This window comes from Ramlibacter pallidus (genome assembly GCF_015070875.1).
GTDB classification, from domain to species: Bacteria; Pseudomonadota; Gammaproteobacteria; order Burkholderiales; family Burkholderiaceae_C; genus Ramlibacter; species Ramlibacter pallidus.
In genome coordinates, this window is sequence record NZ_JADDIV010000001.1 from 279,144 (window position 1) to 334,659 (window position 55,516).

Genomic DNA, 55,516 nt, shown 5'->3' on the forward strand with positions numbered 1-55,516 from the left:
GCATAGCGTGAGCCTTCGCGAACTCGCCTCCTACTAAGGCTTGTGCAAAAGCCAGGGCGGCGAGCGCCGGCTGGCTGTCCTTGGCTAGTTGTGCCATCGGCTCTCTCCATTGAGGCATAACGTAAAGGTGACCGGCGAACAGTAGGCCGGCGAAGCCGGCCGATAGGGCGTCCGTGTCGACCGACCTGTTGTACGCGGGGGTTGGAGGGAGCCACGGCTTGGATGATGGGCAGGGCCGTCCAAGGGGTAAACAACGGCGACCGCTTCCAGTGGCGCCGGCCACACAAAGCGCATTTCAACCTTCTGAGGGGTGGCGGCGCTCGAAGCGACGGCGCGTCCCCTGGCTGCGAGTGCGACTGCATTGCCAGCAGGCGTGACCGCGGGGCCATTACGCCGTTGGCACGATTGACGGAAAGTACCTGACCGGCTACGGCCTCGAATAGCGGCCTTCGAAGAGCCAGCATGGAACCTGCGCGCGGCGCGCGCCAACGCTCGGCCTGAGAGCTACTGAGGGGGCGTGGCGGGTCCAGGCACCAGCACCCTTGCGGAGCAAAGCCCGACTACGCTTGCGGTACAACGTGAAGGTGACCGGCACGTTGCGGCAAGGGGCCGCACGGTGCACGATTTCCAACGGCGCCGTGCGGCCCCTTGCTGCAACGTGTCCGAGTCGACCGACCTGTTATGCATCACCGTCACGGACGGCCCCACTCAGCGATGCGAATAGCGAGCTTTCCCTGCTCGTCGACCACAAGAAGCGTGACCCCCTCGCAGAATCCTTCTCCGAAAAGGTTCAGGTATGTCCAGGCGACTTCATCGGGCCGCATGTCGGGCATGTCGTCGTCAATGACCTCTACCTCGCATTCCGTAACCGGCTCTTCAGCCCAGGAGATCATCTCCGAATAGCGTTCGGACAGATCCTGCGCGGAGGTGGACGCACGCGCATCCACGCTCAGCATAGCGTGAGCCTTCGCGAACTCGCCTCCTACTAAGGCTTGTGCAAAAGCCAGGGCGGCGAGCGCCGGCTGGCTGTCCTTGGCTAGTTGTGCCATCGGCTCTCTCCATTGAGGCATAACGTAGAGGTGACCGGCACGTTGCAGCAATGCGCCGCGAGGTGCAGGATATCCACCGGCGCCTCGCGGCGCATTGCTGCAACGTGTCCGAGTCGACCGACCTGTTAGACACGCGGCGCACAGTCGCTGCTCTAGCCTTTGCGTACAAACGAAGCTCCCTCGAAAAGATGCGCCCGCTTCGCCTTGGAGCGCGCAAGCTCCAGGACTTCTCCCATGTGCCGAGATGAGACCCCCTCCACCACGACTGGATTGGAGTACCGGTCAAGATCCCGCACGGAGCCCAGACCAAGCTGCCGCAGGTCGCGGTCCAGGTCTTCCATGTAGTTCAGCACTCGGTGCGCGAAATCAGTATTCTCGTCTGGAACGAGGGAGATGCTGAGACTATGCGCCATGGTTGTACGTCGGTCTAACGTTGGAGTTGACCGGCGGACAGTAGGCCGGCAAAGCCGGCCGATAGGACGTCCGCGTCGAACAACCTGTTAGACCGCATGCGCCGCCTCACGTCCAAGGGAAGAAGAAGATGAGGAATGTTGCCACGACTCCGGTCGGCTTCTCGAACGCGGCAGATACGAGCAAGACGACCCCGACGCTACATGCAGCCGCGGGACCCCACCAACTCGAGGAGGCGGCCAGATTCATCCACATTGCGGCCCCGAGGACCAGGAAGAGGCCGCCAATGCCAAACAAGAAGATTCGCGCCAGGACAACGGCTCTCGGGCGAAGACGCGGCTCGCGAGTTGGGAGTTCCATGCGGTCTAACGTCGGAGTTGACCGGCACGCAGCGGCATTGCGCCGCGGGGCGTAAGCTCGCCAGCACGCTTCGCGGCGCAATGCCGCTGCGTGTCCGAGTCGAACGACCTGTTAGACCGCATCACGCCCACATCCCCAGTGCGATCGCGCCCCACTCCCAGCCCCACTAGGATGAATAGCCAACCGTAAAACTGCATAGAAGCTCCGGTAGCAATCGGGAAGCGCCTCTCAGCAAATGCTCGGACTTCGTCGGAGATCGGGCGGCGGTGGGCCTTCCCAAAGATCATTTCGTCCCGCTCGATCTGGTTCATAGGCGAACTGTGTCTCGACAGGTTGAGCGCGTCAACGCCCAGCCAAACGAGAAAGGCGGCAACGAGAAACAGAAGAACTGCCATGTGCGGTCTAACGTCGGAGTTGACCGGCGACCGGCGGAGAGGACCGGAGCGAAGCGAAGGACCGCCGCTGGGCGTCCGTGTCGGACGACTTGTTAGGCTGCAGCGCCACGGACGGTCTCCAAGCGCTCGGTCACCAGACCTCGCATGGCAAAGAATGAGTACAAGAACGCAAATGGCAGAAATATCGCCCACAGCACGACCCAGACGATGAAGCCTTTCTTAAGCTCTCTGCAGAGTCTCCAATACAAGAACACGTAGACGAGAAAGGCGACTGCGCAGGCCCACAGCGCAACCCGGAACACTTGCTCTCCGATCTCGCGATTCCCGGAAATGTTCAAAGCAACGCCACTCGCCAGGCCAAAAAGAAACAGGGCGCAGATGGCTGCGAAGCACAAACGAAGCATTCGGTAGTCGTTTTGCAAGCGGGTCTTCATCTGCAGCCTAACGTGAAGGTGACCGGCGGACCATAGGCGGGCGGAGGCCCGCCGCGAGTACGTCCGTGTCGACCGGTCTGTTATGCGCGAGGGCTGAGGAGTGCACCGAACTCATGATACTGACGCGCCGTTTATGAGGGAAGCGTCGGCGTTGTTAGTGACCCGAACTCGTGCGCGCAAAGAGTCTTTTGAGGCGTTCCCAGGGGTCGCGGCGTACTGTTGCGACGGCGTCAGAAGCAACGGCGTTCGAAGCTAGGGCGCTCACACGATTGACTTGGATGGCCATGCGCTCAAAACGAGGCGCTGCGGCCTGGCACGGACCGCGGCTGCCTCAGAAGGTGCCGCCGAAGGGCCAGCGTACGCCAGCTCGCAGCTCGCGCCACACCGCGGCAAGAGAGCTTCGCTGGGGACGAGGCGTGCCGCATCTAGCGACGCGTGCAGAGGGATCACAACATCAGCGGGGCTGCGGCATAACGTAATTTAGACCGCACCGCACGAACCTGTTATCCCGCACCTGCGGGATAACACCTCCCGCGCATCCACTGCAAGTTGTTGATTCCGCTTCACTTCTTCCTCCCCGTGCCGGATATGAGGTCCGGATAACTCCGACCTGAAATCCCGCATCTGACACTTCGTCGACATGCTGGATAAAACTGCCGGATAAAACTTGCTCCACCGTCGCAGGGTGCTCTCCCAACCCCGCGTCACGGCTCGCCTATCCCCGAGGATGCTACGGCCCAGAAGCGGAGAAGTCCACGCGAAACACCGCACCCTGTCCATCCGCAACGACAGGGACGGGAGACAATGCCCGTGTTGGCCGGGACTCCCTACGAAATGATGTAAGCCCCCGCCCCCGTCGACAGCAGCTTCCCGTCCGCCCCGCGGAACTCCATGCGCGTGCTCGCCACGCGCGACCCGAGGCGCAGCACCTCCGCCTCCAGATCGAAGTACTCGCCGATTCCCGGGCGCAGGTAGTCGATGCGCAGGTCGATCGTCCCCAGCTTGCCGAAGCGCTGCAGCCGCTGCGCGGGCGCCTCGTCCATGTGGCGCGCGCCGATCGCGGCCATCGACGCCAGTCCGCCCATCGCATCGAGCCCGGCGCTGATGACGCCGCCATGCACGCGATTGAAGGTGTAGTGCCCGACCAGGTCGGGCTTCATGGCGATGCGGCCCGTCACGCGGTCGCCGCGCAGGCTGGTGACCTTCAGGCCCAGCACCTGGTTGAAGACGATCCGCGTCTCGAAGATCTCCGTCAGGCCGCGGACGAACTCCTCTTCGAAGACCACTTCGGAAGGCGGCGTCTGGTGGCGCGTCATAGCCCGAGCTGCCTCGCGGCCAGGTCCTTCATGATCTCCTCCGCGCCGCCGCCGATCATCATCACCTTCACCTCGCGATAGATGCGTTCGCTCTTCGTGCCGCGCATGTAGCCCATGCCACCCAGGATCTGAACGGCCTGGTCGGCGCAGAACTGCATGGCCTGCGTGCTGTGGTTCTTGAGCATGCAGACCTGCGCGATCAGCTGCGCGTCCGTTTCCAGCTTGCCCGGCGCCGCCAGCATGGGGTTCCATCCTTCGTCGGCGCCCTGCGTCACCGCCTGCAGCCACGCCTCGGTGGAATGGATGCGCATCTGCATGTCCACCAGCTTGTGGCGGATCACCTGCTTCTCCACCAGCGGCCCGCCGAAGGCCTGGCGCTGGCGCGCCCAGTCCAGCGCCTCGTCGTAGCAGGCGTGCGCGAAGCCGAGCGCCATGGCCGACATCGCCAGCCGCTCGCCGTTGAAGTTGCCCATGACCATGCGGAACCCGGCGCCTTCCTCACCCACCAGGTAGCGCGCCGGCACGCGCACGCCGTCGAAGCGCAGTTGCGCGGTGTCGCTGGCATGCCAGCCCATCTTGTCCAGCCGCGTGCGGGTGATTCCTGGCGCGTCGCCGGGCACCACGATCAGCGAGATGCCGCCACTGCCGCGGTCGCCGGCATCGCCAGTGCGGACCGCCACGGTGATCCAGTCGGCGCGCAGCCCCGAAGTGATGAAGGTCTTCTCGCCGTCGATGACGTACGCGTCGCCGTCGCGGCGCGCCTTGGTGCGCAGGGCCGCGACGTCGGAGCCACCGCCCGGCTCGGTGATCGCGAGCGCGGCGATCTTCTCGCCACGCAGCACCGGCGGGATCACCTCCTGCTGCAGCGCGCGGCTGCCGTGCCGCAGGATCGGCGGCAGCCCGATGTTGTGCGAGAACAGCGCCGCCATCACGCCGCCGCTGGCGCCCCAGCGGCTCATCACCACCGACAGCGCGTTGCGCACCGCGTAAGGCGCCGGCAGGCCGCCGAGTTCCTCGGGATAGCCCAGGCCCAGCACGCCCAGCTTCGCGGCTTCCCGGTACAGCTCGCGCGGGATCTCGCCCGCCTGCTCCCACTGCGCGACGTTCGGCGCCACGCGCTCGTGCATGAAGCGGCGCACGCCATCGGCCATCAGCGCCAGGTCGAAATCCAGGTCTTCGGTCATGCGTCCTCGAAAGTCACCAACACCTGCGACGTGGCCACCTGCTGGCCCGCCTCCACATGCAGCGATCGCACCTTGCCGTCGCGGGCTGCCGCGAGCACGTGCTCCAGCTTCATCGATTCCAGCACCAGCAGCGGATCCCCCTTGCGCACGGCGGAACCCGCGCGCGCGTGCAGCGCCACCACCTTCCCGTTGAAGGGCGCGCGCAGTTCGTTCGCGCCGGCGCCGGCGCCGCTGCCCGCGGGCGGGTCGAAGGACGCATCCTGCAGGAAAAGGTCGACGGCACCGACCTGGACGTGCCAGTGGCCCGTGCCCAGCGACACCACCTGCGCCTGCCCCGCGCTCACGCCTTCGGCCTCGCGGACCGGCACATCGAACTGCGTGCCGCGGTGCCGGATGCGCAGCGGCCGCGTGAAGGGCGACGGCAGCGCCGGGGCGGCGCCGTGCGGCAGCAGCGTGCAGAACGCGGCCTCCGCCGCGGCCCCGAACTCCTCCTGCTGCAGGTGGTGGCGCAGCGAAGCGCCATGCTCGTCGAGGAAGGGAACGAGGGCGTTGCCGTCCGTGAACACGGGATGGCGCAGGCAGGCCGCCAGCATGCGGCGGTTGGTGGGCAGGCCCAGGACGTGCAGGCGGTCGAGGGCGGCCGCGAGCCTGGCGATGGCTTCACCGCGCGTGGACGCGTGCGACACCAGCTTGCCGAGCATGGAGTCGTAGTAGGGCGGGACCTCCAGGCCCTCGAAGAGGGCGTGGTCGAAGCGCAGGGCCGGGGCGGCCACGGTGCTTCCTGCGGCCCCGCCCCGACCCTCCCCCAGCGGGGGAGGGAGGAACTTCAGGACGGTCCCGGCGTGCGGCCGGAAGTCCTCGTCCTCGGCGCAGAGGCGCACCTCGATCGCATGCCCGGTGAAGCGCACTTCGCTTTGCCGCTTCGGCAGCCGCTCGCCCATGGCGATGCGCAGTTGCCATTCGACGAGGTCGAGCCCCGTGACCATCTCGGTCACGGGGTGCTCCACCTGCAGCCGCGTGTTCATCTCCATCAGGTAGAACTCGCCGCCTTCCAGCAGGAACTCCACCGTGCCCGCGCCCAGGTAGCCGCAGGCCCGCGCCAGTTCCACGGCGCACAGGCCCATGGTCTGGCGCAGCTCGCTCGTGAGCGCCGGGCTGGGCGTTTCCTCGATGATCTTCTGGTGGCGGCGCTGCACCGAGCAGTCGCGCTCGCCCAGGTGGATGCAGTTGCCGTGCATGTCGGCAAAGACCTGGATCTCGACGTGGCGCGGCGCAAGCAGCGCGCGTTCCAGCAGCAGGTCGCCGCTGCCGAAAGCCGACTCCGCCTCCGAGCGCGCCGACCGCAGCGCGGGCAGCAGCTGGCCCGCCTCGGTCACCAGGCGCATGCCGCGCCCGCCACCGCCCGCGGCCGCCTTGACCATCAGCGGGAAGCCGATGGCGCCGGCCTCGTGCACCAGGCGCTCGTCCGACTGGTCCTCGCCCTGGTACCCGGGCAGGCAGGGAATGGCCCGCGCCTGCGCAAGCGCCTTCGCGCGCGACTTGTTGCCCAGCGTGCGGATGGCCGCGGCGGGCGGGCCGACCCACAGCAGGCCGGCGTCTTCCACGGCCTGGGCGAACTCGGCGTTCTCGCTGAGGAAACCGTAACCGGGGTGGATCGCATCGGCACCCGCCTGCCGCGCAGCGGCCACCAGCTTGTCGATGCGGAGGTAGGAGTCCGCGGAGGTGCTGCCGCCCAGCGGCACCGCGAAGGTCGCCTCGCGCACGTGCAGCGCGGACGCGTCCGGCTGCGCATACACCGCCACGGTCTCCAGCCCCATGCGGTGCGCGGTGCGGAAGATGCGCCTGGCGATCTCTCCGCGATTGGCGACCAGCAGGCGCTTCATCGCCTCAGGCCGCCGGCGCGCGCTTGGCGACGCCCATCAGCTTGGCCAGGATGCCCATCATCACCTCGTCGGCCCCGCCGCCGATGGAGGCCAGGCGGCCGTCGCGGTACATGCGCGAGACCTTGTTCTCCCACGTGTAGCCCATGCCGCCCCAGAACTGCAGGCAGGTGTCCGGCACCTGCCGGTACAGGCGGCCCGCCTTCAGCTTGGCCATCGTGGCGAGCTCCAGCACGTCCTGCCCCTGCACGTACAGCTCGCAGGCGCGGTAGGTCAGCGCGCGCAGCGCCTCCACTTCCGTCTTGAGCTCCGCCAGCTTGAACTGCACCCACTGCTGGTCGGCGAGCGCCGCACCGAACAGCTTGCGCTCCTGCGCCCATTCCACCGTCCACCGGATGCAGTTGTCCAGCGCCACCAGCGCGCTGGCGGCGCACCACAGGCGCTCTTCCTGGAACTGCTGCATCTGGTAGATGAAGCCCTGGCCCTCCTCCCCGATGCGGTACCGCTGCGGCACCCGCACCTCGTCGAAGTAGATCAACCCGGTGTCGCTGCTGTTCATGCCGATCTTGCGGATCTTCTTCGCCACCTCGATGCCCGGCCGCAGCCTGCCCTGTTCGCGCATGGGCACCATCACCAGGCTCTTGTTCCTGTGCGCCGGCCCCTCGCCGGTGTTCACCAGCATGCACATCCAGTCGGCCTGGAGGCTGTTGGTGATCCACATCTTCTGGCCGGTGATCACGTAGTCGCCGCCGTCCTTGCGCGCGCGGCTCTTGATGCCGGCGACATCGCTGCCGGCGGCCGGCTCGCTGACGCCGATGCAACCCACCACGTCGCCCGCGATCGCCGGCGCCAGGAACTCGCGCTGGAGTTCCTCGCTGCCAAAGCGCGCCAGAGCCGGCGTCGCCATGTCGGTCTGCACGCCGATCGCCATCGGCACGCCGCCGCAATCGATGTGGCCCAGCGCCTCCGCCATGGCCATCGAGTACGAGTAGTCCAGGCCGGCGCCGCCGTGCGCCTCCGGCTTGGTCAGACCGAGCAGCCCGAGCTGGCCGAGCCGCTTGAAGACCTGGTGCGCCGGGAAGATCTCGGCGGCCTCCCACTCGTCGACGTGCGGGTTGATCTCGTCGTCGATGAAGCGCTTGAGCGTCTTCTGGATCTCGAGGTGTTCATGGGTGTACTGCACGTGCGTCTCCTCTCACATGCGGGCCACGCCGAACTGCATGGGCCGCGGTTGCGCCGCTTCGCCTTCGGCGATGGTGTCCAGGCAGAACGCCAGCACCGCCCGCGTGTCGCGCGGGTCGATCACGCCGTCGTCCAGCAGCAGGCCCGACGTGTAGAAGGCGTCCGCCTGCGACTCGAACACCTGCACGATCTTGTCGAACTGCGCCTTCGCCTGCACCGGGTCGGGCCGCTGCCCCTTGCGCCCGTGCGCCGCCTCGGTGACGATCTGCATGGTGCGCGCGGCCTGCTCGCCGCCCATCACGGCCGTGCGCGCGCTCGGCCAGCTGAAAAGGAAGCGCGGCGCGTAGCCGCGGCCGCACATGCCGTAATTGCCCGCGCCGAAGGAGGCGCCGCACTGGATGGTGAGCTGGGGCACGGTGGCGTTCGTCACGGCCTGGATCATCTTGCTGCCGTGCTTGATCATGCCGCCCTGCTCGCTCTCCCGGCCCACCATGTAGCCGGTGGTGTTCTGCAGGTACACGATGGGGTGGCCCAGCTGGCACATCCACTGGATGAAGTGGGTGGCCTTGTTGGCGCCCGGCACGTCGATGGGCCCGTTGTTGCTGACGAAGCCGACCGCGTGCCCGCCGATGCGGCCTTGCGCGCACAGCGTCGCGGCGCCGTACAGCGGCTTGAATTCGAGGATGCCGTCGTCGACGAGGCGCACCATCACCTCGCGCATGTCGACGGGTTCGCGCAGGTTGGCAGGCATGAGGGTAAGGAGGTCTTCACGCTGGGGAGCGCCCCCACCCCAACCCTCCCCCGGAGGGGGAGGGAGCGAGGCAGTCACCCTCCCCCCTTGGGGGAGGGCCGGGGTGGGGGCACGCCCCAGCCGCCCCACCACCTCCCGCGCGATCCCCAGCGCATGCCGGTCATCCTCCGCCAGGTACTCGCCCAGCCCCGACATCGCGGTGTGCATCTCCGCCCCGCCCAGCTCCTCCTCCGTCGCGACCTCGCCGGTGGCGGCTTTCAGCAACGGCGGGCCGGCGAGGAAGGCGCGCGAGCGGCCCCGCACCATGATGACGACGTCGCTCAACCCCGGCATGTAGGCGCCGCCGGCCGTGCCCGACCCGTGCTGCACGGTGATGACGGGGATGCCCGCGGCCGACAGGCGCGCGAGGTTGCGGAACAGCGCGCCGCCCTGCACGAAACCTTCGACGCGGTAGCGCATCAGGTTGGCGCCGGCGCTTTCCACCAGGTGCAGGAACGGCAGCCGGTTCTGCAGCGCGATCTCCTGCACGCGCAGGATCTTCTCCAGCCCCATCGGCTGGATGGCGCCGGCGTCGATGCCCGAGTCGCTCGCCACCACCATGCAGCGCACGCCGCGCACGAAGCCGATGCCGGCCACCACGCCGCCGCCGGGCACCGAGGCATCGGGCTCCCGGGCGTCCTGCAGGTACCCCGCCAGCGTGCACAAGGGCAGGTAGGGCGTGCCCGGGTCCAGCAGCAGCCCGACCCGCTCGCGGGGCAGCAACTGCCCGCGCTTCTCGAACACCGCGCGCGCCTCGGCCGACCTCTCCGCCGCGCGCTGCTCCAGCGCGCGCAGCTGGCCCACGCGCGCCAGCATGGCCTCGCGCCGCTGGCGGGCGAGCGGTCCTTGCGCGTTCCAGGCCGATGCGAAGTTCATGCGCGGAACAGCTTCGGCGTTTCGTACCGATGGAAGCCGTCGAAGGGCTTCACCGCGTCGCGCTCCCGCGCCTCGGCCGGCGCGGCCACCTGGCCCCAGCCCTGCCGCACCTGCGGGCGAGCGCCGTCGATGCGCAGCACAGTGCCACTGATGAAGGCGGCCGCCGGAGACAGCAGGAACACGATGCCCGCGCTCGTCTCGGCCTCGTTGCCGAAACGCCCGGCCGGCACCGTTTCCTGCATCTCGCGCAGCATGCCGGCGGCCTCGGGCGGGTAGTGGTCCATGCCGCTGGAGGCGATGTAGCCCGGCGCCACCGCGTTCACGCGCACGCCGCTCTTCGCCCATTCCAGCGCAGCGGTTTCCGTGAAGCTCACCATGCCGGCGCGCGCGGCGCCGCTGTGCCCCATGCCCGGCATGGAGCCCCAGATGTCGGCGACCATGTTGACGATGGCACCGCCGTGCGCCTGCATGGACTGCAGGTAGCACTCGCGCGCCACCAGGAAGCCGCCCGTGAGGTTGGTCGCGACCACCGCGTCCCAGCCCTTGGCGCTGATCTGCTCCAGCGGCGTGATGTACTGGCCGCCCGCGTTGTTCACCAGGCCGTCGATGCGGCCCTGCGCGACGACGATGGCCTGCACGACGTCCTGCACCGCCGCTTCGTCGCGGATGTCGACCGCGTGGAAGCTGCAGCGGCCGCCGTCGACCACGATCTCGCTGGCCACGTGCTGCAGCTTGTCGAGCTTGCGCCCGAGCAGCACGACGTGCGCGCCCAGTGCCGCGAGCTCGTGCGCGGTGCAGCGGCCGATGCCCGAGCCGCCACCGGTGACGACGACCACCTTGCCGGCGAACAGGCCCGGCCGGAACACGGAACGGTAGGCGCTCATGCCTTCTCCCCGATGAACAGTGACAGGGCGGCCTGCGTCAGGTCGTCCAGGGATGCTTCCTTGCGGCGGTCGAACCACTGCACCGACCAGTTCAGCGCGCCGAAGATCATCAGGCGGGCCAGCTTCACGTCGGCCTTCAGGCGACCGGAGGCATGCAGGGCCTGCAGCACCGGCTCCCAGGCGGCCTCGTAGGTGCTGCGCAGCTCGGACAGCGCGGCGTGCTGGCGCGCCGTGATCGACCGGGCCTCGTAGAGCATGACCGGGATGAAGTCGCTGCCGGGGCCCAGCAGGATCTCGAAATGGTTACGCACCAGCAGCCGCAGTTGCTCGGGCGGCCGCAGCCTGTCCATGCCCGCGGCGGCGATCGCCTGCTCCTGCCGTTCGACCGCGTGTCGCATGCCCTGCTCCATCACGGCGAACAGCAGTGCCTGCTTGCTCTCGAAGTGGTAGAACGGGGAACCGCTCTGCATGCCGGCGGCGGCGGCGATGTCGCGGGTGCTGGTGCCGTCGAAGCCCTTGCGGCGGAACAGGCGCGCGGCGCCCAGGATCAGCTTGCGGCGGCGGTTGCCGTCGTCGCGCTCGTCCACCGTCTTGCGGGGCCGCCCGCGTGGCCGCTTCGCCGCGGCGGGCACGGCGGCAGCGCGGCGGGCGGTGGCGGTCTGCATGGCGCCGGACCATAGCAGACGCCGGGATTTTCGGCAAGCAAGTGCTTGGTGAAAATCTAGCGGCGAAGCACCTCGGCCAGGTACGGCGCCGTCCGGCTGCCCCGGGCCTGCGCCACTTCCTTCGGTGGACCGGCCGCCACCACCGTTCCACCCTCCGCGCCGGCGCCCGGCCCCATGTCGATCACCCAGTCCGCCTGCGCCACCACGCGCATCTCGTGCTCCACGACGACCACGGTGTTGCCCTCCTCCACCAGCTTCTGCAGCTGCGCCATCAAGCGGTCGACGTCGCACGCGTGCAGCCCCGTGGTCGGCTCGTCCAGGATATAGAGCGTGTCGCCGCGGTGCGTGCGCTGCAGCTCGGTGGCCAGCTTGATGCGCTGCGCCTCGCCGCCGGAAAGCTCCGTCGCCGGCTGGCCCAGGCGCAGGTAGCCCAGGCCGATGTCCTGCAGCACCTGCAGCGGGCGCAGCACCTGCGGCTCGCCGGTGAAGAACGCCGCGGCTTCGTCCACCGTCATGCCCAGCACGTCGGCGATGCTGCGGTCCTGCCAGCGGATCTCCAGCGTCTGCGCGTTGTAGCGCGCGCCGTGGCAGGTGGGGCAAGGTGCATATACGCTCGGCATGAAGAGCAGCTCCACGGAGACGAACCCTTCGCCCTCGCAGGTGCCGCAGCGGCCCTTGGGCACGTTGAACGAGAAGCGGCCCGGGTCGTAGCGCCGCTTGCGGGCGGCCGGCGTGGCGGCGAACAGCTTGCGGACCGCGTCGAACAAGCCGGTGTAGGTGGCCAGGTTCGATCGTGGCGTACGGCCGATGGGTTTCTGGTCCACCTGCACCAAGCGCCCGATCGCACCGGTGTCCCCGGCCAGCCGGCCCGACCAAGTGCCGTCGCGTGCGTCGGCGTCCATCGCTTCGTCGGCCTCTTCCTCGTTGCCCGGCAGATCGCTGCCGAGGTGTTGCGCGACGAGTTCCAGCAGCGCGCGCGTGACCAGGGTGGACTTGCCGGAGCCGGACACGCCGGTCACCGCCGTGAGGCAGCCGACGGGGATCGCGGTGTCCAGCCCTGTGAGGTTGTTGCGCGTCACGCCTTCCAGGCGCAGCCAGCCCCGTGGCTCCCGTGGCGCGACGACCGGCAGCGGCACCTCGCCGAACAGGTGCGCGCGCGTCTGCGAAGCCTCCACCTGCGCCAGCCCCTGCGGCGGCCCGCTGTACAGCACCTGCCCGCCCTTCTCGCCCGCCGCGGGGCCGACGTCCACCAGCCAGTCGGCCTTGCGCATCAGCGAGAGGTCGTGCTCCACGACGAAGACGGAATTGCCGCTGCGCTTGAGGCGCTGCAGCGCGTCGAACAGCGCCTCGCCGTCGGCGGGGTGCAGGCCGGCCGACGGCTCGTCCAGCACGTAGATCACGCCGAACAGCTGCGATCCGAGCTGCGTCGCCAGGCGCAGGCGCTGCAGCTCGCCGGGCGACAGGGTCGGCGTGGTGCGGTCGAGGGACAGGTAGCCCAGTCCCAGCTGCCGCAGTGTCTCCATGCGTCCGACCACGTCATGCGCCAGGCGCCGCGCCGCGACGCGCTTCTCCTCCGACACCGGCGAAGTGAGCCGCACGTCGGGCGCGGCCGCATGCGCGTTGCCGCCATGTGCGACCCGCTCGCGCGTGGCACGCCGGGACGCGGCCCGCGACAGCGTGTCGCCGGCGGGCGTCACCTCCTGCAGCCGCCCTTCGGCGACCGGCCGCAGGATCCCGGCCACTTCGTCGATGGGCAACTGCGACAGCGCACCGATGTCGTGGCCCGCGAAGGTGACCGCCAGCGCCTCCGGCTTCAGGCGCTTGCCCGCGCACACGGGGCATGGCGTGCTGACCATGTACTGCGACACGCGCTTCTTCATCATCGCGCTCTGCGTGGTGGCGAAGGTGTGCAGCACGTAGTTGCGCGCGCTGGTGAAGGTGCCCATGTAGGCGGGGTCGGTCTTGTGCCGCAGCGCCGCCTTCGTTTCCTTCGGCGTGAAGCCGGGATAGACCGGCACCGTCGGCGTTTCGTCGGTGAACAGGATCCAGTCGCGCACCTTGCGCGGCAGCGCCTTCCACGGCGTATCGACGTCGTGGCCCAGGGTGACCAGGATGTCACGCAGGTTCTGTCCGTGCCAGGCCGGCGGCCAGGCCGCGATGGCGCGCTCGCGGATCGTGAGCGCGTCGTCCGGCACCATGGACGCCTCGGTGGCGTCGTACACCCGACCCTGCCCATGGCAATGCGGGCACGCGCCTTGCGGCGTGTTGGGCGAGAAGTCCTCCGCGTACAGCATCGGCTGCCCCGGCGGGTAGTGGCCGACGCGCGAATAGAGCATGCGCAGCAGGCTGGAGATGGTCGTCACGCTGCCGACCGAGGAGCGCGTGCTGGGCGTGCCGCGCTGCTGCTGCAGGGCCACGGCCGGCGGCAGGCCGTCGATGGCATCGACCTCGGGCACGCCGGCCTGGTCGATCAGGCGGCGCGCGTAGGGCGAGACCGATTCGAGATAGCGGCGCTGCGCCTCGGCGTAGATCGTGCCGAAGGCGAGCGAGGACTTGCCCGAGCCCGACACGCCGCTGAACACCACCAGGGCGTCGCGCGGCACGTCCACGTCGACGTCGCGCAGGTTGTGCTCGCGGGCGCCGCGCACGCGCACGAAACCGCGTTCGCGCGGCTCCTGCTGCGGGGGCGGCTCATCGGGCGCGGCATTGCCGGCTTTGCGTTCCTTGGCCATTCCCCACGGTACAGCCTGTCGCGGCACCGCCCGGTCGGATGCATCGGAAAGTACTGTAGGAGCGGCACGCCCTAAGATGGGCGGATGTCCGCGCCGCTGCCCGCCCCCGTCCCCCGCAAGCCCGTCCACACCCGCCGCATCGCCTTCGAAGGTTTCCTGCGCGAGGACGGCCTCTGGGACATCGACTGCGAACTGAAGGACACCAAGGCCGAAGACATCCACATGCGCGAACGCGGCGTGCTGCCCGCCGGCGAGCCGGTGCACTTCCTGCGCGTGCGCCTGACCCTGGACGACAGCCTGACCATCCGCGGCGTGCAGTCGGCGACGCTGAACGTCCCGTTCGAGGAGTGCCACGTCGCCGCGCAGGACCCCATGCAGAAACTGGTCGGCCTGACGATGGGGCCCGGCTGGCGCAAGGCCATCGACGGCGCGATCGGCACCGTGGCCGGTTGCACGCACCTGCGCGAGCTGGTGTTCAACGCCGCCACGGCGGCCTTCCAGATGATCCCGCACTACCGCGCCACCCACGGCGACACCCGGGTCGACGCGCCGTCGGCCGGCGCCCGGCCGCCCTTCTACATGGGACAGTGCATGACCTGGCGGTTCGACGGGCCGGTGGTGCAGCGCCTGGCGCCGCAGTTCTACCGGCCGCCGGCCGTCACGAAGGAAGACTGAGGCCGGCCGCGCGCGCCAGCAGCAGTTCGCGCTCGCGCGCATTGCCTGCCAGCTCCGCCGCCTGCAGGAACTCCGCCCGCGCTTCGTCGTTGCGCCCCAGTTTGGCCAGCAGGTCGCCGCGGACGCTGGGCAGCCACTGGTAGCGGCGCAGCGCCGCGTCCGCCCGCAAGCGGTCGACGATCTCCAGCGCCGCGGCCGGACCGTCGGCCATCGACACCGCGACCGCGCGATTGAGCTCGATCACGGGGGAGGGCGCGACCTGGGCGAGCTGCGCATAAAGCGCCGCGATGCGGAACCAGTCGGTCTCCGCCGCCGTGTGCGCCCGCGCGTGGCAGGCGGCGATCGCGGCCTGCAACGCGTACACGCCGCGGGCGCCGCCCAGCGCCTCGGCGCGCTCCAGCGCCGCGAAGCCGCGGCGGATCAGCAGGCGGTCCCAGCGCGTCCGGTCCTGGTCCGGCAGCAGCACCGGGCGGCCTTCGGCATCCGTGCGGGCCGCCGTGCGCGACGCCTGCAGTTCCATCAAGGCCACGAGGCCGTGGACTTCGGGTTCGTCCGGCGCGATGCCGGCGAGCATGCGCCCCAGGCGCAGCGCCTCCTGCACCAGTGCCGGCCGCATCCAGTCGTCACCCGCTGTGGCCGTGTAGCCCTCGTTGAACACCAGGTACACGACCTCCAGCACGGAGGCGAGACGGGGCGCCAGCTCTTCGCCGCGCGGCACCTCATAGGGCACCTTGGCGTCGCTGAGCGTGCGCTTCGCGCGCACGATGCGCTGCGCGATGGTCGGCTCGGGCACCAGGTAAGCCCGCGCGATCTCGTGCGTCGTGAGGCCCCCCAGCAGCCGCAACGTCAGCGCCACGCGCGCCTCCGTCGACAGCACCGGGTGGCAGGCGGTGAAGATCAGGCGCAGCAGGTCGTCGCCGATGTCGTCCTGCCGCGCGGCGTCCAGAGCGTCGACGAAGTCGGGCACCACCAGCGCCTCCTGCGCCTCGAGGTCGTGCCCGAGTTCCTCCAGCTTGCCGTCGCGCATCTTCGCGTGGCGGATGTGGTCGAGCGCGCGGCGCTTGGCGGTGGCCATCAGCCAGGCTCCCGGCTTGTCGGGGATGCCCTCGCGCGGCCAGTGCTCCAGCGCGGCGACCAAGGCGTCCTGCGCCAGTTCCTCGGCCACGCCGATGTCGCGCACCATGCGCGCGACCACCGCCACCACCTTGGCGGCGTCGATGCGCCAGACGGCGGCGATGGCATCGTGGGTGGCCGAGTGCATGCGCGGAGGGTCAGGCTTGCGGCGGGGCGGCCTTGGGGTCCATCCACACCAGCTCCCAGACGTGGCCGTCCAGGTCCTCGAAGCCGTGCGAGTACATGAAGCCGTGGTCCTGCGGCGCGTTGGGCGCGGTGCCGCCGGCGGCCAGCGCCTTCTTCACCAGCGCGTCCACTTCCTCGCGGCTGTCGCAGGAGAGGCAGACCAGCACCTCGGTGACCTTCTTCGCGTCGGCGATCGGCTTCTTGGTGAAGCCCTGGAAGAACGGCTCCACCAGCAGCATGGTGAAGATGTCCTCGCTGATCACCATGCAGGCGCCCTGCTCGTTGGTGAACTGCGGGTTGAAGGAGAAGCCGAGGGCCTTGAAGAACGCCTGCGAGCGTTCCATGTCCTTGATCGGCAGGTTGACGAAGATCTTGCGGGCCATGAAGATTCCTTTGGGTTCAGTGGCGTTCGGCGCGCAGCTTGAGGGCCGCGAGCCCGTTCTCGAATTCGGAGCCGATCATGCGGTCCATGTTGACGAAGAGGCCGATCAGCCGGCTGAGGAAGGGACTCTCGCCCTGCATGGACCAGGACACGTCCGTGGCGTTGCCGCGCGGCCGCAGGGTGAACTCGATGTCGTTGCGCCCTTCCATGGGCTTGAGCATGTGCAGTTCCATCCGCACCTTCGCCGGCGCGGCGTCGACGATGCGCAGGCTGCCGCTGCCGGACTTGCCGCCTTCGAAGTGGTACGCGGAGCCCGGGCCCGTGGCCGGCCCGCGGTATTCGCCCTTCATGGCGGGGTCGCGGTTGAAGGGGTTCCAGGTGTTGAATTGATGCAGGTCCGCGATCATCGGCTGCAGTTTCTCCGGCGGCGCCTGCACGGTCAGCGAGCGTTCCACGCGGTAGCTGCCGGGCCGCAGGGCGGCGGCGACCAGGACGCCGGCGACGACGGCGAGCGAAAGGAGGGCGATGGCCTTGAGCATGGCGGCCTCAGCGCAGCTCGAGCCGGTCGAAGCGCTGCTTCGTGCCGGACTGGATCAGGCCCTCGAAGTCCTCCATCTCGTACAGCTGGCGGACCTCGATGTGGCAGCGGACGCCTTCGCCGATGGGGTTGGGGAAGCGGCGCGACCACTCGATCGCCTCTTCGCGCGTGCGGGTCTGGATCAGCGTGTAGCCGGCGACCAGTTCCTTGCTCTCGGTGAAGGGGCCGTCGATGACGCTGCGCTTGCTGCCTTCGTATTCGACGCGCCAGCCCTTGCTGGTGGGTTGCAGGCCGGCGGCGTCGAGCAGCGCGCCGGCCTTGGCGAGTTCCTCGTGGTAGCCCGCCATGGCGGCGAACACCGGCTCGGGGTTGTCGGGGAAGCGGCCCGCCTCGGAGTCGGCGGTGGCCTTGACGATGATCATGAAGCGCATGGACTTCTCCTGGGGTGGTGGAAGGGAGCGCGCTTTTCCTGCGCTCCTGGTTCCACGACGAAGGAGGGACGGCCCGATCGACAAGGCCGACTCAGTAGAAACCCTGGGCCTCAAAGGAAACAGGGACCGGTCTCGCGGACTTCCACGGTGGCCCACTCGGCGGCGGGGCAGGTCGCCGCGATGTCCAGGGCTTCCTCCCGGGTCTTGCACGCCAGCAGGAAGAAGCCGCCCACCATCTCCTTGGCTTCGGCAAAGGGACCGTCGAGCACCTGGGCGCGGCCGGAACGGACCTGCACCCGCGCGCCGCCCTCCTCCGGGCTGAGCAGGGATTCGCCGGAGACCAGCAGGTCGCGGTCGCGCAGGCCGCGTCCCCACTGCACCATGCGCTCGTAGACGGCCTCGCCTTGCGCGCGCGTGCGCGTCGCGCGCTGTCCGGCGGGTTCGTGGATCAGGAGCATGTAGGCCATGCGGCGCATGATAGTGCGCACTTTCGGCCGCGTCATCCACCAGCCGGGATGGGATCAATCCACGAAGAAGTCGGGGATGAACTTGCGGTTGCCCGGCGTCACCGCGTAACGGTCGAGGTCCGTGTGGCCATGCTGGCCCAGCAGCGTGTCGTCGATGTGGAAGTTGCCGCTGTTCTTCGCATCCGCCGCGTCGGACGTGAGGACGAGGTAGGCCGCGTCCGCCAGGATCTCCGGCGTGCGGCAGGCCTTCAGGTCGACGCCCGGGATCATCTGCAAGGCGGCCGTGGCGATGGCGGTGCGCGGCCACAGGCTGTTGACGGCGATGCCGTACTGGCGGAACTCGCCGGCGTGTCCCAGCGTGCACATGCTCATGCCGTACTTGGCCATGGTGTACGCGGTATGCGGCGCGAACCAGTGCTCCTTCATGGACAGCGGCGGCGACATGTTGAGCACGTGCGGGTTGCGACCCGCGGCGGCGGACTTCTTCAGCTCGGCCAGGCAGGCCTGCGTGCACAGGTAGGTGCCGCGCGCGTTGATCCCGTTCATCAGGTCGTAGCGCTTCATCGGCGTGTGCTCGGTGTCCGTGAGGCTGATCGCGCTGGCGTTGTTGACCAGGATGTCGATGCCGCCGAAGGTGAGCACCGCCTGCTGCACGGCCGCCAGCACCGCGGCCTCGTCGCGGATGTCCACCTGCATCGGCAACGCCTGGCCGCCGGCGGCACGCACCTCCTCCGCTGCGCTGTAGATGGTGCCGGGCAGCCGCGGGTCGGGCTCCGTGGTCTTGGCGGCGATGACGATGTTGGCGCCGTCGGCGGCGGCGCGCTTCGCGATCGCCAGGCCGATGCCGCGCGAGGCACCGGTGATGAAGAGCGTCTTTCCCTGGAGCGTGGGCATGGGGCCTCCTTTGGCTGTTCCGCCGCATTGTGGGGCAGCGGGGGAGCCAGCGTATCCTCAGCCCTGCGGCTTCGGCGGCAGCCCGCGCAGGTACAGGTGCAGGGCCCGCACGTCGGTGTCGCTCATCTCGCGCAGGGAGTTGAACGGCATGACCTTCACTTCGCTGCCGTCGTGGCGCTTGCCGGTCCGGAACAGGCGCAGCAGCGCATCGGCATCCGGGTAGCGGGTCATCACCGTGCCCTCGCCGGGCGTGAGGTTGGACGCCGCAGGCCAGTCCGGCGGGCCGCCCGGGATGCGGCCACCGGCCAGCTGCGGGCCATGGCAGCCCAGGCACATGTTGGCGACGTAGGCGCCGTGCGCCACGTTCACGCCTTCGGCGACGGGCTGCGCCGGCGGCAGGGCGTGGTCGATCTTGGCGGCGGCGTCCTGGATCGCGCCGAAACCGTAGAGCACGCGCACCGGCACCGGCAGCCGCAGTTCGGCCGCTCCGCCTTCGGCGGGCGGCATGGAACGGACGTAGGCGACCAGTGCGGCCAGGTCCGCATCGGTGAAGCGGTTGTAGTCCTCGCTGGGCATGATCATCAGGGGGCGCCCGTCGGGCGCGACGCCGTGCCGGATCGCGCGCACCCAATCCTGCGGCTGGTAGCCCCCGACCACGCCGCCCGCCGCGCGCGTGATGTTGGGGCCGCGGATCTTCAGCCCGTCGGCCTCCTCCACGAACGTCCGCCCGCCGCCGTTGGCACCGTGGCAATCCACGCAGCCGCGAGAGGCGAACAGGTAGCGGCCGCGCTCCACGGCCGCCGCGTCGGTGGTGTACGCCACCGGCTGCACCTTCACCTCCACCCGGCGCTGCATCTTGCGGTCGGCCAGTTGCAGGCCCGCGAACACGGCGCCGGCCACCAGCACCGCCAGCAGGCCGGCGGCGAGCCCCAGCCTCTTCATCCACTTCCCCATCACCTTCTCCTCTAGAATGGAGGCAAGCTCCAATTTTGGTGTTTGTGTCGAAAAATGGATGGTATGTCAAATTACTGGCCGACGTCAATGCCACCCCTCCCCCCCGCCCTGGCCGCGGCCTTCCTCGAGGGGACGAGCGGCGGCCCCAAGCGGGAGCGCACCCATTCGCAGCTGCTCCATGCGGCCGTGCAGGTGATCTGCGAGCGCGGATTGCAGGCCGCGACGATGCAGCAGGTCGCGCAGGCGGCCGGCGTGACGACGGCCACGCTCTACAACCACTTCAGCACGAAGGACGCGCTGGTGCAGCGGCTGGCGGCGGTGCTGGCCGAGACCCTGTGCCGCGCCATCAACGACAGCTACGCCCACATCGCCGACGGCGCCGAGCGCATGGCGATCGGCCAGAGGCGCTACGTGCGCCTGGCCGCCGACAGCCCGGACTGGACGCTGCTGCTGCTCGACGTGATGACGGCGAGCCCTCTCGTGCAGGAAACGATCATGCAGTACCCCCTGGCGGACCTGCGCCTGGGCGTGAAGCAGAAGAAGTTCAAGGTGCCCAGCGAGGCCGCGGCGCTGGACGCGATCAATGGCATCTGCACGCAGGCGATGCGGCGCGTCGCGCTCGGCGCGGCGCCGGCGAAGCACGACCAGGCCTGTGCGGCCCTGCTGCTGCGTGCGCTGGGGATGTCCGCGGCGGAGGCGGCGGAGGTCGCGGCCCGGCCGCTGCCCCCGCTCACCATGGAAGGCTAGACCTTCGAGAAGTCCGGCTTGCGCTTTTCCATGAAGGCCGTGAAGGCTTCCTTGGCGGCCGGCTCCTGCAGCATGCGGCGGAAGCTGTCGCCTTCGTCCTTCATGCGCGCCACGGCGGCCTGCTGCTGCCCCAGCTTCATCAGGCGCTTGATCTCGACCAGGCTGGAAAGCGGCTTGGCGGCCAGCTTCTTCGCCTGCTGCTGCGCGTAGGCATTCGCTTCCGTCGGCGGCAGCACGCGGTTGACCAGGCCGACCTCGAGCGCGGCTTCGGCCATGAAGGGCTCGCCAAGCAGCAGCGCCTCGGCGGCGCGGTGGTAGCCGAACATCTGCGGCACCAGCAGGCTCGACGCCGCCTCGGGGCACAGGCCCAGGTTCACGAAGGGCATGGAGAAGGCGGCGTTGTCGCCCGCATAAACCAGGTCGCAGTGGAACAGCAGCGTGGTGCCGACGCCAACGGCCGGACCGCACACCGCGGCCAGCAGCGGCTTGGGAAAGGTGGCGATGCCGTGCAGGAAGCGGAACACCGGGGATTCCTCGCCGGCGGGCGGCTTGTTCAGGAAGTCGCCGATGTCGTTGCCGGCGGAGAACACCGTCTCGTGCCCCTGGATCACCGCGACGCGCACGGATGCGTCGTCGCGCGCGCGCTGCAGCGCGTCGGCGAGCGCGCCGTACATGTCCGACGTGATCGAGTTCTTGCGCTCCAGGCGGTTGAGCGTCACGGTCATCACGCCGGCTTCGGCGTGGGCGAGGATTTCCTGGCTCATTGGAGGCTTTCCTTCACGAAATCGAGGCGGTCCTGGCCCCAGAACATCTGGTCGCCGACGAAGAAGGTGGGCGCGCCGAAGACGCCGCGCGCCACCGCATCCTGGGTCACGGCCTTCAGGCGTTCCTTCACTTCCGGGTCGCCGGCGAGCGCCAGCATCTGCTGCGCATCGAAGCCCGCCTGCTGCAGCACTTCGCCGACGGTCGCCGGGTCGTTCATGTCGCGCGCCTCCACCCAGATCGCGCGGTACACGGCGTCGGTGTAGGGCAGCATCCGGGCGGGTTCGCGCATCTGCAGCCCGGTCGCGATGCGCATCAGCGCCAGCGTGTTGATCGGGAAATGCGGGTTGTGGCGGAACGGCGCGGCGTAGCGCCGGGCGAAGCGATCGAGGTCGTCCAGCAGGTACTTGCCCTTGGAGGGCACCTCCGTCGGCGACCGGTTGCCGGTGGCGTGGAACACGCCACCCAGCAGGAAGGGCCGGTACGCAATGTTGGCGCCGGCCTCCCGCGCGATGCGCGGCAGCTGCGTCCAGGCAATGTAGGCGGCGGGGCTGCCCACGTCGAAATAGAACTCGACTTCCTTGCCCATCAGAATTTCTCCATCCAGGGACGCAGGTCCAGCTCGTGCGTCCAGGCGTCGCGCGGCTGCTGGTGCAGCATCCAGTACGTCTCGGCGATATGGTCGGGGTTCACGATGCCGTCCTGGTCCTTCAGTGCATAGCGATCGGGGAAGTTCTCGCGGATGAACGCGGTGTCGATGGCGCCGTCGACGACGACGTGCGCCACGTGGATGCCGCGCGGGCCGAGCTCGCGCGCCATGCTCTGGGCGAGCGCGCGCAGGGCGGCCTTGGCGCCCGCGAACGCCGCGAAGTTGGCGGAGCCACGCAGCGACGCCGTCGCGCCCGTGAAGAGGATCGTGCCGCGGCCGCGCGGCGCCATGCAGCGCGCCGCCTTGCGTCCCACCAGGAAGCCGGCGAAGCACGCCATCTCCCAGATCTTGAAGTACTTGCGCGCCGTCTCTTCCAGGATGCTGCTCTGCACGTTGGCGCCGATGTTGAACACCAGCACCTCCACCGGGCCGATGCGGCCTTCGATGTCGTCGAACAGCGCCGCGACCGCGTCCTCGTCGCGCGCATCGGAAGCAAAGCCATGGGCCGTGCCGCCTTCCGCGCGGATCTGCTCCAGCAGCGGCTGCAGCTTGTCGGCATTGCGCCGCGCGGCGCACACCGTGTAGCCGCCGCGCGCGAAGCGCCGCGCGATCGCGCCGCCCGTGGCGTCACCGGCGCCGATGACGACCGCCACCGGGCGCGCTGCTGCTTCGGCCATGGGGCTCACTCCTTGTAGTAGACGACCTGGTGGGTGGTGGCCAGGAGCCGGCCGGCTTCGTCCCACAGCTGTCCCGCGTGGTCGAAGTAGCCCCCGCCGAAGCCCTGCCCCTGCGCCTGCACGAGCAGGTAGCCGGACGAGGCGGCCGCCAGGTGGGCGGCGTCGGCGTGGAAGTAGACGGTCATGCTCACGGTGCCAATGGCCGTCAGTTTGGCACGGCGCAGCCAGACGCGGGGGAAGAACACGTCCGCCAGGGCGGTGAGCGACGCGAAGTCGAGCGGCCGCGCCGGGTCGTCGCGCACCCACAGGCGCGTCAGGCTGCTGGCGTTCTCGGCGCCCTTCCATTCCTGCGGGATGGAACCTTCCAGGAAGCGCATGTCGTAGCGGTTGAGCCACTCGACGCCGTGGCGCGGCGTGCGCGGCGTGTCGTGGGGGCGCGGCACCTGCGGCATGCGGGCCTCGTGGCCGGACCAGGTCTCGCGCCGCACCGCGGTGAACACGGTGGCGGTGATGACGACCTCGTCGCCCTGCAGCATCTCCACGATCCAGTGCTGGGTGGAGCGGTTGGTGCGGGCGGGCCGCGGCCGGGCGATGAAGGGGCCGTCGGCCAGGGCCGCCGCGAAGTTGATGGTCAGGGACACCGGGTCGCCCAGCCGCTGCGGGTGCGCCAGCACGGACTGCAGGCACTGCGCGGCGGTGATGCCGCCGTACGGCCCGATCATGTTGGCGTAGGCGGGGCTGGTGCGGCCCTGGAAGCTGCCGTCCGCCTGCGGCTGCAGGGCGACGGCTTCGTCGAAGGGATGCGTGCTCATGCGGCTTGCGGCGTGGACAGCGTGCGCAGCCGGTCGGCCATCCGCGGCCAGAGGCGCGTTTCCTGTTCGCTGCGGAAGGGACCGAAGTGGCCGATGCGCCGCAGGGCCACGTCGGCCGGCGCGATCCGCTCGATCTGGCGCGGCGCGTTCTCGTACAGCGACACCAGGCTGCGCGTGCCCTGCAGCGTCATCAGCTCGTCGTCGGAGATGGAGAGCGCCAGCACCGGGAAACGTGCGCGCGCATAGGCCGCGCGGGCCAGCTCGCCCTCCGCGCCCACGCTGTAGCGCGGATGCAGGCACCAGCGGCGCCACTGCAGGATGACGCCGGCCGGCAGGTCGCCGACCTTGCGCAGCTTGCGGCCGGGGAAGTAGCCGCACAGGCGCGTGGCCACCGGCACCAGCACGAACCAGAACCACGGGATCACGCGCTTGAGTTGCGGTGCGTTCTCGCGCCAGTAGCCGCTGCCGGCCGCCACGCTGAGCAGGCCGCTGACCTTGGCCTGGTTGGAGAGCAGGCCCGGGAGCTGCGCGCCCAGGCTGTGGCCGAGGAGATGGAGCGGCGCATCCGGCAGTGCCGCATGCGCGTGGTCGATGGCCGCCTCGTAGTCGCGCGTCCAGTCGAACAGGTCGGCCCGGAAGCCGCGCAGGCTGGCCGGCGCCGACTCGCCGCTGCCGCGGTAGTCGAAGGTGGTCACGCGCCAGCCCTGCACCGCGAGCCAGGTGGCGAAGGGTGCGTAGAACTCCTGCCGCACGCCCATCGCGCCGCCAATGACGACGTTACCGGCGGGCGAGCCTTCGGGCGCATAGACGCGAGCGGAGATCTCCGCGCCGTCCGTGGCCCTCAGCGTCACTCGTTCCATGCTTACTCCTCTCGTTGCTGTCTTCTTTTCTTCCTCCCTCCCCCTCTGGGGGAGGGTCGGGGTGGGGGCACTCGGTCGGCCGCGCGCCCCCATCCCTTCCTTCCCCCAGAGGGGGAAGGAAAAAATCCGTCACACGCGCTCGAAGATCCCCGCCGCGCCCTGCCCCATGCCGACGCACATCGTCACCATCCCGTACTTCAGGTTGTTGCGGCGCAGGGCGTGCACCACGGTGGCGGAACGGATCGCGCCGGTGGCGCCCAGCGGGTGGCCCAGGGCGATCGCGCCGCCCATGGGATTGATCTTGCTGGCGTCCAGGCCCAGTTCGCGGATCACGGCGAGCGACTGCGCGGCGAAGGCCTCGTTCAGCTCGAACCAGTCGATGTCTTCCTGCTTCAGGCCGGCGGACTTGAGCGCGGCGGGGATCGCCTGGATCGGGCCGATGCCCATGATGTGCGGCGGCACGCCGCGGCTGGCGTAGCTGACGAAGCGCGCGAGCGGCTGCAGGTTGAAGCGCTTGATGGCCGCCTCGCTGGCGATGATCAGCGCGCCGGCGCCGTCGGAGGTCTGCGAGCTGTTGCCGGCCGTGACGCTGCCGCGCGCGGCGAACACCGGGCGCAGCTTGCCCAGCGCCTCGAGGGTGGTGTCCGGGCGCGGGCCTTCGTCGAGCTTCACCGTGTGGGTGTCGATCGCGACTTCGGCGGATTCGAGGTCCAGCTGGCGCTCCTCGACCTGCACGGCGGTCATCTCGTCGGCGAACAGGCCGGCCTGCTGCGCCTTCACGGCGCGCTGGTGCGAGGCCAGGGCGAAGGCGTCCTGGTCTTCCCGGCTCACCTTGTATTGCTGCGCCACCTTCTCGGCGGTGAGGCCCATGCCGTAGGCGATGCCGTAGTTGCCGATGTCGTCGGGGTCGCGGAAGATCTCCGGCGACAGCGAGGGCGTGTTGCCCATCATCGGCACCATGCTCATGCTCTCGGTGCCGGCGGCGATCATCACGTCGGCCTCGCCGACCCGGATGCGGTCGGCGGCCATCTGCACCGCGGCCAGGCCGGAGGCGCAGAAGCGGTTGACGGTGATGCCGCCCACGCTCTTGGGCAGCCCGGCGAGCACCGCGCCGACGCGCGCCACGTTCAGGCCCTGCGGCCCTTCGGGAATCGCGCAGCCGCAGATCAGGTCTTCGATGGCGTTCGGGTCGAGGTTCGGCACCTGCGCCAGCGCCGCCTTCAGCACCGTGGCCAGCAGGTCGTCGGGCCGGGTGTTGCGGAAGAAGCCCTTGTGCGAACGCCCGATGGGCGTGCGCGTGGCGGCGACGATGTAGGCGTCCTGGAGTTGCTTGGTCATGGTTGGTTCCTGGTATTCACTCCCTCCCCCTCTGGGGGAGGGCTGGGGTGGGGGCACGCGGCCCCCAACGCCTGCAATTGGTCGAGGATGGACTGGCGTACGCCGTCCAAATTCGTCAGTGCTGCGTTGCTCGGAAATCGCAGCACCGCAAAGCCGTGGGCGCGAAAGAAGCCATCTCGCCGGCCGTCGTAATCGACTTGCCGCTCGTGCTGGGACCCATCGAGCTCCACGATCAGCTTGGGGGCGAGGCAGGCGAAGTCCGCGATGTAGTTGCCGAGAGGGTGCTGACGGCGGAACTTCACTCCGAGTTGCTCGCCACGCAGGCCAGACCAGAGCTTGCGCTCGGAATCCGTCATCTCGCGCCGAAGCACGCGCGCGTTGCGCTGGGCCGTCGATGTGGACTGGTTCTGCATGCGTGGTGTGCCCCCACCCCAGCCCTCCCCCAGAGGGGGAGGGAGCAGGGTCAGTTCCGAACAGGCTTCCCCGTGCTCAGCATCCCCAGGATCCGCTCCTGCGTCTTCGGGTGCTGCACCAGCTCGCAGAAGGCCCTGCGCTCCAGCGTCATCAGGTACTCCTCGTTCACCAGCTGGTTCGCGTCCACGTCGCCCCCGGTCACCACGTTGGCGATCAGGCCGGCGATGCGGAAGTCGTGCTGGCTGATGAAGCCGCCGTCGCGCATGTTGATCAGCTGGCCCAGGATCGTCGCCTTGCCGCTGCGGCCCGCCACCGGGAACAGGCGCTTGTGCGGCGGACGGTAGCCGGCATCGAACATCGACTTGGCCTGCTGCACAGCGACGTAGAGCAGTTCGTCCTTGTTCGGGACGATCACGTCGCTCTCCAGCAGGTAGCCGATCTTGCGCGACTCGATCGCGCTGGTGCCCACCTTGGCCATGGCCGCGGCCGTGAAGCCCTCGGTCAGGAACTTCAGCAGCTCCTTGTCCATGCTGTGCTGCGCGTTCTCCGCCGCGCGGCGCGCGATGTAGGTCAGGCCGCCCGCGCCCGGCACCAGGCCGACGCCGACCTCCACCAGGCCGATGTAGCTTTCCATCGCGGCGACGCGCTTGGCCGAATACAGGCCCAGCTCACAGCCGCCGCCCAGCGCCAGGCCGCGGATGGCGGACACCACCGGCACGCTGGCATAGCGCAGGCGCAGCATGGTCTGCTGCATGAAGCCCTCGGCATCCTCGATGGCCGCGACGCCGACGGCGATGAAGGCCGGCAGCGTGGACTCGAGGTCGGCGCCGGCGCTGAAGGGCTCGTCGCCCGACCAGATCACCAGGCCCTCGTAGTCCTTCTCCGCCATCTCGACCGCCTGCTGCAGCCCTTCGCAGACCTCGGGGCTGATGACGTGCATCTTGGTCTTGAGGCTGCAGATGAGGACCTCGTCGTCCAGCGTCCAGAGACGCAGGTTCTTGTCCTCGTGCAGCGTGGTGCCCGCGGTTTCGAAGCGCGGACCGGCCTCGCCGCGCAGCAGTTCGGGGAACAGCTGGCGCTGGTAGACCGGCAGCACGCGGCGCGGCTGGAACTTGCCGGTGGTCGGGTTGAACGAGCCCTGTTCGGTGTGCACGCCGCCCGCATCCGCGACGGGACCCTTGAACACCCAGGCCGGCAGCGGCGCCTTCGACAACGCCTTGCCCGCATCGATGTCTTCCTGGATCCATTGCGCCACCTGCAGCCAGCCGGCTTCCTGCCACAGCTCGAACGGGCCCTGCTTCATGCCGAAGCCCCAGCGCATGGCCTGGTCGACGTCCCGCGCGGTCTCGGCGATGGTCGCCAGGTGCACGGCGGCGTAGTGGAAGCTGTTGCGCAGGATGGACCAGAGGAACTGGCCCTGCGGGCCGGTGGCATTGCGCAGCAGCTTCAGGCGCTCGGCGGCCGGCTTCTTCAGCATGCGGCCGTAGACCTCGTCGGCCTTCTGGCCGGCCGGCACGTAGCTTTCGCTTTCCAGCTCGAAGCGCAGGATGTCCCGCCCGGCCTTCTTGAAGAAGCCCGCCTTGGACTTCTGCCCCAGGTGGCCCTTCTCCAGCAGCTTGGTCAGCACGGCCGGCGTGCCGAAGCTCGAATAGAACGGGTCGGTCTCGGGCGACAGCGTGTCCTGCAGCGTCTTCATGACGTGGGCCATGGTGTCCAGGCCGACCACGTCCGCGGTGCGGAAGGTGCCGCTGGACGCGCGGCCCAGCTTCTTGCCGGTGAGGTCGTCGACCACGTCGAAGGTCAGGCCGAACTTCTCGACCTCGCGCATCGTGCCCAGCATGCCGGCGATGCCGACGCGGTTGGCGATGAAGTTGGGCGTGTCCTTGGCGCGCACGACCCCCTTGCCCAGGCCGCTGGTGACGAAGGTCTCCAGGTCGTCCAGGATCTCCGGCTTCGTCGTCGGGGTCGGGATCAGCTCCACCAGGTACATGTACCGCGGCGGGTTGAAGAAGTGGATGCCGCAGAACCGGGGCTTGATCGCCTCCGGCAGCGCCTCGGACATCTTCGTGATCGACAGGCCGGACGTGTTGGATGCGACGATGGCGTGCTTCGCCACGTGCGGCGCGATCTTCTTGTACAGGTCCAGCTTCCAGTCCATGCGCTCGGCGATCGCCTCGATCACCAGGTCGCATTCGCCCAGCAGGGACAGGTGCTCTTCATAGTTCGCCTGCTGGATCAGCGCGGCGTCCTCCGGCACGCCCAGCGGCGACGGCTTGAGCTTCTTCAGGCCTTCGACGGCCTTCGTGACCACGCCGTTCTTCGGGCCTTCCTTGGCGGGCAGGTCGAACAGCACCACCGGCACCTTCACGTTGACCAGGTGCGCGGCGATCTGCGCGCCCATCACGCCGGCGCCGAGCACGGCCACCTTCTTCACCTGGAAGCGGTTCATCGTTCTTGCCTTCCCTTGCGCCGACGGCGCGCTGCCGGAACGTTCGTCTTGATCTTTGTACACGGGAACTCCTGATTCTTGCTCCCTCCCCCTCTGGGGGAGGGTTGGGATGGGGGCGCTGCGACCGCCGGGCGCCCCCACCCTGCCCTCCCCCAGAGGGGGAGGGGAAAAAAAGCGTCTACTGCACGCGCACCCAGGTCTGGGTGCGGCCGAACGGCCCGATCGAGCCGCGCACTTCCAGCCGCTTGCCGCCCTCGATGGGCGTCAGGCGCAGCGTGTACTCGCGGCCGTTCTCCGGGTCGAGGATCTTGCCGCCTTCCCAGACGTCGCGGCCCTCGGCCTTCTTCGCGCCGCGGATGATCTCCAGTCCGGTCAGGGGCTGGCCCTTGCGCTCGTCCTTGCATTCCTCGCAGACGGAGTCCGGCTTGGCATCCTTGGCCAGCCGCTTCTCGATGCGGCCGTTCAGCACGCCGCCGCTCTCGGTGATGCGGATCTCGGCCTTGGCCTCGCCGGTCTTGTCGTCGATGTTGCGCCAGGTGCCCACGGGGGACACCTGGGCGAGCGCCGTGCCGGCGAACAGCATGCCGGTGGCGATCAGCGCCGCTTTCACGCGAGCGCCTCTTCGGTGTCCAGCAGCACCTTCACGCCGGAGCGCGCCGTGCGCATCAGCGTCGCCGTTTCCGGGAACAGGCGCGCGAAGTAGAAGCGCGCGGTCTGCAGCTTCGCCTTGTAGAACGGGTCGGTGTTGCCGGCCGCGATCTCGCGCAGCGCGACCTGCGCCATGCGCGCCCAGAAATAACCGAACACCAGGTGGCCGGCCACGCGCAGGTAGTCGACGGCGGCGCCGCCCACTTCGTCCGGGTTCTGGAAGGCCTTGAAGCCGATCTCGGTGGTGAACTTGGTCATCTGGTCGCCCAGGTAGGCCACCGGATTGATGAACTCGGCCATCTGCTCGTTGACGCCTTCCTCTTCCACCAGCTGCGCCACCAGCTTGCCGAACTTCTTCAGCGTGGCGCCCTGGTTGCCCAGGATCTTGCGGCCCAGCAGGTCCAGCGACTGGATGGTGTTGGTGCCTTCATAGATCATGTTGATGCGGTTGTCCCGCACGAACTGCTCCATGCCCCATTCCTTGATGAAGCCGTGGCCGCCGAACACCTGCATGCAGGCGTTGGTGGAGATGTGGCCGTTGTCCGTCAGGAAGGCCTTCACGATCGGCGTGAGCAGCGCCACCATCTCGGCGCTCTCCTTGCGGACCTTCTCGTCGGGGTGGTACAGCTCCTTGTCCAGCAGCAGCGTGCAGTAGATCGCCATCGCGCGGCCGCCCTCGGCGTAAGCCTTGGCAGTCAGCAGCATCTTGCGCACGTCCGGGTGGACGATGATCGGGTCGGCCGGCTTGTCCTTGGCCTTGGGGCCGGACAGCGCGCGCATCTGCAGGCGGTCCTTCGCGTAGGCCAGCGCGTTCTGGTAGGCCACTTCGGTCAGGCCCAGCGACTGGTTGCCCACGCCCAGGCGGGCGGCATTCATCATCACGAACATCGCGGCCAGGCCCTTGTTCGGCTCGCCGACCAGCGAGCCGACGGCGCCCTCCAGCACCAGCTGCGCGGTGGCGTTGCCGTGGATGCCCATCTTGTGCTCCAGGCCGCCGCAGTAGATGCCGTTGCGCTCGCCCAGCGAGCCGTCGGCCTTCACGTTGTACTTCGGCACGACGAACAGCGAGATGCCCTTGCTGCCCTGCGGCGCGTCCGGCAAGCGGGCCAGCACCAGGTGCACGATGTTCGCCGTCATGTCGTGCTCGCCGGCGGAGATGAAGATCTTGTTGCCGGTCAGCTTGTAGGTGCCGTCGGCCTGCGGTTCGGCCTTGGTGCGCAGCAGGCCGAGGTCCGTGCCGCAATGGGGCTCGGTCAGGCACATGGTGCCGGTCCACTCGCCGGAGACGAGCTTGGGCAGGTAGGTCTTCTTCTGTTCGTCGGTGCCGTGCGCGTGCAGGGCCTCGTAGGCGCCGTGCGACAGGCCGGGGTACATGGTCCAGGCCTGGTTGGCGCTGTTCAGCATCTCGTAGAAGCACTGGTTCAGCACGAAGGGCAGGCCCTGTCCGCCGTACTCCGGGTCGCACGACAGCGCCGGCCAGCCGCCTTCGACGTACTTGGCATAGGCGTCCTTGAAGCCGGTGGGCGTCTTGACCTCGTGCGTCTTCGCATCGAGCTTGCAGCCTTCGGTGTCGCCGGTGATGTTCAGCGGGAAGGTCACTTCCGAAGCGAACTTACCGCCCTCTTCCAGCACCGCATTGATGGTGTCGGCGTCGATGTCCGCGTGCTTCGGCAGGGCCTTCAGTTCGTCGGTGGCGTTCAGCACTTCGTGGATGACGAACTGCATGTCGCGCAGGGGCGGGGTGTACGTGGGCATCTCAGGACTCCTTGGCGGTCTTGGCCGGGCGGGTGGTTCGGGGGGATCGGGCTGCAGCGGCCGGGCTGGCGCCGTAGCGCTGCAGGATGTTCTCGAATCCGGCGTTCGCGCGGGCGATCGAGCCGGGGTTCTTGAGGAAACGCGCTTCGTAGTGCAGCGCGAGGATGAGGCCGTGGATCTCGAAGAGCATCTGCTCCTCGTCCACGTCGGATTGCAGGTGGCCCTGCTGCTTGGCGAGGGTGATGGCGCGCTTCATCGCCGAATGCCAGGTCTGCACGGACCAGGCCAGCGCATCGCGCACGGGGCCGGGCCGGTCGTCGAATTCGACGGCACCGCTGATGTAGATGCAGCCGGAATCGAGCTCCACCGAGGTGCGCTTCATCCAGTTGGCGAACATGGCGCGCAGGCGCGGCAGGCCACGCGTTTCGCTCATCGCGGGGTAGAAGACCTCGTCCTCGAAGCGCCGGTGGTACTCGCGCACCACGGAGATCTGCAGTTCCTCGCGCGAGCCGAAGTGGGCGAACACGCCCGACTTGCTCATCTGCGTGACTTCGGCCAGCGCGCCGATGGACAGCCCCTCCAGGCCGATCTGCGTGGCCAGGCCGAGCGCGGCATCCACGATCGCCGCCTTGGTCTGCTGGCCCTTCTGCAAGGCCTTGCCCTCCCGGGCGCGGCCGGGCTTCAGGGGCAGGGAGGTGACGGACATGGCGGCAAAATAAAACGAACGGTCGTTCTATTTTGCAGCATTTCCGGCGGCCATGGGAAGGCCGTCAGGTTTTAGAGGGACTGCCCCAGCGAGGGGAGCCCCGGCTCCCCCTCGCCAGGCGGAGACGGGGCGAGCGCCTCAGGATGCCTTGAACGGCACCACCAGCTGGCGCTGCTCGCCCAGCCCTTCGATCCCCAGCGTGATGACGTCGCCCTTCTTCAGGTACGTCGGCGGCTTCATGCCCAGGCCGACGCCGGGCGGCGTGCCGGTGGTGATGACGTCGCCGGGGAGCAAGGTCATGAAGTGGCTGACGTAGCTCACCAGCTTGGCCACGTTGAAGATCATCGTGCGCGTGTTGCCGGTCTGCATGCGCTTGCCGTTCACGTCCAGCCACATCGCCAGGCGCTGCACGTTCGGGATCTCGTCGGTCGTCACGAGCCAGGGACCGAGCGGGCCGAAGGTGTCGCAGCCCTTGCCCTTGTCCCATTGCGGGCCGCGCTCCAGCTGGAACTCGCGCTCGCTCACGTCGTTGCAGACCGCGTAGCCCGCGACATGCGACAGCGCCTTGCTCATGGGCACGTAGCGCGCGGTGGTGCCGATCACCACCGCCAGCTCCACCTCCCAGTCGGTCTTCACCGAGCCGCGCGGCAGCATGACCGGGTCGTTCGGGCCCTGGATGCAGCTGGTCGCCTTCATGAAGACGACCGGCTCCTTCGGGATCGGCACGCCGGATTCCGCCGCGTGGTCCGCGTAGTTGAGGCCGATGGCGACGAACTTGCCCACGTTGGCGACCGGGCAGCCGAAGCGCGGGTTGCCGCGCACCAGGGGCAGCTTGGCGGGGTTGGCCTTGCGGATGCGGGCCAGGCCCACCTGGCCCAGCTGTTCCGGGCCGATGTCCGGCACGACCGAGCTCAGGTCGCGCAGCTTGCCGTCCGCATCCACGAGGCCCGGCTTCTCGCGGCCGGGGTTGCCATAGCGCACCAGTTTCATTCCTGTCTTCCTTCTTGGTTTGGGGATCAATAGGTCGAGCGGCCGCCCGAGAGGTCGAACACCGCACCGGTGGAGAACGAGCACTCCTCCGTGCACAGCCAGCCGACCAGCGCGGCCACTTCCTCCGGCGTGCCGAAGCGGCCCATCGGGATCTTCGACAGCATGAACTGGATGTGCGCCTCGGTCATCTGGTCGAAGATCGCGGTCTTCACCGCGGCGGGCGTCACGCAGTTCACGCGCACGCCGGTATCGGCGAGCTCCTTGCCCAGCGACTTGGTCAGTGCGATCACCGCCGCCTTGCTGGCGCTGTAGGCGCTGGCGTTGGGGTTGCCGTCCTTGCCGGCCACGGAAGCGATGTTGACGATGCGCCCGTAGTTCGCGGCACGCATGGCCTGCGCCACTTCGCGGCAGCAGAGGAAGAGGCCGTGCACGTTGACGTCGAAGACCTGCTTCCAGGCGTCGAGCGGATAGTCCCAGACCTTGGTGTTGGGGCCGGTGATGCCGGCGCTGTTGACCAGCGCGTCGATGCGCTGCACGCGCCGCAGCGTGGAAGCCACGGCGTCGCGCACCGAAGTCTCATCGGTCACGTCCACCTGCACGAAGCTGCAGCCGATGCGCTCGGCGGCCTCGCGGCCGTTGACCGGGTCGCGGTCCCAGAGCGTCACGCCGCCGCCGGAGGCGACCAGGCGCTGCGCGATGGCGTAGCCCAGGCCGGCGGCGCCGCCGGTGACCACGGCCTGCCGCCCCTGGAAGTCGAGCTGGTTCATAGCGTGATGCCGCCGTCGACCGCGTAGGCCTGGCCGGTGACGAACACCGACTCCTCGCTGGCGAGGTAGACCACCAGCGGCGCGATCTCCTCCGCCGTGGCGAGCCGCCCCATCGGCTGGCGCGCGACGAACGCCTGGCGCGCGGCCACCGGGTCGTCGAAGGCATTGATGCGGCCCTGCAGCGACGGCGTGTCCACGGTGCCCGGACAGATCGCGTTGCAGCGGATGCCGTGCGCCACGTAGTCGGCGGCGACGCTCTTGGTCAGGCCGATCACCGCCGCCTTGGTGGTGCCGTAGATGAAGCGGTTCGGCAGCCCCTTGATGCTGCTGCACACGCTGGCCATGTTGATGATGCTGCCGCGCCCGTGGCCATCGGCGTTTCCCAGCATGCGCGGCAGCGCCGCCTGGATGGCCCAGAACTGCGCGCGCACGTTCAGGTTCAGCGCGAAGTTCCATTCCTCGTCGGTCGCCTGCAGCACGGTGCCGCTGTGGACGAAGCCGGCGCAGTTGAACAGCACGTCGATCGCCGGCATCGCGCCGACCACCTTGGCGATGGCGTCCTTGTCCAGCACGTCCAGCTGCACGCAGCGGATGCCCTCGATGCCCTCGTAGCTGTCCAGCAGCTTCGGGTTGACGTCGGTCGCCCAGACCTGGGCGCCTTCGGCGGCGAGGGCCAGGGCGCTGGCGCGGCCGATGCCCTGGCCGGCGGCGGTGACGAGGGCGGTCTTGTTCTGCAGTCGCACGCGGGCGCTCCTTCCATGCGGAAAACGGGCCCGGCTAGGGAACACCCCGATGCACCGGGCGGGGTTCGGGCCGGATAGTAATTGGCCTGACCACTTGGCCAGTCAGCAACAACCCTAGTGCCCCATCATGCCCCTGCAAGCCGTCGAGTCCAGCCGCCTGTACCGCCAGATCGCGGAACAGGTGCGCGAGCTCATCGCGCAGGGCGAGTTCGCGCCCGGGTCGCGCCTGCCGGCCGAGCGCGACCTGGCCAAGCAGCTGGGCGTGAGCCGCCCCTCCGTGCGCGAAGCCCTGATCGCGCTGGAGGTGGAAGGCTGGGTCGAAGTGCGCATCGGCTCCGGCATCTACGTGCAGGACGCCCGCCAGCGCAGCAGCACCCGCGCGCCGGCCAACGGCAATGGCACCGGCACCGACTGGGGCCCCCTGGAGCTGATGCATGCCCGCGAACTGGTCGAGGGCGAAGTCGCCGCGCTGGCGGCCCGCAACGCGCGCAAGCCGCAGATCCAGCGGATCGCCTCGGCCCTCGCCCAGATGCAGGACGAGGTCGCCGCCGGCATCGTGCCGCGCGCGGGCGATGAAGCCTTCCACAACGCCATCGCCGATGGCTGCGGCAACGAGGTGCTGAGCGACACGGTGCGCGGCTACTGGCATGCGCGCCGCGGCCCGATCTCCGAGCGCCTGGGCGACCACTTCGAGAACCCGCCGTCCTGGCAGCGCGCGCTGGCCGAGCACGGGGCCGTGCTGGACGCGATCCGCGCGCACGACCCGGCCGCCGCGCGCGCCGCCATGCAGCAGCACCTGCGCAAGGCCTACACCCGATACAGCGCGAGCTGGCGCCGCGCCAACCAGTCCTGACGCCAGGAGACCCAGTCCACCAACGGAGACAAGCCATGAGCAAACGCCTCACCCTGCAACTCATCGCCGCCTGCGCGCTCGCCGCCGCGGCCGCGGCCCCGGCCCATGCCCAGACCAAGCTGAAATGGGCCCACGTCTACGAGACGTCCGAGCCGTACCACAAGTGGTCGGTCTGGGCCGGCGAGGAATTCAAGAAGCGCACCAACGGCAAGTACGAGATCCAGGTGTTCCCGGCCTCCAGCCTGGGCAAGGAAAGCGAGATCAACCAGGGCCTGCAGCTCGGCACCGTGGACATCATCCTGACCGGCGCCTCGTTCGCGGCCACATCCTTCCCCCGCCTGGCGGTCAGCTACTACCCGTTCACCTTCCGCGACGCCGACCACGTCATCAAGTACAGCAAGAGCGACGTGTTCAGGGAGCTGACCGAGGGCTACAAGAAGGCCACGGGCAACACCGTGACCGCCCTCACCTACTACGGCGCGCGCCACGCCACCAGCAACAAGCTGTTCACCACCTGCGAGCAGATGAAGGGCCTGAAGATGCGCGTGCCGGACGCGCCGGCCTACACCGCGCTGCCGCGCGCCTGCGGCGCCAACCCGACGCCCATCGCCTTCGCCGAGGTCTACCTCGCGCTGCAGAACGGCACGGTGGACGCGCAGGAGAACCCGCTGCCCACCATCGAGGCCAAGAAGTTCTTCGAGGTGCAGAAGAACATCATCCTCACCGGCCACATCGCCGACTCGCTGCTCACCGTGGTGTCGCCCACCACCCTGGGCAAGCTGACGCCGGCCGAGCAGAAGATCCTGGCCGAAGTGACGCAGGAAGCCGCCGAACGCGCCACCAACGACATCCGCAAGCGCGAGGGCGAGCTGGTCGACGAGTTCAAGAAGAAGGGCATCAACGTCGTGACCGTCGACCGCAACGCCTTCCAGCAGCACGTGCTGAAGAACATCACCTTCGAGTCCATGAAGCTCGACAAGAAGGACTGGGACCGCATCGTCAACATCAAGTAGGCCCACCCCGAAGCCGGCGCGGGGCGCCGGCCTCCCCTCAAGGGGCCATGCAGCGGACCGGCAAAGCCGGATCCGCGCATTCCCGACAAAGGCAGACCCATGGATCATTCGATCGACGACATGCCGCAGGTGATGGGCGAGGACGGCCAGTTCCATGCCCAGGACGAAGCGGTCGACCTCTCGGGCACGCCCTGGGAAGGCTGGATCGCCCTCGGCTTCTTCTGGATCCTCGGCGCCGTGGTGGTGTACCAGTTCGTCACGCGCTACGTGCTGAACGACTCGGCCGCCTGGACGGAGGAGATCGCGCGCTACCTGCTGATCGCCACCGTGTTCACGGGCGCGACGCTGGGCGTCATCAAGAACAACCACATCCAGGTGGACTTCTTCTACCGCTACATGCCGGCGCGCATGGGACGCGTCATGGCCACGGTCGTCGACGTGGTGCGCATCGCCTTCTTCGCCGCGGCGGTGGTGCTGACGATCCTGATGATGCTGCGCCTGGGCTCCAACTCGCGCATGACGATGGTCGACCTGCCGATGAACTGGGTGTACGCCACCGCGTTGCTCGGCTTCGTGCTGATGACGCTGCGCGCCGTGACTGTCGCGATCCGCCACAGAAAGCGCGGTTACTCGGTGCTGGAACGCCCGATGACCGAGATCACCGACAACTAGAACGAACGGAGCGCCATGCTCAAGGTCATCTTCCTGCTGCTCATGAGCGGCGGCATCCCCGTGGCCATCGCGATGGCCGGGTCGGCGCTGCTCTACATCCTGTGGAGCGGCAACCTCCCGCCCTTCGTGGTGATTCACCGGATGGTGAGCGGCATCGACAGCTTCCCGCTGCTGGCCGTGCCCTTCTTCATCCTCGCCGGCAACCTGATGAACAACGCCGGCATCACCAACCGCATCTACAACTACGCGCTTGCGCTGGTCGGCTGGCTCAAGGGCGGCCTGGGCCACGTCAACGTGGTGGGCTCCGTGGTGTTCGCCGGCATGAGCGGCACGGCGATCGCCGACGCGGCCGGCCTCGGCACCATCGAGATCAAGGCCATGAAGGACCACGGCTACGACACCGAGTTCGCGGTGGGCGTGACGGCGGCCTCGGCGACGCTCGGGCCGATCATCCCGCCCAGCCTGCCCTTCGTGATCTACGGGATGATGGCCAACGTGAGCGTGGGCGCGCTGTTCCTGGCGGGCATCCTGCCCGGCGTGGGCATGGCGCTGCTGATGATGCTGACGGTCGCCTACTTCGCGCACAAGAACGGCTGGGGCGGCGACATCAAGTTCGAGTGGCCGCGCGTCGTCAAGGCGCTGGCCGAAACGGCGGTGGTGGTCCTGTGGCCGCTGTCAATGTGGCTGCTGATCGCCAAGGCCGGCCTGCAGCCGCAGCTGACCGTCCTGGGCGGCGCGATCGTGCTGTTCGCCCTGGACCGCATCTTCCGCTTCCAGGCGGTGCTGCCGATCATGACGCCCGTGCTGCTGATCGGCGGCATGACGACGGGCGTGTTCACGCCCACCGAAGGGGCGATCGCCGCCTGCCTGTGGGCGATGGCGCTGGGCTTCCTCTGGTACCGCACGCTGAACTGGAAGATGTTCGTCAAGATCAGCCTCGACACGGTGGAAACCACGGCGACGGTGCTGTTCATCGTGGCGGCGGCCAGCATCTTCGGCTGGATGCTCACGGCCACCGGCGTCACGGCCGCGATCTCCTCCTGGGTGTTGGCATTCACCAAGGAACCGTGGGTCTTCCTGCTGCTGGCCAACCTGCTGATGCTGTTCGTGGGATGCTTCCTGGAGCCCACGGCCGCGATCACCATCCTCGTGCCGATCCTGGTGCCGATCTGCCAGCAGCTCGGCATCGACCTCGTGCACTTCGGGCTGGTGATGGTGCTGAACCTGATGATCGGGCTGCTGCACCCGCCGATGGGCATGGTGCTGTTCGTGCTGGCACGGGTGGCGAAGCTGTCGGTCGAGCGAACGACGATCGCGATCCTGCCGTGGCTGGTGCCGCTGCTCGTCTCCCTGGCGATCATCACCTACATGCCGAAAGCCGTCCTCTGGCTGCCCAAGATGTTCTACTGAAGATGGCTCCACGCGAAAGAGAGTCCGCATGACCCCGTTCATTCGTTTGCACCCCAACGACGACGTCCTGATCGCCCGCGCGCAGCTGGTGGGCGGCACCGTCGTCGAAAACATCACCGCCCGCGGCCTGATCCCGCCGGGGCACAAGGTGGCCACGCGCGCCATCGCGCCGGGCGAGCCGGTGCGCCGCTACAACCAGATCATCGGTTTCGCCAGCAAGCCGATCGCGCCGGGCGAGCACGTGCACACGCACAACCTTGACGTCGGGCCGGACGGCGGGGCCTTCGCGCGCGACTACGCCTTCGGTGCCGACGTGAAGCCGGAGCCGCCGCGGCGCGAGGCGACCTTCATGGGTATCAAGCGCGCCGACGGCCGCGTCGCCACCCGCAACTACATCGGCGTGCTCTCCAGCGTGAACTGCTCCGCGACCGCCGCCCGCGCCATCGCCGACCATTTCTCGCGCCTGACCAACCCGGGCGCGCTCGAGCCGTTCCCGAACGTCGACGGCGTGGTGGCGCTCACGCACGGCACCGGCTGCGGCATGGACACCGAAGGCCTCGGCATGCGCATCCTGGAGCGCACGCTCGCCGGCTATGCCACGCACGCGAACTTCGCCGCGGTGATCGTCGTCGGCCTGGGCTGCGAAGCCAACCAGATCAACGCCTGGCTGGCGCACAGCAGCCTGCGCGAAGGCGAGACGCTGCAGGTGTTCAACATCCAGGACGCCGGCGGCACCCGCCGCACGGTGGAGAAGGGCATCGCCCTCGTGAAGGAGATGCTGCCCGCCGCCAACCGCGTGAAGCGCGAGCCGTGCAGCGCGTCGCACATCACCATCGGCCTGCAGTGCGGCGGCTCCGACGGCTACTCGGGCATCAGCGCCAACCCGGCGCTGGGCGCCGCGGTGGACATGCTGGTGGCGCACGGCGGCACCGCGATCCTGTCGGAGACGCCGGAGATCTACGGCGCCGAACACCTGCTGACGCGCCGTGCGGTGCGTCGCGAAGTGGGCGAGAAGCTGGTGGAACGCATCCGCTGGTGGGAGCACTACACCCAGGTGAACGAAGGCGAGATGAACAACAACCCGTCGCCCGGCAACAAGGCCGGCGGCCTCACGACCATCCTCGAGAAGTCGCTGGGCGCGGTGGCCAAGGGCGGCACCACCAACCTGCAGGCCGTGTACGAGTACGCAGAGACCGTCGACGCGCACGGCTTCGTCTACATGGACACGCCCGGCTACGACCCCGTCAGCGCCACCGGGCAGGTGGCCGGAGGCGCCAACATGATCTGCTTCACCACCGGCCGCGGCTCCGCGTACGGCTGCGCACCCTCGCCTTCGCTGAAGCTCGCCACCAACTCGGCGCTGTGGCAGCGGCAGGAGGAGGACATGGACATCAACTGCGGCGAGATCATCGACGGCAAGGCCTCGGTGCAGGAGATGGGCGAGCGAATCTTCCGCCTCGTGCTGGCCACCGCGTCGGGCGAGCACAGCAAGAGCGAGCAGCACGGCTACGGGCAGAACGAGTTCGTGCCCTGGCAGGTCGGCGCGGTGATGTGAGGAGCGAGGGATGACCCAGCAGTTCTCGGCCGCGACGTTGCGGTCCACCGTCGCCACCGTGATCCAGGCCGCCGGCAGTTCGCCGGAAGAAGCCGGGAAGGTGGCGGACAACCTGGTGCTCGCCAACCTGAGCGGCCACGACTCGCACGGCGTCGGCATGGTGCCGCGCTACGTCGAGGCGGTGCTGGAAGGCGGCCTGAAGCCCAACGCGGGTGTGGCCGTCAAGCTCGATGCCGCCAGCCTGCTGGCACTGGACGGGCAGCGCGGCTACGGCCAGGTGGTCGGCGAGCAAGCCATGCTGCTGGCGATGGAGCGCGCGCAGCAGGCGGGCAGCTGCGTGATGGCGCTGGCCAACGCGCACCACCTGGGCCGCATCGGGCACTTCGCCGAGATGGCGGTGGCGCGCGGCCTGGTGTCCATCCACTTCGTCAACGTGCAGTCGCGTCCGGTGGTCGCACCCTGGGGCGGCGGCGACGGCCGCTACGGCACCAATCCCTTCTGCGTGGGCGTCCCGCTGGTGGGCCGCGAGCCTTTCGTGCTCGACTTCGCCACCAGCCGCGTGGCGCAGGGCAAGATGCGCGTCGCCCACAACGAGGGACGCCAGGTCGAGCCCGGCTACCTGATCGACGAACACGGTCGTCCCACCACCAACCCAGGTGTCGTGGTGGTGCCGCAGCCGGGAGGCATGTTCGGCGCCCTGCTCGCCTTCGGCGAGCACAAGGGCTACGGGATGGCGGTCGCCTGCGAACTGCTGGGCGGCGCGCTCACGGGCAGCGGCACCTGGCACCGGCCGGCCGACAACCTGCGGGCCGTCATCAACGGCATGTTCACCATCGTCGTCGACCCGCGCAAGCTCGGCACGCAGTCCAGCTTCGACGGCGAGGCCACCGCCTTCGTCGACTGGCTGAAGCAAAGCCCGCCCGCGCCCGGTTCCGACGCCGTTCTGGTGGCCGGCGAACCCGAGCGCCAGGCCCGCGTGCAGCGCGAGACCGAAGGCATCGCGCTGGACGACCAGACCTGGGCGGAGATCGTCGCCGCGGGCGCCAAGGTCGGCGCCCGCGTGGGCTGAGGCCTTACTTCAGGCGCTGCCAGCGCTGGAAGCGGTCGTCCGTGTGGACGTTCGCCGGCACGTTGGCCCAGTACTGGGTCGTGGTGATGGTGCTGTTGCCGTCGACGCGCGTGCTCTGGTGGGCCTGCACCACCGAAGCGCCGTGGATGTGCGTCTGCACGACGGGCATGCTGCCCTGCGTGCCCATGCCGCCCGGCTGCTGCAGCGCGTTGCTGCCGTCGGCCGGGGCGATGCGGTTGGCCGTGGTGGTCGCGCCGGCGGTGCTGCCGGTGGTCACGCCGGTCGTGCCGGCCGCGCCGGCGGCGGCGCCCGCGGAGGCACCGGACGCGGCGCCGGCCGCGCTGCCCGACTGGGCCAGCGCGCCGCCCGCGGCGAGTGCGAGGACTGCGGCAAGGCCCGCGGCCTGGGTGAACTTCTTCATGTGCATCTCTCCCTTGGGGTTGGTGGGGCTCAGCGCAGGCGCTGCCAGCGCTGGAAATCGGCGTCACGCTCGACGCCCGCGGGAACGTTGACCCAGTAGCGGGTGGTGACCGTGCGGGTGTTGCCGTTCACCGACTCGCTGGTGGCGGCCTGCGCCACCACCGCGCCCGGCACGGTGGCCGAAGGCATCACCGCCACGGTGGCCGCCGGCGTGGCAGAAGCGGTCGCCACGCCGGGCGTGACCACCACGCCGGTGCCCGAACTCACGGCGACGCCGCCGGCGGACTGCACGTGCGTCTGCGCGAAGGCGGGGGCGGAGACGACGAGTGCCGCGAGCGCCCATCCGATGTGCTGCTTTTGCATGGCTTGCTCCTTTACATCAACCGTTGCCAGCGCTGGAAATCGACGCGGGTGCCGATGTCGCTGGGGACATTCCAGTAGTGCTTCACGACCGAGGGGCCGGCCGACACGCTGGCGGCCGGGCCGCCGAGGACCGCGGTGGAAGGCGCCGCGGCGACGGTCGCCTGGCTGGGCGCCACCGCGATGTGCGAACCGGCGAGCACCGCTTCGCCGACGACGGCGCCGCGGATCGGCTTCGATTGCGGCGGTCCTTCGAAGATGACGTAGCCGGGGGTCGTGAAGGTGCCTGCGGCGGACTGCGCGAACGCGGCAGGCGCCGCGATGGCTGCGATCGCCGCGGCGGCGAGGACGATTCTTTTCATGGAGGGCACTCCTTGTGGGATCTGGTCGTGCCATTCCAAGCCCATCGCGCGAGCCTGAGCGCAGGCCTGCGTTGATGCCGCGTGTCAGCGGTCCACGGACGCCGCGCTTACGGCACAGGCAGCGGCGGCAGCGCACGCACCACGTCGCCCGCGATCGGGAAGATGCGGTCGCCGGCGCGCGGCTCGATGCGGTGCATGCCGGTGAAGCTGCCGAAGGCCGGCAGGATGCCGACTGCCTGGCGCGGCAGCTGGCCGCTGTCGTCGCCCAACCAGAAGCAGGGCAGCCTCAGCCGTTCGAACGCGCGGCCGGTCACGCTGATGCACGGGTGCCAATGGCCGGCGAGCACGTAGGCGTCCCGGACCGGGCGGGGGTGGTGGCACAGCGCGAACGGCCCCGCGCGGAGCGGCTCGTCCACCACCGCGAAGCCCAGGCTGGCGGGGGGATCGCCTGCGCGGTCGTCGTGGTTGCCGCGCACGAGAGTGACCTGCAGGCTGGGATGGCGCGCCCGCCACGCGTGCAGGACGGCCAGCGTGCCGCTGGCATGCGAGCGCACCGAATGCAGGAAGTCGCCGAGGAAGACGACGTGCTCCGCCTGCGTGTCCGCGATCGCGGCATCGAGCTTGGCGACGGTCTCGGTCGTCGTGCCGCGCGGCACCGGCACGCCGAGCTTGCGGAAGCTCACGGCCTTGCCGAAATGCGCGTCGGCGACCAGCAGCATGCGCTGCGCGGACAGGAACAGGGTGCCGGAGGGATGCAGCAGCGCATCCTCGCCGGCCAGGCGGATTCTCAGCACGTCGGGAAGATGGGAAGCGCGCGGGGCGCCGCCCAGCCTACAGCATGCGGGCCAGGCTGGCTTCGAGGTGCTCCGACGGCGGGCGCTTGAAGCCCGAGCGCGCGAAGCGCTGCAGGCGGCCGACGATGAAGGCGGTGAGCACGGAGGCCCGCACCGAGGCGTCCACCGTCGGCGTGGCGCCGTCGGCGCCGGTGCGCAGGCACTGCTTCAGCGAGGCTTCGACCTTGTCGAAGAACTGGTTCATGCGCTGCTGCAGGCGGTCGTTCTCGAACACCAGGGCGTCGCCGACCATCACGCGGGTCATGCCCGGGTTCTTCTCGGCGAACTGGATCAGCATCGCCACGATGCGCCCGGCCTGGGCCGGGCCGGCGGCTTCGCGCTCGGCGATCTGGTTGATCAGGGTGAAGACGCTCTGCTCGATGAACTCGATCAGGCCTTCGAACATCTGCGCCTTGCTGGCGAAGTGGCGGTACAGCGCGGCCTCGCTCACGTCCAGGCGGGCGGCCAGTGCGGCCGTGGTGATGCGCTCGGCGCCGGGCTGCTCCAGCATGGTGGCCAACGCCTGCAGGATCTGCACGCGGCGCTCCCCCGGCTTCGGGCGCTTGCGCACCGCCGCGGGCGTGTCGCCGGCGGGCGTGGGTTCGGGGGTGTCGAGCTCGGCGTGGGACATAGGGCCTAGGTCAGCTGTTGCGATTTGATTCTCGCATACCCGGCCGTGGGAACCTCCCACCCCATCCATGAGAAATACAGCCAGGACGCCGAGTAGGTGCTTACCCCGGGAGGGGAAGTGTGACTTTCAAGCCACGCCCGCCGGCCCCGGGCTGCAGTTGCAGGTGGCTGTGGTGGACGCGCGCGATCTCCTCGGCGATCGCCAGGCCGAGGCCGTTGCCTTCCGCCACCGTGCCCTGCACGCGGTAGAAGCGCTCCAGGATGCGCGGGATCTCGGACGCATCGACCCCGGGCCCGTCGTCCTCCACCTCGATGAAGGGATCGCCGGCGCGCCGGCCGCAGCGGATCGTCACGCTGCCGCCCTCGTGCGTGTACTTCACCGCGTTGTCCACCAGGTTGGCCAGCAGCTCGCGCAGCAGCCATTCGTGCCCCATCACCTGCACCGGCGCCGCGTCCAGGCCCAGGTCGATGTGGCGCGCCGTCGCCGCGTCCAGGTGCGCCTGCAGGCCGTCCTCGCAGAGGGATTTCAGGTCGACGCGCTGCTGCGGCTGCGCGTGCATGCCGCGCGCGTCGGCCCGCGAAAGCGCCAGCAGCTGGTTGGCGAGCTGCGACGTGCGGCGCGTCGCATTGCGCAGCTTGTAGACCTGCTCCGTCGGCAGGGCCAGGGTGCCCTGCTGGCCGGTGGTGCCCGCCGCCTGCGCCCAGGCCTCCACCTGTGCCTGCAGGCCGGCGAGGGGCGTGCGCAGCTGGTGCGCCGCGTCGGCGACGAAACGCCGCTGGCTCTCCGCCTGCGCGTTGACCAGGCCGAACAGGCGGTTCAGCGAGTCCACCAGCGGCCGCACCTCCTCGGGCGAGGCGCCTTCGTCGATGGCGCTCAGGTCGCGCGGCGAGCGCCGTTCCACCGCCTCCTTCAGCGCCAGCAGCGGCTTGAGGGCGCGCTGGACCGCCCACCGCACCGCAAACGCCGCGGCGGCGATCAGCACCAGGTTCGGCAGCAGCACCTTGAACAGGATGGAGCGCGCCCATTGCTGGCGCGGGTCCGATCCGTCGCTGACGGCCACCACCACGTCGCCGGACACGGTCTGCTGGCGCTGGCGCACGATGCGCCAGGTGGTGCCGTTGTGCTCCTCGCTGTGGAACTCCGCGGCGGTGTCCGACGGCGGCAGTCCGCCCAGCCATTCCTCGCCGTGCAGCACCTTGCCGTCGAGGTCGGTGATCGCATAGGCCGAGGAGCCGGGGCGCTGCTTCAGGAACTCCTCCACCGGCGGCGCCAGCAGCAGCAGCGGCTTGTCGCCCGTGTCGCCGATGACGGAGTCGGCCACCAGCGGCACCAGCGCCAGCAGCCGCTGGTCCTGCTGCGTCGCGACGTTGTCGGCGGAGCGGTAGTCGAACCAGGCATTGAGCACCGCCAGCAGGATCAGCGGCGTGATCAGCATGACCAGCAGCCGCCGCCGCAGGCCGGAGGTCACCCCCGTCACGTCGGCGCCGCGGGTCCGCGAGGCGCGCGCGGCGGGGCGCAGCCGCGGCATCACTCCGCCTCGGGCGGCCGCAGTTCCAGGCGGTAGCCGAAGCCGCGGATCGAGCGCAGCGCCACGCCGTAGGGCTCCAGCTTGCCGCGCAGCCGGGAGATGTAGACCTCCACGGCGTTGGGCGTGATCTCCTTGTCCCAGCCCGTCAGGGCCTGCAGCAGCTTGTCCTTGCTGGCCGGCTTGGGGGCGTTGATCAGGAGGTATTCCATCACCGTCCACTCGCGCGGGCCGAGCTCGATCGGCACCGACTGGCCGCTGCGCTGCGCGCTGGCGCGCCGGTTCGCGGTGTCGAGCTCGATCGGGCCGAAGCTGAGGACGGCCGAGGTCGCGGCCTGCGAGCGGCGCAGCAGCGCGCGCAGGCGCGCGAGCAGTTCCGGCAGCTCGAAGGGCTTGACCATGTAGTCGTCGGCGCCGAGGTCGAGGCCCTGCACGCGGTCGTGCAGCGCGTCGCGCGCGGTGAGGATCAGCACCGGCATGTGCTGGCTCGCCATCTCCGGGCGGCGCAGCCGGCGCGTGAGCTCCAGTCCGTCCATGTTCGGCAGGCCGATGTCGATGATGGCCGCATCGAACACCTCGGAGCGCAGCACTTCCTCGGCCCGCTCCCCGCTGCCGACCCAGTCGACCGCATAGCCGGCGTTCGACAGCCCCAGCTTGATGCCGCTGGCGACCATCACATCGTCTTCGACCAACAACAGCCGCATCGTGGCCTCAGTTCGAACGGATCATGGTGCCGTACGCCTGGTCGGTGAGGATCTCCAGGAGCATGGCGTGCGGCACGCGGCCGTCGATGATGTGGACGGCGTTCACGCCGGCCTTCGCGGCGTCGAGCGCGCCGCTGATCTTGGGCAGCATGCCGCCGGAGATGGTGCCGTCGGCGAACAGTTCGTCGATGCGCGCCGCCGTCAGGTCGGTCAGCAGGTTGCCGGCCTTGTCCAGCACGCCGGGCGTGTTGGTCAGCAGCACCAGCTTCTCGGCCTGCAGCACCTCGGCCAGCTTGCTCGCCACCACGTCGGCGTTGATGTTGTAGCTCTCGTTCTCGTCGCCGAAGCCGATCGGGCTGACCACGGGGATGAAGTTGTCCTCCAGCAGCGCGCGCACCACGCCCGGGTCGATCTGCACGATGTCGCCGACCTGGCCGACGTCGTGTTCCTTCGTCGGGTCCTTGCTGTCGACCATCTTCAGCTTGCGCGCGCGGATCAGGCCGCCGTCGCGGCCCGTCAGGCCCACCGCCTTGCCGCCGGCCTTGTGGATGAAGCCGACGATGTCCTGCTGCACCTCGCCCGCCAGCACCCATTCGACGACTTCCATCGTCTCCGCATCGGTGACGCGCATGCCCTGGATGAACTCGCCCTTCTTGCCCAGGCGGTTGAGCGCCTGCTCGATCTGCGGGCCGCCGCCGTGCACCACCACCGGGTTGATGCCCACCAGCTTGAGCAGCACGACGTCTTCCGCGAAGTCGGCCTGCAGCTCCGGGTCGGTCATGGCGTTGCCGCCGTACTTGATCACCATGGTCTTGCCATGGAAGCGCCGGATGTACGGCAGCGCCTGGGCCAGGATTTCGGCCTTGTCGCGGGGGGCGATGGAGGGAGCGGGCTGGGTCATGGTGGCTTCTTCGATGGCGGCTTCAGGCTTGCGCGGGCGCGGGTTCCGGCGGGATCGACACCGGGCCGAGGTGGTCGACGATCTCGTTGCCACCGGCATACCCGGACACCAGGACCGACAGCGCCGACTTGATGGCCGCGACGTCGTTGCATTCGACGGCGGCGCGCATCGCCTGCAGCTGGCGCACGAGCTCGGGCCACTCCACCAGCTCCTCGCGCGCCTTCATGATGCGGGGGTGCGAGGTCTGCAGCGGATTGTCGCCGATGAGCAGTTCCTCGTAGAGCTTCTCGCCGGGGCGCAGGCCCGTGATCTCGATCTCGATGTCGCCGAAGGGGTGGTCCGCGTCTCGCAGCGACAGCCCGGACAGCGCGATCATCCGCTGCGCCAGGTCGAAGATGCGCACCGGCGTGCCCATGTCCAGGACGAACACGTCACCGCCCACCGCCATCGCGCCCGCCTGCAGCACCAGCTGCGCCGCCTCCGGGATGGTCATGAAGTAGCGCGTGACCTCCCGGTGCGTCACCGTCAGGGGGCCGCCGAGCGCGAGCTGCTTGCGGAACAGCGGCACGACGCTGCCGCTGGAGTCGAGCACGTTGCCGAAGCGCACCATGGCGAAGCAGGTGCGGCGGGGCAGGTTCTGCGCGTGCACCGGAAGCAGCCCGGTGAAGTCGACGGCCTGCTGCGCCGCGAGCGCCTGCAGGATCAGCTCGGCGACGCGCTTGCTCGCCCCCATCACGTTGGTGGGGCGCACCGCCTTGTCGGTCGAGATCAGCACGAAGCGCTCCACGCCACACGCGATTGCCGAAGCCGCGACCTTGAGCGTGCCGAAGACGTTGTTGTCCACGCCCTCGGCGGCGTTGTGTTCCACCATCGGAACGTGCTTGTAGGCGGCCGCGTGGTAGACGGTCTGCGGCCGGTAGGCGCGGAAGATGTCGCCGAGCCGCCGGAAGTTGCGCACGCTGCAGAGGAGCGGCACGAGGTCCACCTCGAGGCCCTGCCTGGAACAAAGCGCCATCAGCTCGTTGTGGATGGCGTACAGGCCGAACTCGTTGTGCTCCACGAGCAGCAGGCGCCGCGGCCGCTGCCCCGTGATCTGCCGGCAGAGTTCGCCGCCGATGCTGCCGCCGGCGCCCGTGACGAGCACCACCTTCCCGGTCAGGTTCATCGCGAGCAGCTCGGGATCGGGCGCGACGGCGTCGCGGCCCAGCAGGTCTTCGAGGTCGAGTTCCTGGATGTCCTGGACGGAGACCCGGCCGGACGCCAGGTCCGTCATCGCAGGCACCGTCCGCACGTGCACCGGCAGGCGGCGCAGGCTCTCGATGATCTCGTTGCGCTGCGCCCTCGTGATGCCGGGAAGGGCCAGCAGGATGTCCGTCACCTTCTGCAGCTCGACGATCTCGTCGACCTCGTCGGCGGCGATGACGCGATGGCCGTGGATGGTCCGGCCGGTCTTGTGCGGATCGTCGTCCACGAAGGCCACCAGCCGGAACTTGCGCGAATGGGCGATGGCGGCGGCGGCCTCGATGCCGGCCCGGCCTGCACCGTAGATCAGCACGCGCGCGCGGTGGCCGGGGTCGATCAGTTCGTGCAGCGCCTCGTCGCGCAGCAACGCGCCGGCGAGCGCCCGGCTCGCCGCCACCAGCACCAGCACGATCACCGGCTGGATCAGGCCGAGGCTGCGCGGGATCTCCGGCAGCCGCAGGACCAGCAGCACGCCGAACAGGATGGCGCCGTGCAGGGCCGTCGCCTTCGCCATCGACAGCAGCGACTGGAGGTCGACGTACCGGAACACCACCCGGTAGAGGCGGAACTGCATGAACGCGGCGACCTGGATGGCCAGGGCCATCGCGAAGACGCCCCAGGCGAGCTGCGTCGGCTCGTAGGGCGTGTCCAGACGCAGCGAGAAGGCACACCAGGTGGCGACCACCGAGATGACGGCGTCGACCGCCATCACCGTGAGGACCTTGGCGTACCGCGGCCAGCCGAGCGAACTAGTCCACATGGCGGCTCCCGTCCGGCCAGCGGCCGGCCATGTCAGTGCGAGACGCCGTCACGGCGGAGGACCTTCCAGACGGTGCGTGCCAGGATCTCGAGATCCAGCGCGAGGGACTGGCGCCGCAGGTATTCGGCGTCGAGCGCCACCTTCTGCGGGATCGGCAGCTCGTCGCGCCCGTTCACCTGCGCCCATCCCGTCACGCCGGGGAGCAGCCGGTGCACGCCCTGTTCGGTGCGGAGCGCGACCAGGTCGTGCTGGTTGAAGAGGGCCGGCCGCGGACCGACCAGGCTCATGTCGCCGCGCAGGACGCTCCAGAGCTGCGGCAGTTCGTCCAGGCTGCTCTTGCGCAGGAAGCCGCCGATGGGCGTCAGGTGTGCATGCGGGTCGGCCAGCAGGTGCGTGGCCACGGCGGGCGTCTCGATCTTCATGCTGCGGAACTTGGGCATGCGGAAGATCGCGTTGTCGCGCCCCACGCGGTCGGACCAGTACAGCGCGGGACCGCGCGACGTCAGCCGAACGAGCAGCGCGATCGCGAGCGCCGGCAGGAGCAGGACGACGCCGGCGGCCAGGGAGAGCGCGAGGTCGAGGACGCGCTTGCCGGCGCCGGCCGTGGGCACCGGCGGCGCCACCCGCGTGGCCCCGGACCGCTCAGGCAGGGGTGGATGGTTCAAGCTCATGGTGATGCCGTGATTATCGCCGGAGGCACCCGGCCCCGCCCCGCGCAAACGGTGAAGCCGTTTACCGCGCCGGGCCCACCACCGACGCCCGCAACGCCTCGGCGGGCGCCAGCACCGGCTGCCAGCCCATCGCGCGCCCGGCCTCCTGCCAGTCGACACGCAGCGGCAGGGTGAGGCTTTCCAGCTCGCGCCGGCGCCCGATCAGCGTCCCGGCCAGGCGCAGCAGTCCCGGCGGGACGCTGACCAGCCGGGACGGCATGTCCAGGGCCGCCGCCATGCCGCGCACCAGCTCGGCGAGCGACCAGTCGGAACCGTCACCCGCGACGAAGGTGCGCTGCGCCGGCAACGGCCCGAGCGCGCAGGCGCCGAGGAACGAAGCCAGGTTGTCGACGTGGACGAACGAGCGCACGGCGCGGGCGGCGCCGAACGGCAGCGGCAGCCCGGAACGCACCAGCCGCACCAGCCGCGGGAAATTGCCGGGGCATCCGGCGCCGTACACCATCGGCGGGCGCACGATCACGAGCGCGGGGCCCTGCTCCGCGCAAGCCGCCGTGAGCTCCTGCTCCGCGGCCCACTTCGATCGCGCATAGGCTGCGGCGGGGCGCGCCGGGGAGTCGGCCCGGACGGTTTCGGCCGACCAGTTGCCATGCACGCCGATCGAGCTGACGAAGACGAAGCGGCCCACCCCCGCCGCGCGGGCGGCCGCGGCGGTCCGCACCGCGAGCTGCCGGTTCACCTCGTCGAACAGGTCGCGCCCGCGTTCGGACGCGACCTGCGTGTGCGCGCGTCCGGCCAGGTGGACCACCGCCGTGCAGCCGCGCAGCATTTCGGGCGTGGGCGGCCCTTCGCCCGTGGCCGCCACCTGCACACCGGCCCGTTCCAGGCCGGCCGGGGCCGTCCGCCCGATCGCAAGCACGGGGCCGCTCGCCGCGAGGAAACGCACCGTCGCGCCTCCGATGTAACCGCCCGCGCCCGTCACTGCGATCATGCGCCGGCCTTCCCCAGCAGCTGCAGGTAGGCGGTGGCAAGGGTGTCGTAGCCGTGGTGGCGCGCCACGTACGCTTCACCCCGCCTTCCCATGTCCGCCCGCTCGGCCTCCGGCATCTGCGCGAGCCGCGTGATCGCGGCGGCGATCGCCTTCGCGTCGCCGGGATCGATGGAGAAGCCGCAGCCGCATTCCGCCACGGGATCGTTGCCCGCGCGCACCGCGAACAGCACCGGCAGCGCGGCCTGCATGTAGTCGAACAGCTTGTTGGGGCTGACCCCGAAGCGGAAGATCGGCTCCGGCCGCAGCGAGATGTAGCCCGCGCTCGCCTCGCGCAGCAGGCGCTGCACCGCTGCCTTGGGAACCTGGTCGAAGATGCGCACGTGTCCCTGCAGGCCGAGCGCCTCGACCTGCGCGCGCAGTTCCGCCTGGAGCTCGCCGCGGCCCACGATCACGGCCGACGCCAGCCGGCGGGGGCCCTCTTCCGCCATCGCCTCCACCAGCGTGCTGACGTGGTTGGGCCGGCCCATCGCGCCGGCGTAGACGACGACGGCACGCCCCTCGGCGCGCCAGGCGCGGACCTGCCGCGCGGCCTCCGAATCGGGCAGCTCGCCCGGCGCGGACGCCGCGGCCACGCCGTTGGGGATGTAGTGCCAGCGCGCCGTGTCCAGGCCGGCGGCGCGCATGTGCTCCCGCGTGCAGGGAAGCAGGGAAACGACGTCGTCGGACGTGCGGTAGGCCTCCCGCTCCAGCCAGCCGGTGAAGCGCACCAGCGGATGCGAGGCCCGCACGCCGGCCAGTTCCACCAGGCTCAGCGGCCACAGGTCACGTACTTCGAACACGCAGCGGGCACCGAAGCGGCGCGCGAGCCTGCGGCCGGCGAGGAAGGCATACGGATGCGGCGAGGACGTGACGACGAGCGACGGGCGGCCGTGGTCGCGCGCGAGCCGGTCCGCGTGGCGGACCAGCTGGAAGCTGAAGGCCGCCATGTTGGCGATGCGCCCGAGCCCGTTGCCGCGATAGCGCGGCGTCGGCAGGAACTCGTAGGGGACGCCCTGCACGGACTCGCATCCCGCCGGCCGGGGCACGTCGAGCAGGTGGTGGTTCGCGGCCGTGAGGATCACGCTCGGCTGCCCGCGCGCGGCCCACTCGCGCGCCAGGTGGAACGGCCGGTCGTAGCGCCCGATGCCGGGCCCGCCCGCATACGGATGGATGTACCAGATGCTGCCGCCGGCGCTCATCCGGCCCGCACCTCGAACTTCTCGGCCCAGTGGGCCAGCACGCCGGCGCGGAACAGCATCGGCTCCATCGTCTGGCGCTGGCGGTCGCCGGCCGAACGCCAGGCGGCCAGCAGTTCGTCGACGCGCAGCCACTCCTGCAGGCGCGGCTTCGCGGCGGCGAGCGACTGCTGCATGCGTTCGCCCAGGGCGCCGCGCATCCACAGCGATTGCGGCGTGACGAAGCCCATCTTGTCGCGGCGGTCGAGGATCTCGTCCGGCACCAGCCCGCGCAGGGCGGTGCGCATCAGCGCCTTGGTGCGTCCCTGCCGCAGCTTGTGCTGCAGGGGCAGCGCCAGCACGAACTCGGCCAGGCGGTAGTCCAGGAAGGGAACGCGGCTCTCGATCGACCAGGCCATCGAATTGCGGTCCTCGTAGCGCAGCAGGCTGGGCACGCTGTACTGCCGCAGGTCCGCGACCTGGCGCTGGCGCAGCCCGCCGGGGGCGCCCAGCTGCACGCGCGAATCGCCTGCAGCCGCGGCGACCGCCGGGCCGAGCCAGTCCGACGCGGCGCCGAGCTTCGGCTGCAGGAAGCGGGGCATGTAGCGCAGGCCCTCGCGCCAGCGCAGGTAGCCGCGGTCGCCGTGCAGCGCCACCGACGCGGCTTCGCGGCCGGCGGCGACCAGCCGCCCGCGGCGCGCGAGCGACAGGATGTGGAACGCATAGAACTTCTTGTAGCCGCCGAGGATCTCGTCGGCGCCCTGCCCGTCGAGCAGCACGGGGATGCCGGTCTCGCGCGCCTGCTTCATCACGAGCCATTGCGCATAGATGCTGGCGGTGGAGAACGGCTCGTCCTGGTGCCACACCAGGTCGCCGAGCTCCGCGAGGTAGCCCTCTTCGGTCGGGACCGAGAAGTGCGGCTGCGCGCGCGCCCGTTCGGCGGCCATCCGTGCCCAGCGGGATTCGTCGAACTGGGGCTCCGGAAAGCGCGCGGTGAAGGTGTGGATGGACGACTGCTGTTCCTGCTGCCGCATCGCGCACACGATCGAGGAGGAGTCCAGCCCGCCGGACAGGCAGGCGCCCACCGGCACGTCGCTGCGCATGCGCAGCTGCACGGAGGAGCGGAACAGCTCGGCGAAACGCGCGCAGGCCTCGTCGAACGGGAGGTCCAGCTCGCGGGCCGGATCCAGTTGCCAGAACGGCACCGGCCGGACCTCCAGCGACTGCCCCGGACGCAGCACGGCATGGCAGCCGGGCGGAAACGCGGTGATCCCCTGGAAGAAGGTGGCGTCGTCGGTGTTCAGTGCGCCGTGGGCGAGGTAGTCGTGGATCGCCACCGGGTTCGCGGCGGGGCTGCCGCCCCAATGCGCCAGGATGCCCTTGATCTCCGAGGCGAAGGCGAGGACGCCGTCGCGCACGCCCAGGTGCAGCGGCTTGACCCCGAAGCGGTCGCGCGACAGCACCAGGCAGCGTTCGGTCCGGTCCCAGATCGCCAGCGCCCACATGCCGTTGAAGCGGCGGAAGCACTCCGTGCCCCATTCCGCATAGGCCGCGAGGATCACCTCGCTGTCGGAAGCGGAGCTGAAGTGCCGGCCGAGCGCGCGCAGCTCGTCGCGCAGTTCACGGTAGTTGTAGATCTCGCCGTTGTAGGTGAGCCAGTAGCGGCCATCCGCGTACGGCATGGGCTGGTGGCCGCCTTCGGTGCAGTCGATGATCGCCAGGCGGCGGTGGCCCAGCGCCACGATCGCCGGCGGTGCGGCGGCCGGGACGTCGGAGGCGAACGGCCCCGCACCGTCCGGCCCGAAGAAGGCATGGCCGCTGCCGTCCGGCCCGCGGTGGGCCTGCACGCGCGTCATCGCGAACACGTCGGAGAGGTCGGTCGGCCGGCCGGAGACCAGCCCCGCGATTCCACACATGGTGTTTCAGCTCCTGCAACGCTGGTAGACGTCGAGCAGCACATGCTGCTCGCGCTCCCAGTTGAATTTTTCGAGCACCGCGCGGCGCCCGTTCGCGCCCATGCGGCGCGCGCGCTCCGGATCGGCCGCGAGGGCCGACATGGCGGCGGCGATCGCCCGCGGGTCGCAGGGATCGACGCAGACGCCGCAGTCGTAGCGTTCCACGATGTCCTTCCACATCGGGAAGTCCGACGCGATGACCGGCAGCCCCGCCGACATGTACTCGAACAGCTTGTTGGGCTGCGAGTTCACGTGGTTCGGCTCGGGATGGAACAGCACGAGGCCGGCGATGCTGCGCGCCAGCACGGCGGCGACATCGGCGCGCGACAGCTGGCCGCGGTAGTCCACGTGCTTCCAGCCAGGCAGCGCCTGCAGGGAGGCCGCGAGCGCCTGCGTCTCCATCGGACCGGCCACCACCAGCGGCTGGCCCGCCAGCGCGCACGCCTCCACCATTTCGCGGGCACTGCGGATCGCCGAGATGCCGCCCACGTAGCAGAAGCCACGCCGCTCGCCGTCCGGCCCTTCGGGCGGCGGGGCGAGTTCGTCCATCATCGGATAGTTGTTGACGGTGGTGGTCTGCGGGTTGAGCCGGCGAAAGCGCTCGCCGATGAAAGGGGTGGCCGTCACCACCGCGCTCATCCGCTTGGCCGCGAAGTCCTCGAAGACCTCGAACACCCGCGCGATGACGCGGCGCGCGCGCACCGGGATCCACTCCTTCGACAGGATGTCGCGCGGCACGTCCTCGTGCGCATCGTAGATCACCCGCCGGCCGGCCGCCCGCATCAGCAGGGCGTACGGCAACAGGTCCGGATCGTGGAAGTGGTAGATGTCCGCGCCCTGGTGCAACGCGGCCCGCCAGGTCCGCCAGCCCAGCAGGGTGAAGCGGCCCAGGCGGCCGCCCGGCGGCGGCGACAGCGGCACGTGCCGCACCGCCGCGCAATCGGCGGGCATGTCGCCCTGGATGACGACGCTGACCTCGTGGCCGGCCGCAGCGGCCGCCCGGGCCTCCTTGCGGACGATGCGGATGTCGCCCGCGCGGTGGGCCGAGGAAAAGTGGCAGATGCGTGCCATCACGCGCCCTGCGGCCCCGCGGCCGCACGCAGCCGGCCGCCCTGCTGCAGCAGCAGCGAGGCGAAGATGACCAGCAGCCAGCCGCCGGAATTGAGCACCGTGGACAAGGGCATCTCGATCAGGCTCAGCACCGGCATCAGGCTCAGGCACAGGGCCGCGGGCGAGTTGCGGCACAGGTAGCGCAGCGCCGTGAAGAGGAAGGCGAACAGCACGGCGCCGGCCAGCACGCCGACATAGCCGAAATTGGCGAAGTCGTGGATGTAGGAGCCCGAGTTCAGGCTGCCGGTGAGCCCCCGCTCGCGCACCAGGTCTTCGTGATAGATCGCGTAGAGCTTGGTCGGCATGTGCTGGTATTCGCAGCCGAGCATCCTGGCCACGAGCCGGTAGCCGCAACCGTCCTCCCGGCGCTCCGGCTCTTCGTACTGGAAGTACCACTGGGCCGTGACCCGCGCCGGCACGATGAACAGGCGTTCGCGCACCGATGCCACGACCATCGCCCCCGGATAGTCCCCGAGGGAGGAGTCCGCGGTCGGGATGTCGCGCGGCTTGCGCATCCCCTTGCCTTCGACGAATTCCATCAGGCGGGCGACGTCCTCCCGCACCGGCGGACTGGACGACGTCCAGTTGATGCCGACGGAAACCACGATCAGCAGCGCCATCAGCGCGGCCTTCTTCCAGGCGCGCGTGAACGAGAAGTAGAAGACCAGCGGCAGCAGGAGGTACACCGAATTCGCCTTCACGAACAGCGACGTGGTGTAGAAGAGCCCCACCGCCAGCGCCGGGTAGAGCAGGCGCGAGCGGTATTGCGCGGCCAGCACCAGCAGGATCGGCCCGACGCCCTTGATCGCGTAGTCGGAGGCGTAGCGCTGCCAGCGCGCCAGGCTGTAGTAGCCCTCCTGCCGGATGCGCGCGATCTCATAGTCGTTGTCCGACCGATGGGCTTCGACCATCGGAAGGTAACCCAGCGTCGTCAGGTGCATCACCACGACGCCCGCGAAGAGGGCGAACAGCACGGCGATCATGATGCGCACGCCCCCGTCCGGCAGTGGCACCTGCTCCACTTGCGGCAGGCGGCGGCGCAGCAGGAACCAGAGCAAGACGTAGAGGCCGACGAACACTGCGCCGAACAGCAGCAGCGGCTGCACGAATTCCGGGTCCATGCGCGCGGCGCTGGCGTAGTAGTAGCAGGCGA

Annotated in this window: 54 protein-coding genes (1 of these 54 running past the window's edge); 8 read left to right on the forward strand and 46 right to left on the reverse strand. The window is 69.6% G+C overall.

Annotated features, from left to right (window positions below; translation table 11 throughout):
- Nucleotides 1–692 precede the first annotated feature (692 nt).
- The 10 genes from IM787_RS01400 to IM787_RS01445 all read right to left on the reverse strand — a co-directional run bounded on the left by IM787_RS01400 (nt 693) and on the right by IM787_RS01445 (nt 14,158).
- Entirely contained in the window at nt 693–1,049 is a 357-nt protein-coding gene (locus IM787_RS01400; RefSeq protein ID WP_193674840.1) for a hypothetical protein, read from the reverse strand.
- A 1,258-nt stretch (nt 1,050–2,307) separates the two neighbouring features.
- Entirely contained in the window at nt 2,308–2,649 is a 342-nt protein-coding gene (locus IM787_RS01405; RefSeq protein WP_193674841.1) for a hypothetical protein, read from the reverse strand.
- Between the two features lie 827 nt (nt 2,650–3,476).
- A complete protein-coding gene (locus tag IM787_RS01410; RefSeq protein WP_193674842.1) occupies nt 3,477–3,965 on the reverse strand; it encodes a thioesterase family protein in 489 nt (162 codons plus the stop codon).
- A complete protein-coding gene (locus IM787_RS01415; protein ID WP_193674843.1) occupies nt 3,962–5,149 on the reverse strand; it encodes an acyl-CoA dehydrogenase family protein in 1,188 nt (395 codons plus the stop codon). The genes IM787_RS01410 and IM787_RS01415 overlap by 4 nt, the downstream gene beginning before the upstream one ends.
- Complete coding sequence (locus tag IM787_RS01420) at nt 5,146–7,032, reverse strand: acetyl/propionyl/methylcrotonyl-CoA carboxylase subunit alpha (RefSeq protein ID WP_193674844.1); 1,887 nt, start codon at nt 7,030–7,032, stop codon at nt 5,146–5,148. Before IM787_RS01420 ends, IM787_RS01415 begins: the two co-directional genes overlap by 4 nt.
- A gap of 4 nt (nt 7,033–7,036) precedes the next feature.
- Nucleotides 7,037–8,212 (reverse strand): acyl-CoA dehydrogenase family protein, encoded by a 1,176-nt coding sequence (locus IM787_RS01425; protein WP_193674845.1) that lies wholly within the window; start codon nt 8,210–8,212, stop codon nt 7,037–7,039.
- Between the two features lie 12 nt (nt 8,213–8,224).
- Nucleotides 8,225–9,877 (reverse strand): acyl-CoA carboxylase subunit beta, encoded by a 1,653-nt coding sequence (locus IM787_RS01430; RefSeq protein ID WP_193674846.1) that lies wholly within the window; start codon nt 9,875–9,877, stop codon nt 8,225–8,227.
- Nucleotides 9,874–10,761, reverse strand: a complete 888-nt coding sequence (locus IM787_RS01435; RefSeq protein ID WP_193674847.1) for an SDR family oxidoreductase — start codon at nt 10,759–10,761, stop codon at nt 9,874–9,876. Before IM787_RS01435 ends, IM787_RS01430 begins: the two co-directional genes overlap by 4 nt.
- Nucleotides 10,758–11,426: a TetR/AcrR family transcriptional regulator gene (locus tag IM787_RS01440; protein ID WP_193674848.1), complete on the reverse strand. Its 669-nt coding sequence runs from the start codon at nt 11,424–11,426 to the stop codon at nt 10,758–10,760. The genes IM787_RS01435 and IM787_RS01440 overlap by 4 nt, the downstream gene beginning before the upstream one ends.
- Before the next feature lie 56 nt (nt 11,427–11,482).
- Nucleotides 11,483–14,158: an excinuclease ABC subunit UvrA gene (locus tag IM787_RS01445; protein ID WP_193674849.1), complete on the reverse strand. Its 2,676-nt coding sequence runs from the start codon at nt 14,156–14,158 to the stop codon at nt 11,483–11,485.
- 84 nt (nt 14,159–14,242) lie between these two features.
- Between IM787_RS01445 and IM787_RS01450 the strand changes: the two genes are divergently transcribed.
- On the forward strand, nt 14,243–14,833 hold the full coding sequence (locus IM787_RS01450; RefSeq protein ID WP_193674850.1) for a DUF2889 domain-containing protein: 591 nt from the start codon (nt 14,243–14,245) through the stop codon (nt 14,831–14,833).
- On the opposite strand, the gene IM787_RS01455 is transcribed toward IM787_RS01450, so the two are convergent.
- The 7 genes from IM787_RS01455 to IM787_RS01485 all read right to left on the reverse strand — a co-directional run bounded on the left by IM787_RS01455 (nt 14,817) and on the right by IM787_RS01485 (nt 19,798).
- Nucleotides 14,817–16,094, reverse strand: coding sequence for an RNA polymerase sigma factor (locus IM787_RS01455; protein ID WP_193674851.1), 1,278 nt, complete (start codon nt 16,092–16,094; stop codon nt 14,817–14,819). The two genes, IM787_RS01450 and IM787_RS01455, sit on opposite strands and share 17 nt — an antisense overlap.
- A gap of 10 nt (nt 16,095–16,104) precedes the next feature.
- Nucleotides 16,105–16,515: a VOC family protein gene (locus IM787_RS01460; RefSeq protein ID WP_193674852.1), complete on the reverse strand. Its 411-nt coding sequence runs from the start codon at nt 16,513–16,515 to the stop codon at nt 16,105–16,107.
- Nucleotides 16,516–16,531: 16 nt separating this feature from the next.
- A complete protein-coding gene (locus tag IM787_RS01465; RefSeq protein ID WP_193674853.1) occupies nt 16,532–17,053 on the reverse strand; it encodes an SRPBCC family protein in 522 nt (173 codons plus the stop codon).
- Between the two features lie 7 nt (nt 17,054–17,060).
- On the reverse strand, nt 17,061–17,483 hold the full coding sequence (locus tag IM787_RS01470) for a YciI family protein (protein ID WP_193674854.1): 423 nt from the start codon (nt 17,481–17,483) through the stop codon (nt 17,061–17,063).
- A 110-nt stretch (nt 17,484–17,593) separates the two neighbouring features.
- Nucleotides 17,594–17,950, reverse strand: coding sequence for a YciI family protein (locus IM787_RS01475; protein WP_193674855.1), 357 nt, complete (start codon nt 17,948–17,950; stop codon nt 17,594–17,596).
- 54 nt (nt 17,951–18,004) lie between these two features.
- Nucleotides 18,005–18,844: an SDR family oxidoreductase gene (locus IM787_RS01480; RefSeq protein ID WP_193674856.1), complete on the reverse strand. Its 840-nt coding sequence runs from the start codon at nt 18,842–18,844 to the stop codon at nt 18,005–18,007.
- 57 nt (nt 18,845–18,901) lie between these two features.
- Entirely contained in the window at nt 18,902–19,798 is an 897-nt protein-coding gene (locus tag IM787_RS01485; protein WP_193674857.1) for a c-type cytochrome, read from the reverse strand.
- An 87-nt stretch (nt 19,799–19,885) separates the two neighbouring features.
- On the opposite strand from IM787_RS01485, the gene IM787_RS01490 reads away from it, so the two are divergent.
- Nucleotides 19,886–20,545 carry a TetR/AcrR family transcriptional regulator gene (locus IM787_RS01490; protein WP_193674858.1) on the forward strand — a complete coding sequence of 220 codons (660 nt, stop codon included), beginning with the start codon at nt 19,886–19,888 and terminating at the stop codon, nt 20,543–20,545.
- On the opposite strand, the gene IM787_RS01495 is transcribed toward IM787_RS01490, so the two are convergent.
- From IM787_RS01495 to IM787_RS01560, 14 genes are all read right to left on the reverse strand, one after another.
- Nucleotides 20,542–21,309 (reverse strand): enoyl-CoA hydratase, encoded by a 768-nt coding sequence (locus tag IM787_RS01495; RefSeq protein WP_193674859.1) that lies wholly within the window; start codon nt 21,307–21,309, stop codon nt 20,542–20,544. The two genes, IM787_RS01490 and IM787_RS01495, sit on opposite strands and share 4 nt — an antisense overlap.
- A complete protein-coding gene (locus IM787_RS01500) occupies nt 21,306–21,896 on the reverse strand; it encodes a 2-hydroxychromene-2-carboxylate isomerase (protein WP_193674860.1) in 591 nt (196 codons plus the stop codon). The genes IM787_RS01495 and IM787_RS01500 overlap by 4 nt, the downstream gene beginning before the upstream one ends.
- Nucleotides 21,896–22,633 carry an SDR family oxidoreductase gene (locus IM787_RS01505; RefSeq protein ID WP_193674861.1) on the reverse strand — a complete coding sequence of 246 codons (738 nt, stop codon included), beginning with the start codon at nt 22,631–22,633 and terminating at the stop codon, nt 21,896–21,898. The genes IM787_RS01500 and IM787_RS01505 overlap by 1 nt, the downstream gene beginning before the upstream one ends.
- Before the next feature lie 5 nt (nt 22,634–22,638).
- Nucleotides 22,639–23,445 (reverse strand): acyl-CoA thioesterase, encoded by an 807-nt coding sequence (locus IM787_RS01510; protein WP_193674862.1) that lies wholly within the window; start codon nt 23,443–23,445, stop codon nt 22,639–22,641.
- On the reverse strand, nt 23,442–24,305 hold the full coding sequence (locus tag IM787_RS01515) for an alpha/beta hydrolase family protein (RefSeq protein ID WP_193674863.1): 864 nt from the start codon (nt 24,303–24,305) through the stop codon (nt 23,442–23,444). The genes IM787_RS01510 and IM787_RS01515 overlap by 4 nt, the downstream gene beginning before the upstream one ends.
- A gap of 129 nt (nt 24,306–24,434) precedes the next feature.
- Nucleotides 24,435–25,643, reverse strand: coding sequence for an acetyl-CoA C-acyltransferase (locus tag IM787_RS01520; RefSeq protein WP_193674864.1), 1,209 nt, complete (start codon nt 25,641–25,643; stop codon nt 24,435–24,437).
- On the reverse strand, nt 25,640–26,056 hold the full coding sequence (locus IM787_RS01525) for an endonuclease domain-containing protein (protein ID WP_193674865.1): 417 nt from the start codon (nt 26,054–26,056) through the stop codon (nt 25,640–25,642). The genes IM787_RS01520 and IM787_RS01525 overlap by 4 nt, the downstream gene beginning before the upstream one ends.
- A 50-nt stretch (nt 26,057–26,106) precedes the next feature.
- Nucleotides 26,107–28,506 carry a 3-hydroxyacyl-CoA dehydrogenase/enoyl-CoA hydratase family protein gene (locus IM787_RS01530; protein WP_193674866.1) on the reverse strand — a complete coding sequence of 800 codons (2,400 nt, stop codon included), beginning with the start codon at nt 28,504–28,506 and terminating at the stop codon, nt 26,107–26,109.
- Nucleotides 28,507–28,684: 178 nt separating this feature from the next.
- Nucleotides 28,685–29,089 carry a DUF2147 domain-containing protein gene (locus IM787_RS01535; protein ID WP_193675490.1) on the reverse strand — a complete coding sequence of 135 codons (405 nt, stop codon included), beginning with the start codon at nt 29,087–29,089 and terminating at the stop codon, nt 28,685–28,687.
- Nucleotides 29,090–29,112: 23 nt separating this feature from the next.
- Entirely contained in the window at nt 29,113–30,909 is a 1,797-nt protein-coding gene (locus tag IM787_RS01540; protein ID WP_193674867.1) for an acyl-CoA dehydrogenase C-terminal domain-containing protein, read from the reverse strand.
- Between the two features lies 1 nt (nt 30,910).
- Nucleotides 30,911–31,615: a TetR/AcrR family transcriptional regulator gene (locus IM787_RS01545; protein WP_193674868.1), complete on the reverse strand. Its 705-nt coding sequence runs from the start codon at nt 31,613–31,615 to the stop codon at nt 30,911–30,913.
- Nucleotides 31,616–31,753: 138 nt separating this feature from the next.
- Nucleotides 31,754–32,605 (reverse strand): fumarylacetoacetate hydrolase family protein, encoded by an 852-nt coding sequence (locus tag IM787_RS01550; protein WP_193674869.1) that lies wholly within the window; start codon nt 32,603–32,605, stop codon nt 31,754–31,756.
- A 26-nt stretch (nt 32,606–32,631) separates the two neighbouring features.
- Nucleotides 32,632–33,372, reverse strand: a complete 741-nt coding sequence (locus IM787_RS01555; RefSeq protein ID WP_193674870.1) for an SDR family NAD(P)-dependent oxidoreductase — start codon at nt 33,370–33,372, stop codon at nt 32,632–32,634.
- Nucleotides 33,369–34,115 carry an SDR family oxidoreductase gene (locus tag IM787_RS01560; protein ID WP_193674871.1) on the reverse strand — a complete coding sequence of 249 codons (747 nt, stop codon included), beginning with the start codon at nt 34,113–34,115 and terminating at the stop codon, nt 33,369–33,371. Before IM787_RS01560 ends, IM787_RS01555 begins: the two co-directional genes overlap by 4 nt.
- Before the next feature lie 127 nt (nt 34,116–34,242).
- Here IM787_RS01560 and IM787_RS01565 point away from each other — a divergent pair, with 127 nt between their 5' ends.
- From IM787_RS01565 to IM787_RS01590, 6 genes are all read left to right on the forward strand, one after another.
- On the forward strand, nt 34,243–34,968 hold the full coding sequence (locus IM787_RS01565) for a FadR/GntR family transcriptional regulator (protein WP_193674872.1): 726 nt from the start codon (nt 34,243–34,245) through the stop codon (nt 34,966–34,968).
- Nucleotides 34,969–35,003: 35 nt separating this feature from the next.
- Complete coding sequence (locus tag IM787_RS01570) at nt 35,004–35,981, forward strand: sialic acid TRAP transporter substrate-binding protein SiaP (protein WP_193674873.1); 978 nt, start codon at nt 35,004–35,006, stop codon at nt 35,979–35,981.
- Between the two features lie 99 nt (nt 35,982–36,080).
- Nucleotides 36,081–36,653: a TRAP transporter small permease gene (locus IM787_RS01575; protein ID WP_193674874.1), complete on the forward strand. Its 573-nt coding sequence runs from the start codon at nt 36,081–36,083 to the stop codon at nt 36,651–36,653.
- Nucleotides 36,654–36,668: 15 nt separating this feature from the next.
- On the forward strand, nt 36,669–38,063 hold the full coding sequence (locus tag IM787_RS01580; protein ID WP_193674875.1) for a TRAP transporter large permease: 1,395 nt from the start codon (nt 36,669–36,671) through the stop codon (nt 38,061–38,063).
- A gap of 28 nt (nt 38,064–38,091) precedes the next feature.
- Nucleotides 38,092–39,618 carry a UxaA family hydrolase gene (locus IM787_RS01585; RefSeq protein WP_193674876.1) on the forward strand — a complete coding sequence of 509 codons (1,527 nt, stop codon included), beginning with the start codon at nt 38,092–38,094 and terminating at the stop codon, nt 39,616–39,618.
- Nucleotides 39,619–39,628: 10 nt separating this feature from the next.
- Entirely contained in the window at nt 39,629–40,687 is a 1,059-nt protein-coding gene (locus IM787_RS01590; protein WP_193674877.1) for a malate/lactate/ureidoglycolate dehydrogenase, read from the forward strand.
- Nucleotides 40,688–40,691: 4 nt separating this feature from the next.
- Here the strand turns inward: IM787_RS01590 and IM787_RS01595 are convergent, their stop codons facing one another.
- The 15 genes from IM787_RS01595 to IM787_RS01665 all read right to left on the reverse strand — a co-directional run.
- A complete protein-coding gene (locus tag IM787_RS01595; RefSeq protein ID WP_193674878.1) occupies nt 40,692–41,108 on the reverse strand; it encodes a hypothetical protein in 417 nt (138 codons plus the stop codon).
- Between the two features lie 29 nt (nt 41,109–41,137).
- Nucleotides 41,138–41,470 (reverse strand): hypothetical protein, encoded by a 333-nt coding sequence (locus IM787_RS01600; RefSeq protein WP_193674879.1) that lies wholly within the window; start codon nt 41,468–41,470, stop codon nt 41,138–41,140.
- An 11-nt stretch (nt 41,471–41,481) separates the two neighbouring features.
- Entirely contained in the window at nt 41,482–41,829 is a 348-nt protein-coding gene (locus IM787_RS01605; RefSeq protein WP_193674880.1) for a hypothetical protein, read from the reverse strand.
- A 107-nt stretch (nt 41,830–41,936) separates the two neighbouring features.
- Complete coding sequence (pdeM, locus tag IM787_RS01610; RefSeq protein WP_193674881.1) at nt 41,937–42,623, reverse strand: ligase-associated DNA damage response endonuclease PdeM; 687 nt, start codon at nt 42,621–42,623, stop codon at nt 41,937–41,939.
- Nucleotides 42,624–42,660: 37 nt separating this feature from the next.
- Nucleotides 42,661–43,293 carry a nucleoid occlusion factor SlmA gene (gene slmA, locus IM787_RS01615; protein WP_193674882.1) on the reverse strand — a complete coding sequence of 211 codons (633 nt, stop codon included), beginning with the start codon at nt 43,291–43,293 and terminating at the stop codon, nt 42,661–42,663.
- A gap of 100 nt (nt 43,294–43,393) precedes the next feature.
- Nucleotides 43,394–44,761 carry an ATP-binding protein gene (locus tag IM787_RS01620; protein WP_193675491.1) on the reverse strand — a complete coding sequence of 456 codons (1,368 nt, stop codon included), beginning with the start codon at nt 44,759–44,761 and terminating at the stop codon, nt 43,394–43,396.
- 59 nt (nt 44,762–44,820) lie between these two features.
- The gene (locus IM787_RS01625; RefSeq protein ID WP_193674883.1) at nt 44,821–45,522 is read right to left on the reverse strand and encodes a response regulator transcription factor; all 702 of its coding nucleotides are present in this window, start codon (nt 45,520–45,522) and stop codon (nt 44,821–44,823) included.
- Nucleotides 45,523–45,529: 7 nt separating this feature from the next.
- Nucleotides 45,530–46,423: an acetylglutamate kinase gene (gene argB / locus IM787_RS01630; RefSeq protein ID WP_193674884.1), complete on the reverse strand. Its 894-nt coding sequence runs from the start codon at nt 46,421–46,423 to the stop codon at nt 45,530–45,532.
- Between the two features lie 22 nt (nt 46,424–46,445).
- The gene (locus IM787_RS01635; RefSeq protein ID WP_193674885.1) at nt 46,446–48,425 is read right to left on the reverse strand and encodes a polysaccharide biosynthesis protein; all 1,980 of its coding nucleotides are present in this window, start codon (nt 48,423–48,425) and stop codon (nt 46,446–46,448) included.
- Nucleotides 48,426–48,457: 32 nt separating this feature from the next.
- Nucleotides 48,458–49,096 (reverse strand): sugar transferase, encoded by a 639-nt coding sequence (locus IM787_RS01640; RefSeq protein ID WP_193674886.1) that lies wholly within the window; start codon nt 49,094–49,096, stop codon nt 48,458–48,460.
- Between the two features lie 61 nt (nt 49,097–49,157).
- Entirely contained in the window at nt 49,158–50,084 is a 927-nt protein-coding gene (locus IM787_RS01645; protein WP_193674887.1) for an NAD-dependent epimerase/dehydratase family protein, read from the reverse strand.
- Nucleotides 50,081–51,322: a glycosyltransferase family 4 protein gene (locus tag IM787_RS01650; RefSeq protein WP_193674888.1), complete on the reverse strand. Its 1,242-nt coding sequence runs from the start codon at nt 51,320–51,322 to the stop codon at nt 50,081–50,083. The genes IM787_RS01645 and IM787_RS01650 overlap by 4 nt, the downstream gene beginning before the upstream one ends.
- Nucleotides 51,319–53,214 (reverse strand): asparagine synthase (glutamine-hydrolyzing), encoded by a 1,896-nt coding sequence (asnB, locus tag IM787_RS01655; protein ID WP_193674889.1) that lies wholly within the window; start codon nt 53,212–53,214, stop codon nt 51,319–51,321. Before asnB ends, IM787_RS01650 begins: the two co-directional genes overlap by 4 nt.
- A 6-nt stretch (nt 53,215–53,220) precedes the next feature.
- The gene (locus tag IM787_RS01660; protein ID WP_193674890.1) at nt 53,221–54,324 is read right to left on the reverse strand and encodes a glycosyltransferase; all 1,104 of its coding nucleotides are present in this window, start codon (nt 54,322–54,324) and stop codon (nt 53,221–53,223) included.
- Nucleotides 54,324–55,516: the 3' portion of a hypothetical protein gene (locus IM787_RS01665; protein WP_193674891.1), read on the reverse strand. It continues 82 nt past the right edge of the window; the window shows 1,193 of its 1,275 coding nt (coding positions 83–1,275); its start codon lies off the right edge, out of view; it ends in the stop codon at nt 54,324–54,326. Before IM787_RS01665 ends, IM787_RS01660 begins: the two co-directional genes overlap by 1 nt.

Bases quoted from the DNA above. Each gene is read 5' to 3' on its own strand.
- IM787_RS01400 (WP_193674840.1), bottom strand. From the start codon at position 1,049: ATGGCACAACTAGCCAAGGACAGCCAGCCGGCGCTCGCCGCCCTGGCT.
- IM787_RS01405 (WP_193674841.1), bottom strand. From the start codon at position 2,649: ATGAAGACCCGCTTGCAAAACGACTACCGAATGCTTCGTTTGTGCTTC.
- IM787_RS01410 (WP_193674842.1), bottom strand. From the start codon at position 3,965: ATGACGCGCCACCAGACGCCGCCTTCCGAAGTGGTCTTCGAAGAGGAG.
- IM787_RS01415 (WP_193674843.1), bottom strand. From the start codon at position 5,149: ATGACCGAAGACCTGGATTTCGACCTGGCGCTGATGGCCGATGGCGTG.
- IM787_RS01420 (WP_193674844.1), bottom strand. From the start codon at position 7,032: ATGAAGCGCCTGCTGGTCGCCAATCGCGGAGAGATCGCCAGGCGCATC.
- IM787_RS01430 (WP_193674846.1), bottom strand. From the start codon at position 9,877: ATGAACTTCGCATCGGCCTGGAACGCGCAAGGACCGCTCGCCCGCCAG.
- IM787_RS01435 (WP_193674847.1), bottom strand. From the start codon at position 10,761: ATGAGCGCCTACCGTTCCGTGTTCCGGCCGGGCCTGTTCGCCGGCAAG.
- IM787_RS01440 (WP_193674848.1), bottom strand. From the start codon at position 11,426: ATGCAGACCGCCACCGCCCGCCGCGCTGCCGCCGTGCCCGCCGCGGCG.
- IM787_RS01445 (WP_193674849.1), bottom strand. From the start codon at position 14,158: ATGGCCAAGGAACGCAAAGCCGGCAATGCCGCGCCCGATGAGCCGCCC.
- IM787_RS01450 (WP_193674850.1), top strand. From the start codon at position 14,243: ATGTCCGCGCCGCTGCCCGCCCCCGTCCCCCGCAAGCCCGTCCACACC.
- IM787_RS01455 (WP_193674851.1), bottom strand. From the start codon at position 16,094: ATGCACTCGGCCACCCACGATGCCATCGCCGCCGTCTGGCGCATCGAC.
- IM787_RS01460 (WP_193674852.1), bottom strand. From the start codon at position 16,515: ATGGCCCGCAAGATCTTCGTCAACCTGCCGATCAAGGACATGGAACGC.
- IM787_RS01465 (WP_193674853.1), bottom strand. From the start codon at position 17,053: ATGCTCAAGGCCATCGCCCTCCTTTCGCTCGCCGTCGTCGCCGGCGTC.
- IM787_RS01470 (WP_193674854.1), bottom strand. From the start codon at position 17,483: ATGCGCTTCATGATCATCGTCAAGGCCACCGCCGACTCCGAGGCGGGC.
- IM787_RS01475 (WP_193674855.1), bottom strand. From the start codon at position 17,950: ATGGCCTACATGCTCCTGATCCACGAACCCGCCGGACAGCGCGCGACG.
- IM787_RS01480 (WP_193674856.1), bottom strand. From the start codon at position 18,844: ATGCCCACGCTCCAGGGAAAGACGCTCTTCATCACCGGTGCCTCGCGC.
- IM787_RS01485 (WP_193674857.1), bottom strand. From the start codon at position 19,798: ATGGGGAAGTGGATGAAGAGGCTGGGGCTCGCCGCCGGCCTGCTGGCG.
- IM787_RS01490 (WP_193674858.1), top strand. From the start codon at position 19,886: ATGCCACCCCTCCCCCCCGCCCTGGCCGCGGCCTTCCTCGAGGGGACG.
- IM787_RS01495 (WP_193674859.1), bottom strand. From the start codon at position 21,309: ATGAGCCAGGAAATCCTCGCCCACGCCGAAGCCGGCGTGATGACCGTG.
- IM787_RS01500 (WP_193674860.1), bottom strand. From the start codon at position 21,896: ATGGGCAAGGAAGTCGAGTTCTATTTCGACGTGGGCAGCCCCGCCGCC.
- IM787_RS01505 (WP_193674861.1), bottom strand. From the start codon at position 22,633: ATGGCCGAAGCAGCAGCGCGCCCGGTGGCGGTCGTCATCGGCGCCGGT.
- IM787_RS01510 (WP_193674862.1), bottom strand. From the start codon at position 23,445: ATGAGCACGCATCCCTTCGACGAAGCCGTCGCCCTGCAGCCGCAGGCG.
- IM787_RS01515 (WP_193674863.1), bottom strand. From the start codon at position 24,305: ATGGAACGAGTGACGCTGAGGGCCACGGACGGCGCGGAGATCTCCGCT.
- IM787_RS01520 (WP_193674864.1), bottom strand. From the start codon at position 25,643: ATGACCAAGCAACTCCAGGACGCCTACATCGTCGCCGCCACGCGCACG.
- IM787_RS01525 (WP_193674865.1), bottom strand. From the start codon at position 26,056: ATGCAGAACCAGTCCACATCGACGGCCCAGCGCAACGCGCGCGTGCTT.
- IM787_RS01530 (WP_193674866.1), bottom strand. From the start codon at position 28,506: ATGAACCGCTTCCAGGTGAAGAAGGTGGCCGTGCTCGGCGCCGGCGTG.
- IM787_RS01535 (WP_193675490.1), bottom strand. From the start codon at position 29,089: ATGCTGTTCGCCGGCACGGCGCTCGCCCAGGTGTCCCCCGTGGGCACC.
- IM787_RS01540 (WP_193674867.1), bottom strand. From the start codon at position 30,909: ATGCCCACGTACACCCCGCCCCTGCGCGACATGCAGTTCGTCATCCAC.
- IM787_RS01545 (WP_193674868.1), bottom strand. From the start codon at position 31,615: ATGTCCGTCACCTCCCTGCCCCTGAAGCCCGGCCGCGCCCGGGAGGGC.
- IM787_RS01550 (WP_193674869.1), bottom strand. From the start codon at position 32,605: ATGAAACTGGTGCGCTATGGCAACCCCGGCCGCGAGAAGCCGGGCCTC.
- IM787_RS01555 (WP_193674870.1), bottom strand. From the start codon at position 33,372: ATGAACCAGCTCGACTTCCAGGGGCGGCAGGCCGTGGTCACCGGCGGC.
- IM787_RS01565 (WP_193674872.1), top strand. From the start codon at position 34,243: ATGCCCCTGCAAGCCGTCGAGTCCAGCCGCCTGTACCGCCAGATCGCG.
- IM787_RS01570 (WP_193674873.1), top strand. From the start codon at position 35,004: ATGAGCAAACGCCTCACCCTGCAACTCATCGCCGCCTGCGCGCTCGCC.
- IM787_RS01575 (WP_193674874.1), top strand. From the start codon at position 36,081: ATGGATCATTCGATCGACGACATGCCGCAGGTGATGGGCGAGGACGGC.
- IM787_RS01580 (WP_193674875.1), top strand. From the start codon at position 36,669: ATGCTCAAGGTCATCTTCCTGCTGCTCATGAGCGGCGGCATCCCCGTG.
- IM787_RS01585 (WP_193674876.1), top strand. From the start codon at position 38,092: ATGACCCCGTTCATTCGTTTGCACCCCAACGACGACGTCCTGATCGCC.
- IM787_RS01590 (WP_193674877.1), top strand. From the start codon at position 39,629: ATGACCCAGCAGTTCTCGGCCGCGACGTTGCGGTCCACCGTCGCCACC.
- IM787_RS01595 (WP_193674878.1), bottom strand. From the start codon at position 41,108: ATGAAGAAGTTCACCCAGGCCGCGGGCCTTGCCGCAGTCCTCGCACTC.
- IM787_RS01600 (WP_193674879.1), bottom strand. From the start codon at position 41,470: ATGCAAAAGCAGCACATCGGATGGGCGCTCGCGGCACTCGTCGTCTCC.
- IM787_RS01605 (WP_193674880.1), bottom strand. From the start codon at position 41,829: ATGAAAAGAATCGTCCTCGCCGCCGCGGCGATCGCAGCCATCGCGGCG.
- slmA (WP_193674882.1), bottom strand. From the start codon at position 43,293: ATGTCCCACGCCGAGCTCGACACCCCCGAACCCACGCCCGCCGGCGAC.
- IM787_RS01625 (WP_193674883.1), bottom strand. From the start codon at position 45,522: ATGCGGCTGTTGTTGGTCGAAGACGATGTGATGGTCGCCAGCGGCATC.
- argB (WP_193674884.1), bottom strand. From the start codon at position 46,423: ATGACCCAGCCCGCTCCCTCCATCGCCCCCCGCGACAAGGCCGAAATC.
- IM787_RS01635 (WP_193674885.1), bottom strand. From the start codon at position 48,425: ATGTGGACTAGTTCGCTCGGCTGGCCGCGGTACGCCAAGGTCCTCACG.
- IM787_RS01640 (WP_193674886.1), bottom strand. From the start codon at position 49,096: ATGAGCTTGAACCATCCACCCCTGCCTGAGCGGTCCGGGGCCACGCGG.
- IM787_RS01645 (WP_193674887.1), bottom strand. From the start codon at position 50,084: ATGATCGCAGTGACGGGCGCGGGCGGTTACATCGGAGGCGCGACGGTG.
- IM787_RS01650 (WP_193674888.1), bottom strand. From the start codon at position 51,322: ATGAGCGCCGGCGGCAGCATCTGGTACATCCATCCGTATGCGGGCGGG.
- asnB (WP_193674889.1), bottom strand. From the start codon at position 53,214: ATGTGTGGAATCGCGGGGCTGGTCTCCGGCCGGCCGACCGACCTCTCC.
- IM787_RS01660 (WP_193674890.1), bottom strand. From the start codon at position 54,324: ATGGCACGCATCTGCCACTTTTCCTCGGCCCACCGCGCGGGCGACATC.